Source organism: Companilactobacillus suantsaicola, assembly GCF_004745525.1.
Lineage (GTDB): Bacteria > Bacillota > Bacilli > Lactobacillales > Lactobacillaceae > Companilactobacillus > Companilactobacillus suantsaicola.
On sequence record NZ_RKLY01000018.1, the window covers coordinates 1 to 54,661 of the forward strand.

The 54,661-nt window shown below is 35.7% G+C and carries 46 protein-coding genes, 2 tRNA genes, 1 pseudogene and 1 riboswitch; of the genes and pseudogenes, 11 read left to right on the forward strand and 38 right to left on the reverse strand.

Features of this window, described 5'->3' with window-relative positions:
• Window positions 1-453 precede the first annotated feature (453 nt).
• Window positions 454-858 (forward strand): DUF1828 domain-containing protein, encoded by a 405-nt coding sequence (locus EGT49_RS07625; RefSeq protein WP_135373104.1) that lies wholly within the window; start codon window positions 454-456, stop codon window positions 856-858.
• 235 nt (window positions 859-1,093) lie between these two features.
• On the opposite strand, the gene EGT49_RS07630 is transcribed toward EGT49_RS07625, so the two are convergent.
• The 4 genes from EGT49_RS07630 to EGT49_RS07645 all read right to left on the reverse strand — a co-directional run bounded on the left by EGT49_RS07630 (window position 1,094) and on the right by EGT49_RS07645 (window position 4,426).
• Window positions 1,094-1,166: transfer RNA gene (locus EGT49_RS07630), tRNA-Thr, on the reverse strand.
• 90 nt (window positions 1,167-1,256) lie between these two features.
• Window positions 1,257-1,329: transfer RNA gene (locus tag EGT49_RS07635), tRNA-Asn, on the reverse strand.
• A gap of 64 nt (window positions 1,330-1,393) precedes the next feature.
• The gene (gene serS, locus EGT49_RS07640) at window positions 1,394-2,683 is read right to left on the reverse strand and encodes a serine--tRNA ligase (protein ID WP_135373106.1); all 1,290 of its coding nucleotides are present in this window, start codon (window positions 2,681-2,683) and stop codon (window positions 1,394-1,396) included.
• A 294-nt stretch (window positions 2,684-2,977) separates the two neighbouring features.
• The gene (locus EGT49_RS07645) at window positions 2,978-4,426 is read right to left on the reverse strand and encodes an amino acid permease (protein WP_135373108.1); all 1,449 of its coding nucleotides are present in this window, start codon (window positions 4,424-4,426) and stop codon (window positions 2,978-2,980) included.
• A gap of 233 nt (window positions 4,427-4,659) precedes the next feature.
• Window positions 4,660-4,833: riboswitch (Lysine riboswitch) on the reverse strand.
• A gap of 90 nt (window positions 4,834-4,923) precedes the next feature.
• Between EGT49_RS07645 and EGT49_RS07650 the strand changes: the two genes are divergently transcribed.
• Complete coding sequence (locus EGT49_RS07650; protein ID WP_135373110.1) at window positions 4,924-5,856, forward strand: helix-turn-helix domain-containing protein; 933 nt, start codon at window positions 4,924-4,926, stop codon at window positions 5,854-5,856.
• 301 nt (window positions 5,857-6,157) lie between these two features.
• Here EGT49_RS07650 and EGT49_RS07655 read toward each other — a convergent pair whose 3' ends face one another.
• From EGT49_RS07655 to EGT49_RS07710, 12 genes and pseudogenes are all read right to left on the reverse strand, one after another.
• Window positions 6,158-8,470: a hypothetical protein gene (locus tag EGT49_RS07655; protein WP_135373112.1), complete on the reverse strand. Its 2,313-nt coding sequence runs from the start codon at window positions 8,468-8,470 to the stop codon at window positions 6,158-6,160.
• A gap of 146 nt (window positions 8,471-8,616) precedes the next feature.
• A complete protein-coding gene (locus tag EGT49_RS07660) occupies window positions 8,617-9,576 on the reverse strand; it encodes a hypothetical protein (protein WP_135373113.1) in 960 nt (319 codons plus the stop codon).
• Window positions 9,577-9,644: 68 nt separating this feature from the next.
• Window positions 9,645-10,211, reverse strand: a complete 567-nt coding sequence (locus EGT49_RS07665) for a GNAT family N-acetyltransferase (protein ID WP_167849789.1) — start codon at window positions 10,209-10,211, stop codon at window positions 9,645-9,647.
• 20 nt (window positions 10,212-10,231) lie between these two features.
• A complete protein-coding gene (locus EGT49_RS12475) occupies window positions 10,232-10,402 on the reverse strand; it encodes a hypothetical protein (protein WP_167849790.1) in 171 nt (56 codons plus the stop codon).
• Window positions 10,403-10,522: 120 nt separating this feature from the next.
• Entirely contained in the window at window positions 10,523-10,894 is a 372-nt protein-coding gene (locus EGT49_RS07670) for a hypothetical protein (protein ID WP_135373117.1), read from the reverse strand.
• A gap of 245 nt (window positions 10,895-11,139) precedes the next feature.
• Window positions 11,140-12,237: pseudogene (locus EGT49_RS07680) on the reverse strand (DUF916 domain-containing protein).
• A 4-nt stretch (window positions 12,238-12,241) separates the two neighbouring features.
• Complete coding sequence (locus EGT49_RS07685; protein ID WP_135373123.1) at window positions 12,242-13,231, reverse strand: WxL protein peptidoglycan domain-containing protein; 990 nt, start codon at window positions 13,229-13,231, stop codon at window positions 12,242-12,244.
• 96 nt (window positions 13,232-13,327) lie between these two features.
• Window positions 13,328-14,422 (reverse strand): DUF3324 domain-containing protein, encoded by a 1,095-nt coding sequence (locus tag EGT49_RS07690; RefSeq protein ID WP_167849791.1) that lies wholly within the window; start codon window positions 14,420-14,422, stop codon window positions 13,328-13,330.
• A 35-nt stretch (window positions 14,423-14,457) separates the two neighbouring features.
• A complete protein-coding gene (locus EGT49_RS07695; RefSeq protein ID WP_281275461.1) occupies window positions 14,458-16,149 on the reverse strand; it encodes an IS1182 family transposase in 1,692 nt (563 codons plus the stop codon).
• Window positions 16,150-16,317: 168 nt separating this feature from the next.
• Window positions 16,318-17,118, reverse strand: coding sequence for a WxL domain-containing protein (locus EGT49_RS07700; RefSeq protein WP_135373127.1), 801 nt, complete (start codon window positions 17,116-17,118; stop codon window positions 16,318-16,320).
• A gap of 140 nt (window positions 17,119-17,258) precedes the next feature.
• The gene (locus tag EGT49_RS07705) at window positions 17,259-17,714 is read right to left on the reverse strand and encodes an LPXTG cell wall anchor domain-containing protein (RefSeq protein ID WP_167849792.1); all 456 of its coding nucleotides are present in this window, start codon (window positions 17,712-17,714) and stop codon (window positions 17,259-17,261) included.
• A 112-nt stretch (window positions 17,715-17,826) separates the two neighbouring features.
• Window positions 17,827-18,339, reverse strand: a complete 513-nt coding sequence (locus EGT49_RS07710; protein WP_135373131.1) for a GNAT family N-acetyltransferase — start codon at window positions 18,337-18,339, stop codon at window positions 17,827-17,829.
• Between the two features lie 95 nt (window positions 18,340-18,434).
• Here EGT49_RS07710 and tpx point away from each other — a divergent pair, with 95 nt between their 5' ends.
• Window positions 18,435-18,929, forward strand: a complete 495-nt coding sequence (gene tpx, locus EGT49_RS07715) for a thiol peroxidase (protein WP_135373133.1) — start codon at window positions 18,435-18,437, stop codon at window positions 18,927-18,929.
• A 326-nt stretch (window positions 18,930-19,255) separates the two neighbouring features.
• On the opposite strand, the gene EGT49_RS07720 is transcribed toward tpx, so the two are convergent.
• On the reverse strand, window positions 19,256-20,017 hold the full coding sequence (locus EGT49_RS07720; protein WP_135373135.1) for a flavodoxin family protein: 762 nt from the start codon (window positions 20,015-20,017) through the stop codon (window positions 19,256-19,258).
• Between the two features lie 114 nt (window positions 20,018-20,131).
• Between EGT49_RS07720 and EGT49_RS07725 the strand changes: the two genes are divergently transcribed.
• The 3 genes from EGT49_RS07725 to EGT49_RS07735 all read left to right on the forward strand — a co-directional run bounded on the left by EGT49_RS07725 (window position 20,132) and on the right by EGT49_RS07735 (window position 25,913).
• Complete coding sequence (locus EGT49_RS07725) at window positions 20,132-20,773, forward strand: SDR family oxidoreductase (RefSeq protein ID WP_135373137.1); 642 nt, start codon at window positions 20,132-20,134, stop codon at window positions 20,771-20,773.
• A 224-nt stretch (window positions 20,774-20,997) separates the two neighbouring features.
• Entirely contained in the window at window positions 20,998-22,308 is a 1,311-nt protein-coding gene (locus EGT49_RS07730) for an NCS2 family permease (protein WP_135373184.1), read from the forward strand.
• A gap of 470 nt (window positions 22,309-22,778) precedes the next feature.
• The gene (locus EGT49_RS07735; RefSeq protein ID WP_135373139.1) at window positions 22,779-25,913 is read left to right on the forward strand and encodes an L-type lectin family protein; all 3,135 of its coding nucleotides are present in this window, start codon (window positions 22,779-22,781) and stop codon (window positions 25,911-25,913) included.
• A gap of 734 nt (window positions 25,914-26,647) precedes the next feature.
• On the opposite strand, the gene EGT49_RS07740 is transcribed toward EGT49_RS07735, so the two are convergent.
• Window positions 26,648-27,130 (reverse strand): Panacea domain-containing protein, encoded by a 483-nt coding sequence (locus EGT49_RS07740; RefSeq protein WP_135373141.1) that lies wholly within the window; start codon window positions 27,128-27,130, stop codon window positions 26,648-26,650.
• A gap of 728 nt (window positions 27,131-27,858) precedes the next feature.
• Between EGT49_RS07740 and EGT49_RS07745 the strand changes: the two genes are divergently transcribed.
• Complete coding sequence (locus EGT49_RS07745) at window positions 27,859-28,836, forward strand: inorganic phosphate transporter (protein ID WP_135373186.1); 978 nt, start codon at window positions 27,859-27,861, stop codon at window positions 28,834-28,836.
• 12 nt (window positions 28,837-28,848) lie between these two features.
• Entirely contained in the window at window positions 28,849-29,475 is a 627-nt protein-coding gene (locus tag EGT49_RS07750) for a DUF47 domain-containing protein (RefSeq protein ID WP_135373143.1), read from the forward strand.
• 321 nt (window positions 29,476-29,796) lie between these two features.
• On the opposite strand, the gene EGT49_RS07755 is transcribed toward EGT49_RS07750, so the two are convergent.
• From EGT49_RS07755 to EGT49_RS07765, 4 genes are all read right to left on the reverse strand, one after another.
• On the reverse strand, window positions 29,797-30,390 hold the full coding sequence (locus tag EGT49_RS07755; RefSeq protein WP_135373145.1) for a type IV toxin-antitoxin system AbiEi family antitoxin domain-containing protein: 594 nt from the start codon (window positions 30,388-30,390) through the stop codon (window positions 29,797-29,799).
• Window positions 30,391-30,589: 199 nt separating this feature from the next.
• Window positions 30,590-31,861 carry an ISL3 family transposase gene (locus tag EGT49_RS07760; protein WP_135373188.1) on the reverse strand — a complete coding sequence of 424 codons (1,272 nt, stop codon included), beginning with the start codon at window positions 31,859-31,861 and terminating at the stop codon, window positions 30,590-30,592.
• A gap of 144 nt (window positions 31,862-32,005) precedes the next feature.
• Window positions 32,006-32,152, reverse strand: coding sequence for a hypothetical protein (locus EGT49_RS12480; protein ID WP_167849793.1), 147 nt, complete (start codon window positions 32,150-32,152; stop codon window positions 32,006-32,008).
• 66 nt (window positions 32,153-32,218) lie between these two features.
• Window positions 32,219-34,132 carry a heavy metal translocating P-type ATPase gene (locus EGT49_RS07765; protein ID WP_135373147.1) on the reverse strand — a complete coding sequence of 638 codons (1,914 nt, stop codon included), beginning with the start codon at window positions 34,130-34,132 and terminating at the stop codon, window positions 32,219-32,221.
• Window positions 34,133-34,252: 120 nt separating this feature from the next.
• Between EGT49_RS07765 and EGT49_RS07770 the strand changes: the two genes are divergently transcribed.
• From EGT49_RS07770 to EGT49_RS07780, 3 genes are all read left to right on the forward strand, one after another.
• Complete coding sequence (locus tag EGT49_RS07770; protein WP_135373149.1) at window positions 34,253-34,612, forward strand: ArsR/SmtB family transcription factor; 360 nt, start codon at window positions 34,253-34,255, stop codon at window positions 34,610-34,612.
• Window positions 34,613-34,785: 173 nt separating this feature from the next.
• On the forward strand, window positions 34,786-35,271 hold the full coding sequence (locus EGT49_RS07775) for a DUF6978 family protein (RefSeq protein WP_135373151.1): 486 nt from the start codon (window positions 34,786-34,788) through the stop codon (window positions 35,269-35,271).
• Window positions 35,272-35,286: 15 nt separating this feature from the next.
• Window positions 35,287-36,093 (forward strand): DUF1828 domain-containing protein, encoded by an 807-nt coding sequence (locus EGT49_RS07780; protein ID WP_135373153.1) that lies wholly within the window; start codon window positions 35,287-35,289, stop codon window positions 36,091-36,093.
• A 72-nt stretch (window positions 36,094-36,165) separates the two neighbouring features.
• Here the strand turns inward: EGT49_RS07780 and EGT49_RS07785 are convergent, their stop codons facing one another.
• The 16 genes from EGT49_RS07785 to EGT49_RS07865 all read right to left on the reverse strand — a co-directional run bounded on the left by EGT49_RS07785 (window position 36,166) and on the right by EGT49_RS07865 (window position 54,478).
• The gene (locus tag EGT49_RS07785; RefSeq protein ID WP_135373155.1) at window positions 36,166-37,329 is read right to left on the reverse strand and encodes an AAA family ATPase; all 1,164 of its coding nucleotides are present in this window, start codon (window positions 37,327-37,329) and stop codon (window positions 36,166-36,168) included.
• Window positions 37,330-37,440: 111 nt separating this feature from the next.
• Window positions 37,441-37,722, reverse strand: a complete 282-nt coding sequence (locus EGT49_RS07790) for a helix-turn-helix domain-containing protein (protein ID WP_135373157.1) — start codon at window positions 37,720-37,722, stop codon at window positions 37,441-37,443.
• Between the two features lie 27 nt (window positions 37,723-37,749).
• Window positions 37,750-38,103: a type II toxin-antitoxin system RelE/ParE family toxin gene (locus tag EGT49_RS07795; protein ID WP_135373159.1), complete on the reverse strand. Its 354-nt coding sequence runs from the start codon at window positions 38,101-38,103 to the stop codon at window positions 37,750-37,752.
• Window positions 38,104-38,230: 127 nt separating this feature from the next.
• Window positions 38,231-38,605, reverse strand: coding sequence for a hypothetical protein (locus EGT49_RS07800; RefSeq protein WP_135373161.1), 375 nt, complete (start codon window positions 38,603-38,605; stop codon window positions 38,231-38,233).
• Window positions 38,598-38,918 (reverse strand): acetyl-CoA carboxylase, encoded by a 321-nt coding sequence (locus EGT49_RS07805; protein ID WP_135373163.1) that lies wholly within the window; start codon window positions 38,916-38,918, stop codon window positions 38,598-38,600. Before EGT49_RS07805 ends, EGT49_RS07800 begins: the two co-directional genes overlap by 8 nt.
• Window positions 38,911-40,215 (reverse strand): Y-family DNA polymerase, encoded by a 1,305-nt coding sequence (locus EGT49_RS07810; RefSeq protein WP_135373165.1) that lies wholly within the window; start codon window positions 40,213-40,215, stop codon window positions 38,911-38,913. Before EGT49_RS07810 ends, EGT49_RS07805 begins: the two co-directional genes overlap by 8 nt.
• Before the next feature lie 102 nt (window positions 40,216-40,317).
• A complete protein-coding gene (locus EGT49_RS07815) occupies window positions 40,318-42,375 on the reverse strand; it encodes an SLAP domain-containing protein (protein WP_167849794.1) in 2,058 nt (685 codons plus the stop codon).
• Between the two features lie 208 nt (window positions 42,376-42,583).
• On the reverse strand, window positions 42,584-44,038 hold the full coding sequence (locus EGT49_RS07825; RefSeq protein WP_135373168.1) for an LCP family glycopolymer transferase: 1,455 nt from the start codon (window positions 44,036-44,038) through the stop codon (window positions 42,584-42,586).
• Between the two features lie 135 nt (window positions 44,039-44,173).
• A complete protein-coding gene (locus EGT49_RS07830; RefSeq protein ID WP_135373170.1) occupies window positions 44,174-44,554 on the reverse strand; it encodes a hypothetical protein in 381 nt (126 codons plus the stop codon).
• 39 nt (window positions 44,555-44,593) lie between these two features.
• Window positions 44,594-46,018, reverse strand: coding sequence for a ribonuclease H1 domain-containing protein (locus tag EGT49_RS07835; protein WP_135373172.1), 1,425 nt, complete (start codon window positions 46,016-46,018; stop codon window positions 44,594-44,596).
• Window positions 46,019-46,186: 168 nt separating this feature from the next.
• Window positions 46,187-46,771 (reverse strand): hypothetical protein, encoded by a 585-nt coding sequence (locus tag EGT49_RS07840; protein WP_135373174.1) that lies wholly within the window; start codon window positions 46,769-46,771, stop codon window positions 46,187-46,189.
• A 261-nt stretch (window positions 46,772-47,032) separates the two neighbouring features.
• Window positions 47,033-47,590 (reverse strand): hypothetical protein, encoded by a 558-nt coding sequence (locus EGT49_RS07845; RefSeq protein ID WP_135373175.1) that lies wholly within the window; start codon window positions 47,588-47,590, stop codon window positions 47,033-47,035.
• 321 nt (window positions 47,591-47,911) lie between these two features.
• The gene (locus EGT49_RS07850) at window positions 47,912-49,183 is read right to left on the reverse strand and encodes a 5-methylcytosine restriction system specificity protein McrC (protein ID WP_167849795.1); all 1,272 of its coding nucleotides are present in this window, start codon (window positions 49,181-49,183) and stop codon (window positions 47,912-47,914) included.
• 99 nt (window positions 49,184-49,282) lie between these two features.
• Window positions 49,283-50,269, reverse strand: a complete 987-nt coding sequence (locus EGT49_RS07855; RefSeq protein WP_167849796.1) for an McrB family protein — start codon at window positions 50,267-50,269, stop codon at window positions 49,283-49,285.
• 661 nt (window positions 50,270-50,930) lie between these two features.
• Window positions 50,931-53,411 (reverse strand): AAA family ATPase, encoded by a 2,481-nt coding sequence (locus EGT49_RS07860; protein ID WP_167849797.1) that lies wholly within the window; start codon window positions 53,409-53,411, stop codon window positions 50,931-50,933.
• A 215-nt stretch (window positions 53,412-53,626) separates the two neighbouring features.
• A complete protein-coding gene (locus tag EGT49_RS07865) occupies window positions 53,627-54,478 on the reverse strand; it encodes a hypothetical protein (protein ID WP_135373182.1) in 852 nt (283 codons plus the stop codon).
• Window positions 54,479-54,661 lie beyond the last annotated feature (183 nt).

Here is a 54,661-nt window from a genome sequence, read left to right on the forward strand (position 1 = left end):
CGAAAAACCTCTTTCATTGTTAGTGTCGGAACTCCAATGATAACTGATTTTTACGTCTTGGTGTTTTTTTATTTAGTTTTTCTTAAGGTGGCTAACTTGATTATAAAATTCGCCGTTAAATTAGCTTAACAAACTTGTTACAATTTATGTTACAAAATGTTTTTTTAAGATTAGTTTACTTCTATTGAGGGATTGTAGTTGGATGCCGTCTTCCGCACAATCCCTGTGATGAGCTGGAACGCTGCCGGCACTATTTTGAGCTTTTGCAAAGTACGCAAAATCTCAAAACTAGGCCTTCTTGTAGGTGCTAAAGCACCAACAAGAATTTGGCGGCTGAGTCATCACAGGGCTTGTGCTCCAGACTGAATAACATCTTTGATTTTTTATCTCAAATACTTCAAAATTTTAATAATCGTTATTATTCTATTCATCAATAAATTAGGGGCTGTAAAAATGAAAGCTAATGAAATGAAACATTCTTGTTTGAAATGGCTTGAAAATAATGAAAAATATACTAGTTTATCTTCTAATTTAATTCAGATTGATACCCCTTTTCTAGACCCTTCTCGTGACTACATTACAATATACGTTGAATCATCTGAACATGATATGACACTAACCGATGATGGCTGGACACTAGATTATTTGGAAACACATGGATTAACCTTTAAAAAGGGTTCCAAAGAAACTAAAATGTTGGAATTAATCTTAAAAAAATTCAATTTAATCAAAGAAGACGATTCTATTCAATTGAAGACTCAAGCAGCTAACTTTCCTGTCGACAAACAAAGGTACTTACAGGGATTACTACAAGTTAATGATTTACTATTGCTAAAAGAATGCGTTAAAAAAGCATGACTCAATTAATGTGACTTATTTAATTCAATTCAAAATTCACAACAATAACTGCCAAGAATTGGATTTAGTCTGGAGTAACAGCTCTGGAAAATTCAGCTGCGAAATTTCTCTAACGCTTCAGCGTTTCCCAGAGATGTTGTGTAAGACGGCCTCCAACTACTGACCAAACAATAGAAATATCTCTATATAAAAGCAAAAAACCAAACCTCTAAAAAGAGATTTGGTTTTTTAATTATGCCGTGTGCAGGAGTCGAACCTGTGACCGCCGGTTTACGATACCGATGCTCTACCAACTGAGCTAACACGGCAAAAAAATGGAAATCCTAAAAAAAATACATCTAATTCTAATGAACTAGATGTAAATATTGAAGACACCTAGGATTTCCTAAGTATTATAACTCCGGATGTCAGACTCGAACTGACGACACCCTGATTAACAGTCAGATGCTCTACCAACTGAGCTAATCCGGAATAATTCAATAGCTCTTTAACAGAACTATTAAATTTTATCAATCTATCAAGATTGAGTCAATACTTATTTGGCATTTTCTTTAGTAATTTTTGTTACGCCACCCATGTATGGTACCAAAACATCAGGAATTGTTACTGAACCGTCTTCATTTTGGTAATTTTCAAGGATTGCAGCGACCGTACGGCCGGCAGCAAGTCCTGATCCATTCAAGGTATGTGCTAGTCTTGTCTTACCATTTTCGTCACGATATCTGATATGAGCACGACGAGCTTGGAAGTCTAGACAGTTTGAACAACTTGAAACTTCACGATACTTGTCTTGAGCAGGCATCCAAACTTCAAGGTCATAAGTCTTAGCTGAACTGAAACTTGCATCCCCACTTGAAAGAACGATTACGTGATATGGAAGACCTAGTTGCTTCAAAATGTTTTCAGCGTTAGCAGTCAATTTTTCCAATTCGTTGTATGATTCTTCAGGCTTTGTAACCTTAACCATCTCAACCTTGTTAAATTGGTGCATACGGATCAAACCACGAGTATCACGACCAGCAGAACCAGCTTCAGAACGGAAACATGGTGTTAGAGCTGTGACATATTTAGGTAGGTCTTTTTCGTCCAAAATCTTACCTGCAAAATAGTTTGTCAAAGGAACTTCGGCTGTAGGGATCAAAGTCAATGGATTTTCATCAACCATAACGGTATAAACATCTTCAGTAAACTTAGGGAATTGACTTGTACCAAACATGGCATTGTTGTTAACCAAGTATGGAGGGATTACTTCGGTGTACCCTTCTTTTTGGTGTTGGTCGAGCATAAAGTTGTAAACCGCACGTTCTAGTCTAGCACCCATGCCGATGTAATAAACAAAACGACTACCAGCAACTTTAGTAGCTTGTTCAAAGTCTAAGATACCTAGTTCTTCACCAATATCCCAGTGATGTCTTGGCTTGAAGTTTTCCTTAGGAACGGCACCGACTTTTCTAATTTCCACGTTAGTACTGTCGTCAGGGCCAACGGGAACAGAGTCATCAGGAATATTTGGCAAACGAACTAGAATATAGTTCATCTTACCTTCAGTATCTTCAAGGTCAGCGTCTAGTTTCTTGATGTCACTACCAACTTGTTTCATAGCAGCAATTTCTTCACTAGCATCTTCTTTATTACGTTTCTTAGTAGCGATTCCTTGAGAAACAGTATTTCTCTTTTCCTTCAAAGTTTCACTCTTAACTAACAATTCACGACGCTTAGTATCGTAACTTAATAATTCGTCGATTTCTTCACTTGTAACACCACGTGAAGCTAATTTGTTCTTGATCCAGTCAGGATCTTTTCTGATTAGCTTGATATCTAACATATATTTTCTCCTTTTTTTAACGCAGAATACAAAAAAGTCGACTCATCTCTCCAAAGAGGGACGAATCGACTTATTCGCGGTACCACCCAGTTTCAGCGTAAACAAATACACTGCACTTTCAGACTTTATCGGATCAACCCGAACGGCATTACCCGTTGCCAGAATGCTGGAATAAAGACCTTAATGATTTTCACCGACCATCATCTCTCTGAAAGGTTTTTTGAGTAGGCACTCTCTTAGCGTTATATTTACAATTAATAATAAGTTAAACCAGCCTAAATTTCAACTAGAAAACTAGTAATGATTATGTTTTTTCTCGTGTGCAACATCGATATCTTTCAACTTCAAAAACTTCGTCTTGTAGCGGATCTTGTAGTAAGCCCAGCAGACGAATAAAATAATCAGACCACTATAACTGATCAACAGACGACCAACGTTGAAGTTGACCATTGAACGGACATCTTGACCGAGAATAATGATGATACCTAAGATGATTGCTAGAATTGGTCCAAATGGGAACCACTTAGCCTTGTACCGCAAATCTTCCAACTTGTAACCCTTGAATAGATAAGCTTTTCTGAAACGATAGTGTGAAAAGGCAATTCCTAACCAAGCGATAAATCCTGTCAAACCACTGGCCGCAACTAGTAGTTCGTAGAATGAGTCACCGTAAAAGCTTGTGAAGAGCGCAATCGCACCGATTAAAGCTGTCAAAAGTAGTGAGAAGACTGGCACACCACGACCGTTTGTTTTGGCAAAAGCCTTCGGAGCCATGCCCTGTTTACTCATCGACCACAGCATACGACTTGCCGCATAAAGTCCAGAGTTAGCCGCGGAAATAACTGAAGTTAAGATAACGGCATTCATTACCCCTGCAGCTAACGGGATTCCGACTTTCTTAAAGACGATCGTAAACGGACTAATTGCAATATCGCCAGCCCCTGAGCCGAGCAAATTAGGGCTAGTGTAAGGAATTAAGGCACCAATCACGGCAATTGATAAGATGTAGAATAAAAGAATCCGCCAGAACACTTGCTTGATAGCCTTAGGAATACTCTTCTCCGGTGTAGCTGATTCACCAGCGGTAATTCCGATCAATTCGGTTCCTTGAAACGAGAATCCAGCAACAACGAAGACACTTAGTATTGCCGGTATTCCGCCGACAAAAGGAGCTTTTTTGTAAGTATAATTAGTTAAACCGACAAAATGTTCATTGCCAAGAACTCCTAAAATACTCAAGACTCCCACGATCAAGAAGACAATTACCGCGATAACTTTGATTGATGAGAGCCAATATTCCGTCTCACCAAAAGAACTAACTGAAATAAAATTAATTACTAACAACAAAATCATAAATGTTAAACTGATTTTCCAAGAAGACCAACTTGGGAACCAGTATTTCACAACTAGCGAAATCGTCGATAAATCGACCGCTAACGTGATGGCCCAATTGAACCAGTAGTTCCAACCTAAAGCAAAACCAAAGGCTGGATCGATAAATTTAGTTGCATAGGTAGCAAACGAACCAGAGACTGGCATGTAAGTAGCCATTTCTCCTAAACTAGTCATTAAAAAGTAGACCATGATACCAATAGCCACATAAGCTATCAGAGCTCCACCTGGTCCTGCAGTAGAGATTGAAGAACCACTGGCAACAAATAAACCAGTTCCAATCGAACCACCTAGTGCAATCATTGATAGATGACGAGTCTTGAGAGAACGACTCACATCATTATTTTCCATCTTTCATTCCCCTTTTATTTTAGGACATAAAAAAAATCCTTATTATCAGAGGAACTACTGACAATAAGGATTTTTTTAATTATCCCAATAATCAATAGCTCAACGCAGAGAGCGGAGAATGGTGCTTAGATTCCGAGCATTTGCCTAACTTTGTGAATTACACGCCGGTTTTGCGTGGGATTTACAAAGTGTAGCAAAGCACAGGAATCTGCCATTCGTAGCTCGTTTTCACACGGAAAACCAGCCCTACACTCAAAAACGACAGTCCATTACCTGTTAAGTAATAGCCCAATCAACTTACCAAGAAGGGATAAAATGATTTCGGCAACTTTCCCTTTAATGTCTTTTCAATGTACCCTCATGTACTCCAAAACACGACTAATAAAAATTGCGCCTCTATCTGATTACAAAATATTATAAATAAATGTTAAGATAGTAGCAAGTAGTGTTTCTTATATTTATTAATCATAATTTAACATTGCCGGGGGAAAACAAACATGTTGGAGCAAATTTTCTTAGTTAAGCAAGACGTCGAAAAATACCGAATGCTTACAGTTATTAAATCGTTACCTCCTCGTGAAGTAAATTTGAGTAATATTAGTAGTAGATTACAATTTACATACCAAAAAACATATAATATTTTCCAAGCCCTGCTCGAAGATTTTGTTGAAGTTGCCCCTGATATCGACTCATCTGATACCAAGATTGAATCGATCGACTTCAGTAAAATTTCCATCGACACATACCGTCTATACTTAGTTAAGAACTCGGTAGTCTTTCAAGCCTTCAACTATGGCTTGACTAGTGCAAATCCCTCGTTCGAGAGTTTCAGCAATGATCACTTCACTAGCAAATCCACTCTCAACCGTCGAATGTCGAAATTTCGGGCATTTCTAAAAAATTTTGGTCTAAAAATTTCTAACTCTACACTAGAAATCAAAGGTAACGAAAAAAATTACACTGACTTGTACAAAGATGTTTATACTTTCTTCTCCAACGTTGACCAAAATGAGTTTCCGGGAATTTACAATGCGGCTGAACTAATTTCAAAAGATTTATATCAAGTTTTGCCAAGTTACATTTCAACTATTAGACAAGAAGATATTATCAAAGTTAAAGTCTTAATTGATCCAGGTAATCAAGCAGCTGAAGTTGTTTTGAGAAATATTCGTACATTGGGCTTCGTCGAAGTGGTACCAAGTGATGTCTTCGATGATGTGGATGTTTTGATCACTTCGCTGGATGTTTTGCCATTGGATATTGAAAAGAAAAAGTACCCTGAGAATTTGAAAGTTATTTCTTGGGATATTTCTTCAACGCGACCAGACTACATCTGGTTATTGATTCAGTTGAATCAGATTTACGTTAAGAAGCTTAAAGAAAAAAAGATAGTAATAAAAAGAAGAAGGCACTTTAGTTTTTTTGTGTAGTATGCCGTCTTCCGCAAAAAACTCGATTTGGGCTGGAACGTGGTGAGCCGACTTGAAACTACCGCAAAATGCGCGGCATTTCCAAGCTCGACCTTATTCTAAGCAATAAATTGCTAAGAATAATTTCACCACTGAGCCCAATCGAGTTTTTTGCTCCAGACTGAATGTTGGTTCTATCTTTTATTTTCTTTCCATTTGGATAAGAATTGCACTTCTATTCTGAAGGATTTTTAAACATAAATAAAAATAATAGCATCTACTTCAAGAGTTTGATTCTTGAGTAGGTGCTATTTATTTTTTTCTAAATTGAATTAATTGCTGTCCAATTTATTGTTCCGGTATAGGTTCCGGCAGAATCGATTTTATTTACGTCATTGGATAACAACAAGCCGCTGTTATTGTCCCAGCTTGCAGCGATGTCGTCGGTTGTTTTGGTCGTATATGACTTATTGTCTTGGGCGACTACTTTGGCATCGTCAGTTAATACGATTGGCTTGCTGGTATCTGTCTGTTTATAAATCAGGTTTCCGTAAAATGGTTGCGTGCCCTTGTATAAACCAGTTGTCGTCGCGCTTAATTTCCACGGCTCTTTTAAACTAGTTACTGTCAAATTGAAATCGCTCTTGCGGTACAGAATCGTGTTAGCGGTCTTGTAGTTGACGTCTTGAAATTGCAATGTTGGCGTTACTTCAAGATCCAAATACTTGTTAACGACATTTTTGCCATCGATCACAAATTTTGGTGTACTGGTGGTTTCAATCGCATTCGAACCACTGAAACTAGCGGGTTCTGGGTCAACTGTGATTGGTGAATCGGTTTGATTGTCGGCTGTCCCATTGACGGTAATATCAGCACTTGTATAGCCATTGGTATCGCTCTTGTTACCAAGATTATTCGCTAAAGTGTATTTCCAACTACCGCTATTTAAATCGGCAACCTTGGCAATCGTTTCAGGTGTACTGTCGCCGTTACTATTGTGATACGTGATCGTGGCAGAATTGTAGTCGACGTCGCTTGGCAAATTGAGTTTAGCCACAATATCTTGCCAGTCTTCACGCGATTCATCGGCATCCCAAGTTAAATGATAGTCAAAAGCTAAATTGTCGTCATTGTAGACTTTGTTATCACTCGACGAATCTGTGATGGCCTTGTTATTATCCGACTTGTCATAGAGCGTCGTATCAATTCTGGCAGTGGCAAGTGATGGCATCGACTCAAAGATAGCTAATTTGCTGTAACTATTGTCATTGGTGCCGTTGCTACCTGTCAAACCCCAGTAAACTTTATTATCGGTCAAAGTTCCAAATTGACTGACATCAACTGGAATAGTTTCCGTAATTTCGTTGTAGTCACTACCCTGTCCATTGTTGATCGTACCATCAGGGAATTTGTCATTAAACTTGTATTCAATTGTAGCGGGACTTGTGGCAGTCTTAGGATTCCAAGTAAAGGTCAAATGGTGCCAATAAAGTGGATTGCCATCTGCATCTTCACCATCAACTAGGTTGGCATTTTGCGCACCAACTTGAAAAGCTGAAAGTGCTTGACCTTTTTTATTCAAATTAATTAAAGACCAAGGATTACTCAAATCATTACTTGGTTTGAAGGCATCGTCATTTCTTAAATCATCCAGATTTAAAGTCTTATAAGTTGAAGCGTTAGCCGGATAACTAAAGTAAATTGTTCCGTATGGATTGGCTAAGTTGCCCATTCTCAAGGGATGCTCACCTAAATTACTACTGCTCAAAAGTAAATCACGTTCTGGAAAATCGCTTGGTGCTGCATACGTATCATGAGCAGTATCAAAACTTCCTAAGGTAAATTCCTTATAACGACCCTTAGCAAAACCTATCAAACCAGTCGAATGATCACTACTATAACCGACTAATGCTGGCGTTCTGACTGTTGAAATCAAACTGTTCGATTGAGCTTCAAAATTCAAAGCCATACTATTTTGAATTGCCATCGAAGCAGCACCTTCAGGCGAATTAATCAATGAATTATTGAAAGTATCATCAGAATATTTATTAGTTAGTAAATTCTTCGTTTGATTAGTCTGCGATTGATCGTAGCCCATAACACCAAGTCCTTGATAAGAAGCACCCATGGCACTTTCACCACGATTATCATTTTGCAAAACTAAAGAGATTCCCTCACCATTTTTAGTAGGATCATCCCCATCAGCTGAACCGAAGTATAGCCAAACTGAAACCGTCTGTTTCTTGGAAATATCGATATAGTTTTGACTGTCACGTTTAGACCAAGCAGCCCCAACTTGAGCCGTATTGACTACTGTTTCATTACTGCCGCTACCATAAGTAACCGGATTAGTTTCACCACCAGTAGCAAGCCGTAAAACTTTACCATCAGACGTTGCGTCACCCTTGGCATCAACAATTTCTGATGAATTGATCTTGAAAGGATAAGCTATTGAATCCTCATTATCGTTAAGTTCAAATTGTCCAACTGTAAAATACTTGGAAATCGATAGTCCATTTGGTGCGCTTTTGACAACATCAGAAATGTCGTCCGCAGCAACTATTTGTGGATTGAAGAATATTCCGCTAAGCAAAATCAAGCAGGCAATAATCGAAAATTTTGCACTACTTCTCATTCAATCACCCCTAATACAAATTTATTATAGGACGATTAAATGAAATATTCTTATCAAATTACAATAAAATTTATTTAAAAATAAAATCCTATTGAATTTTTTTAATAGATTCTTAGACTATTTGTCGATTAAGCGTATTAAAACAATCATTTATCTTTAGCTATTCGATAATAATCAATTAAAGGATAATAGTCCTTAATTGAATTAATCAATAATATCACTTGAAAAAGATTCTTTTTAGTATATCTATTCGGATCAAATCTTCCGTGCATAACTGTGGGACGTGAAAATTCTGATTTAAATATACCTTCCGGAAAAGAAGCACCATATTTATAAAACTGACCAATGACTTTAAGAATATTTAGAAGTATTTCTAAATAAACATCCTTACCAAGATTACTTTTATTTAGTTTTTCCTTAACTTTTTTTTCATAACCAGATCCAACACTTTTCTCAGTACTTAAATTATTCGATTTTTTATCAATTACATATGTCAATACTTCAAATAAAGTAGGAATTACCATTATTAAGTTATCAATATCATCTTTTAAAAGCTTCTTACTAATTTTAACTTGTTTTTTAAATCCATAATCCAAAAATCCTATCATATAATCCAATTCTTGAAACATTTTCTCAAAATTATTGGCAGTAAAATAATTCATCAAATAATCATTTGCTTCTTTTTCATTTAATTCAAAAACTTCATCAACAATCACCATTCCAGCATTTTCATCACTACCAATTGTCCAGCCATTTTCTGATAACATTTTCAATGTCCTAATCCTTTTGGGATTATCTTTTGCTAAAGAATCACTTATGGCCTCAACTTCTTTTAAAAAATCTTTGAATTGCGTTGCTATAGGATTTAATATTTCCTGATACTTGGCTACAGAGTCTGCCATTACCTTTATTGGAGTTAAATCAATTGAATTACCAATATTTGACAATACTTTTTGAAGTGAGCCTAAACCACTTAAACTAACTGCCATAGTTTCTCTTATATCAATCATGTTTGCCATGGCTTGTGAAGATTTATAAATTTCTCCAATCGATTTTCTTATAGCTTCAATATTTAACTCTTCTTCTGAGATTTCTTTATCATTCATTTTTATAACTCCTTTTCAATAAAAAAAGGTTAAATATTAAATTACTCATCTAATACTTAACCTTATATTTAATTTCTTAAAAAAACTTCTATTTCTGGAATAGTTAAACCGAGCCAAAGATCTTCATTTTTCTTATGTGGACTACCTAAATCCATAAATCCAAATTTTTCATAAAACTTCTGTGATTGAAATAATGAATCTACCGTTAATACACAGACTCCAATCGTTTTAGATGTGTCATAAACCGAAGCACATATCTTTTTTAATAACATTGAGCCTATATTTTTTTCTTGATAATGAACATCAACTGCTAGCCACATAATATCAATCGTTGGCAGTGCTTTATTCCTACCAATCGTTGGAACGCCTTTTTCTGCCTTAAATCTTTTATAAAAAACCTTACTACCCGTACAAAGAGAATAAAATCCCATGACCTTATCATTTTGATTATCCAACAGTAAAAATGTTTTATAAATATTATTCTCGGCATATTTAAGTGCCTTGTCTTTATTCTTAACAAAATCATTTATCATTTCAAAATCATTTAATTCTTTTTGTGTATGCTCAGTATTACTAGGAATACAGTTAAAATTTGAAATATCGATATTTCCATTTCTCAATTCTAAAATATTCAATAATCTGTATTTACCCATTATTACTTATACGCTTCACTAGTATCTATTTCTGGAGCATTTTCTTTAATTCGTTTTGCAGAAGCAATTAATTGCTTTTTTCTTTCTGGTGACACGGGTTCGGAAATCCATTTAATAATGCGATCATATTGTTCCTCATTAAGAACTATACTATTACCCTTTTCATTAACCATAAACTCACTCCCGTTCCTTTAAGTATTACAATTATATATGTCACTACAATCATTTTCAATTCTCAGGCTTAAAAAAATCTTACTCAAATAAAATGAATTGAAAACTTTTGAATCAAAAAGTTACATACTATTCCTTTTACTTGCCTTTTCCATCTCTTCATTAATTTTAGAATAATCGACTGACAATCTATCAATTTCAAATTTATAATACCTAACAACATCATCGTTATAATTATTCAACAATTGTAGGAATTTTTTCTTTACCTCTCTATTAAATCCAATTTCATTATCTGGATTTACTACTTCAACATTGCGAAAGGGATAAAGCTCTAATAGTTCTTTCAACCTTCCCATTAAATCTAACGTATAGGCATTAATTCGAATTAATGTAAAAGTATAATCTTTAGTAGGATATTTTAATTCGTTATCTCTAGAATACTTTAAGGTATAAATCGATTTATCAATTTTTTTAATTAATTTTTCCCTATACAAATCAATATCATCATTCTCATTTTTGGGAAAAACATCAATTAATGTTTGTATATATTCCTTTTCATATAGCTCGGTAACTTTTGATATATACTTTTTTTTTGCGACTAAACTTATACAAAGGTACCACTATAAAAGTAACTACTAAGGTTAAAATAGCTGCAGATATTGTTGAATCCATCTTAAATTCTCCTTTTCAAATTTTACTAATACAAAAAAACCATCGCATTCTGCGACGGCTTTTATTTTTATTTCTTATGACGTTCCGAACGAGTCTTACCTGAACGAGATGTTTTATCGGTCTTCTTTGTTGCCACACGGCCACGTTCTCTTGGTCCAGTACCTTCGTCGTTCTTTTGTGAATAGTACAAGTACATCCACACAGCGACAGCGATTAGAATCAAGATTCCGACAATAATTCCGATCCACTGTTTATTGTTGGATTGTTGCTTTGGTTGAGTAGCACTTTTGACGTCGTCAACTTGCTTTTGTTGAATCGTGATCGAACGGTCAAAGGACTTTTCAAAACCGGAATCGTTCTTCAAAGTCAGATGTGCTTTATAAGTTCCTGCACTTAGATCCTTAATTGGAATAAAGTAGTTGAATTGCGAATTAGGAGCGATTTACAGGTTATCTTGCTTATAGTTGATAGTTTTATCGCCATGCTTGATTTTGGCCGTTAAGGTCACTTTATTGATGTTTATCGGTGCCGTATTATCCAGCATGTAGGAAATCCCTGTTGATCCAGCAACAGCTCTTGGAGCAGCTGAAGTTAGATGCATTTCAGGCATTACGCCATCATCTTTAGAGCGCAAAACGACTCCTTTGACATAACGAACTTGATTCTTAATATTGATGTTCTTTGATTTCGTGGGACTAACTGAAGCGGTCGTTGTGATACCACCCAAAATAATCCCGGAATATTCTGAATCCGGTGATTTAACTTTGAATTCAACGGTCTTATTTTCACCAGTATCTAGTTCAACGACTTGTTTTCTCTTGCCATCGACTAAAGAAGTCAACGAAGGGAGCTTGGATTTGTACGGTTGGGCATTGAATTTATCATAGCCGATCACCCCAGAATCCGCCGTGTAGGCATTGTTGATTTCAGCAGTTACCTTGATTGGTTTACTCCCAGTATTAGCAATCAGCACCTTTAAAGTTTGTTCCTTCTTGGGTGTGATCTTCAAGTCAAAGAACGACTCATCTTTGTTAATTTGATTATCGGGCAAAATTGCTTGGATCGCATACGATTTGTCAGGGGCGGCCTTCACCGTAGTTACTGGCAAAAGAACCGTCAAGACGAGCAACAATGCCGCAAAAAATACAGTTAATCTTTTTTTCATAGTTTTAACTCCTACCTGAGTACCAAATAGCCCAGAATATCAGAAAAATCAGCGATACGAGGACACAGACAATCAAGATGTAAGTGGTGGTCTTATTGTAGATCAAGCCCTTACAACGCTTGTTAATGTCGTTAGCTTGTTCCTGAGTGATCGTGTAAGTCTTCTTAAACGTCCACGTCGCCTTACCACTACGAGCGGCACCTTTGATGACGTACTTACCAGCTTTAATTGGCGTCTGGTTTTGGTCAAAATCGACTGGAATCTTAGAGTTTGGCGCCACCTTACCGTAAGTTAAATCAGCGGTCATTTTGTCTGGTCCAAGGTTAAATCGATCTAACCAACTCTTGCGCTTAACTGTCATATGGACGATGACATTCTTCATCTGACCAGGTTCTTTGTTTTGTAAATTGATAATAATATGAGGCTTTTTGTCAATCACGTCAAGCGCCAAGTTGTGCAAAGTTACCACACCACCGACAGCTTTGTTATCACCAGTGATCCAAACTGGAACATTGGCATTACCTTTAGCACCATTTCTAGCCGTGTCATAGACATTAAAACCACCCATGATCAAGCCATCGATCTTGTCATCTGGTAATTTAATTTTAAAAGATACATCTTTAGTTTTGTTAGGAAGTAAGGTAATCATCTTTGCCTTGGTCATCTTTGAAAAAGCGTGCTTCAAACCAAATTCACCTTCACGGACCTTATCAGTGTAAACAATTTTTCCGTCCATCGAAGTAGTCGCATTGGTTGGTTCGATCCGCAATTGTAATTTATTGATACTGAAATTACTAATTGAAATCTTTACCGTGCGTTCAGCATTTGGCTTGCCAACAATTTCAAAACGATCAGTCACATCAGTCGTATCATCCTCAATCAACGGCGTAACGGTCACACCGTTGATGTCAGCTTTAACTAAAGTTGTATTGCTGATCAAACATAAAAAAGCAAAGAATATCATTGATAGAAAATAGATTATTTTTTTTCTCATTGATTTGCCCCTGATAATTTCTTCACCTCTAATGATACTAAAAAAGCTGCCCCAAGTGTGGGAACAGCTTCATATTTAATTATTTATCAATAATTATTAACGACGACGGCGTCTTGTAGGTTGACCACCATTTCCACCATTGTTGTTCTTATTATTATTTCTCTTACCAAGGTAAATACCTAATCCCAGAATAATTGCTAGAGCAAGAACTCCAAGTAAGATGTATAGCCATAGGTAATTTGGTTTGATACCAGCTAATTTGTTGTACTTAGCAGCATCGTTGTTAGTGATAGTAAAGTCTTTGTTTAATTCCCAACTCTTGATACCACCAGTTGTTTTGTATGTTAATTTCAAGTGGTAATTACCAGATTGTAAGGCATTTTTACCCCAAGAGATTGGCAAATTGTAATTTGTTGTTGGAGCAATACTTTGAGAACTATACGTTTGTGTAATCTTAAAACTTTTATCACCTTTTTTAGTGACGATAGCCTTAGCGGACAATGGGCCAGTATAAGAATTAGTAGAGTTATGAATATTTGCTAGAACACCTTGGTGTTGACCCTTTGATGATGTAACTGTACCAGGTTTTACAGTTCTAACTGAATATTTGGCTTCTTCTCCATCTGCACCTTTTTGGTGAATTTGTAATGGAATAGTATAACTGAACTTATTTTTAATTAAATTACCGTTTGAACCAACTGTTCCCTTAGCTTTTTCTTTGTAAGGAGCAACTGTGACGCCACCCATTAAAGTACCGTTAAAAGATTTTTTAGGCACTGTAACCTTTAAAGTAATTGTTGCCGTAGTATTGCCAGGGACCTTGAAAGTTGATTTTTTAGGTGAAACTGCATCCTTAGTTTGTATTTTCAAAGAAGGATCTGTAACCTTCAAATTATCATAAGCAAGTGAACCATTGTCATTTGTATATGCTGTACTCGAATAATAAATGAAGTTACGAGTATTGCTTGCCTTATTTATCACCATCAATTTAATTTCAGTAGTCTGTCCTGGCGTCCCAGTAATTAAATAGTTACCATTATCGATATTCACGACATCATTTGAGGAACCTCCAGGTTTAATTGTATAATCGCCTGAAGTAGCAGCATTAACATTTGCTGTACCCAAAAAACTTAGTAACATAGCAAAAACAAACGATAGAAAAATTGAACCCCTCAATTTATCTTTTATCATTTTTGACCTCCCATGTAAGTAATTCTCCAAATCAATCATATTATAAAATAAAAGAGTTCGGGACATAACTCCCGATTCCAAAAAAACACGATAGAAATTTCCATAAAATATGGAATTCTTATCGTGTTTTTTTGATATTCGGTTGGATATGATAATAATCTTGCCAATTTTGCTAGATTATTACTCATTAGAGCTAATCCAATTTCTATTTTTGCGTTCTCGAGGCCTCGAACGGACAGACGATTGAACGACAAATGAGCCTTCAAGTCTGCAAAAATTGGTTCAACATCAATCTTACGCTGTGCGTAGATTGATTGACCAACTTCACTTGAAAGCTGTTCTTTTGCCTTATTCTTGAAATATTCCCAATTGGCATTTATATTTATTTGTCGGCGATAACCTTTTTTTGTAGTAGCTAGATTTTCTCTTGTCGGATCCTCAAAATATTCAACCGGCTGATAGGTCTTAAAGTTTCTTTCATCACCATATTTATCGTGTCTTACGCTGTATCTTAAAAATTTAAATTCGATTCCATCTAAATCTGTAAAAGTGTTATTAGATTCATCATAGTTCCAATTAGCGACCTTACGTTTATCTTTATGATATGAGCGTGTCATTTCCTTCTCATACATTCCGTAAGGGATAAGATAATTAGCTTCTAGTTCATCAGTAATAAATTGGTAATTCATTTCACTGCCGTATCCGGCATCCGCCACGACGTAGTCGGCGGCGTGCGATGTTTCTTCAAAAATATCAGTAAGGAATGGTATTAAAGTACGTGTATCAGTGGGACGCTGGAAAACATCATAATAGAGAGCAAATTGATTCTGGCTAGCTACTTGTAAATTATATCCAGGCTTCAATTGACCATTTTTCATTGGATCTTCTTTCATTCTCATAAAAGTAGCATCGTGATCAGTTTTAGAAAAACTGTTACGATCGCCAAAGATCCCGTTAGCATTTTCATATTTTTTCTTTCGAGGAATCAAATCGTTTTTTAACAGATGATTGTAGTGTTTAAGTTTCCGTCTAAGACGTTTATTTTTAGAGCCACCTACAGCTACCTTTTCCGTTTTAATCACTTCATTAAGTTCAGAAATTTTGGTATCAAGGTGAGTAGAAATTTCAGCAAGTTCAGTACTATTTAGGTTTCGAGAGTTTTCCTTGGAGACCTCAATATCAACATTGTTTTGGATTACTTCATCATATAAAGCATCTGTTTTTGCGTCCAATTTTGGTTCAGCCTTTTCAACAGATTTTCTCCAAACAAATGTATATTTATTCGCATTTGCCAAAATTTTAGTGCCGTCGATAAACAAGGCGGAATCGTCGATCAGCTCAAGCTGATTTAGACGATTCCTAAATGTTAAGAATAATCTCTTTATGAGTTCCTTTGAGTGATCACCAGTACGAAATCTATTAACGGTTCTGTAGCTAGGAATAGTTAAAATATTTCCCATTAACCAGCGCATTGGTAAGTTTTCTTCTGCCATTTCAGAAATCTTTCTACCGGCAAAAACTTTTCTTGAATAAGCAAACAATAACATCTTTAATAACATCTTTGCCGGATACTCTGGACGGCCAGTCCAAGAGGACTCGGCCTCCAGATCAGCAGTGGGAATCGATTCAACGATAGCATCGATTGCCCAAACAATATGATCTTTTTTTGGAATCCAGTCTAATTCTAGTTTCAAAGATGTTTGATTATTGATATAATTCATTTGCATAGTAAAGACCTCTTTTAATTTTTTTACTTGGCGGTGAAACGACTGAAGACGTTTCTTTACTAGTATATAGAAATAAGGTCCAGAAATCATTACGATTTCTGGACCTTATTTTTGTCATTTAGGACTTTTGTCCCAAACTCCTGTTATTTTATAATTTTATTTAATAAACTATCCAGCAGCAACAACTGGTTGTGATGTTAGAGTCCATGTAATAGTAGCATTATATGATTTAACACCATTTTTATCTGAACCTGTTGATGATGGGTCTGTCAAGTCCAAGAATGCATTCTTGTCATCAGCTGTAAATGATGCGTTGATAGGACCTGCGTTATATGTTCCACCCTCTAAATCGATTAGGTTATCAGCTGTTCCAGTTGCACCACCTGTAATACTCATATCTTTAGTATTCAAAGCTGTTGCTCCTGTTGCAATACTTTCACCTTTATCATTCTTCAATTCTGTTGGTTTCAAGTTCAATGTATATGCCTTTGTGTCAGTGCTGTCATCGACATTAGCAAATTTTGTAATTGACGCTCCAAGTGTAAATCCTGGTTCTTTTGCACGTGATTCTGTAACAGTCAATACACCTTTACCTTGACTATCTGTTGCTGGGTTACCATTTGTATCGTTGTTGTCCAAAGCTACTGTTGTACCTTCGGCAGCATTAGCAAATCCAAAGTCTGGAACAGCATCCAATGTTAGAAGTCCTGATTGAACTGTAACGTTAGCGTTTGATTCTGCTGTTGCTTTACCTTCTTGTCCTTCTGCATCTCCTGCATAAGCAATAGCCAATTTTCCACTGCCAAGCTTACCAACATCAACACCATCTTTGTTATATGTAACTGAACCATCGGCTGCTTGGTCACCTGTACCTGTAGCAGCTTGTGCTGTAACTGCTGGTGCGATTGCTCCTAAAACGATTCCTGCTGTTGCTAATGATCCTGCTAAAACACTTTTAGATAATTTCATGATATATCCTCCCTGATATAGAAAATTATTTTTTTGTTTTTGTCTTTCTTGATTACAATTAGATAATAACAAATTTTACGAACTGTACATCTCATTATTTGTAAAAGTTATTTGTCAGAATTGAATCAACTTAGAACCTTTTAAAACCGTACAAACTTGAAGCTTTTCCGGAACTTCAATCCATAAAAAGCGAATAGACCAATCAAAATAGTTAAGCCTAAAATGACTAATCCAGTGTCATGCGCATCGCCCGTTTGTGGATATGATGACATGTTGTTAACACTGACTGCTGGCGTATAGTCAGTATCTTTGATCTGGTTACCAGTACTTGTACCGGTATTGTCGCCAACTAATACGTTTGCATTAGTTGCTCCACCGCCGCCTACGCCTGAAGTGCTGTCTTCAGACGTATTGGCGACTACCGCGACTGGTGCCGATCTGTCAGCGCCACCTCCTGTCGTGCTGTTAGATTCAGCGATAACACTTGTTAAACTGAATCCTCCAATCACACCTAACAATATAACGGCAATTGCGAAGAAACCGACTATCCGCTTTTTGACTGTGAGACTTTTTCTAGTTCTCGTTCTTTTCTTCATATAAAAACCTCTCATCAAAAGTCAGTCTATTTTCTCCTTACGCTTAGTATAGTACCATCCGTCTACACGCTTTCTACTCCGAAATAATTAAGAAATTCTTACAAAAAGTGAATCATTTCTTCAAAAGGTAGTATTTAACGATTTGGCTCTGTTTGGCGAATGGAAGCGCTTGATCAGCACTATAGATATATTTGAAGTCTAATTTTCTTAAAATCTTTTGCGGAACCTGGTTTTCTTGCTCAGTTGACGCCCAGATTTCCTTAATATGAATTTGTTCGAAACAATATTCAATAACTAATCTGACAGATTCGCTCGCATAACCTAGTTGTCGAAACTTTTGATCGATCACAAATCCAATTTCTCTCGTTTGGGCAAGCTCGGCTGACTCTCCTCGGCGATTGATCTCAAATATCCCGATCATTCGATCCGTATCTTTCTCGGCTATCACGTGGGCGTCTTGGCGTCTTTGATACATCCCAAACAGCTCTTTAACGAAATCAAGGTCATTACTGTACTCTAACCCAGCTAAGTCATGGTTAGTTTTGTCCTGAATCAATTCGAAGAACTCGTTGAAATCTGTCTCTTTGAATTCTCTGATAATTACGTTTCTTCCTATTAGTAACATTTTTGTGTCCTCATTTTGCAATCTAATTTCTGGGTTTTTATTAAGCGCTAATCTATAATTATTCTAGTGTCTAAAAAGAAAGGTGTGAGTTTCGTATGGATTTGGAATTTAAAGGTCAAACTGTTTCAACAATTGGTGAACCCTTGTCAGTTGGTGAAAAGTTCCCTAACTTTACTGTCCTAAACAAAGACAATAAGGAAGTTAAGCTTCAAGATTTACTCGACAAACCACTTCTCATTAGTGTTGTGCCTAATATCAACACTTCGGTCTGCAGTGTTCAAACTAAGCATTTCAATCAAGAAGTTGACGGCCATTCAGCTATCAACTTTGTCACGATTTCGACTAACACGGTTGAGGAACAATCACATTGGTGCGCCGCTGAGGGTGTTAAGAATATGATGATGTTATCTGACGTCAACCATGATTTTGGTGAAAAGTCGAAGCTTTGGATCAAGGACTTGGACATTTTGGCACGTTCAGTTTGGGTAGTTGACCCTAATGGTGAAATAACTTATTCTGAAGTTGTTCCAGTACAAACCGACGAACCAAGTTACGATAAAGTGCTGGATCAAATTGACCAAATGAATTAAAATTTCATGATCAATTGGCATTTGTAAAAATTCCTATACAAATGTTTGAACCATCCCTGATAATAAATACAAATAATAAAGGGCAGCTAAACCTAGCTGCTCTTTTTTAATGCCGTCTTCCGCACAAAACCTGTGATGGACTGGAATACTTTGAGCTTTTTCAAGTTCGGAAAAATCTCAAAAATTGGCCTTCTTGTAGGTGCTAAAGCACCAACAAGAATTTGGCGGCTGAGCCATCACAGGTTTTGTGCTCCAGACTAGATCCTGATTCTATTGTTTATTTCGACTAATTCAAAATCGTAAAATCTCCTTCCATTCCCTTACCTTTAACGTCTACGATGTTTAACAAAGGTCACAAAGTGCAATATGCAGGCTAACAAAACAAAGAAGATCAAGGTGAAACTGAGATAGTTCAACCAGAAACTACTATTAATAAATGGTTTTAACGGAATCTGAATTCCCATCGTAATTAGAGCCATTACGGCAATCATGAAAAATAGCTGAATATATCTTTTCAAAGTTGAATCATCCTTTCTCTTCTTAACGGAAATCTTCTTGGCAAACTTGTGACACTGTTCCTTCTTATAATTAGGGATCTCTTTCATCCCAAAAGTTCCGGGCAAAACAATTTCGCCGGTCTTGATGACGCCTGCTGCTGACATAACTCGGTCGATGGTCTTAAATGATTCGTCTGTCACACCGGTTAAAAAGTTTTCAAGTGGTGAGACGTAACACGAAGTAATGCTTAAATAATGTTTGTTTTTGAATTGACCGGGAATCGTGTCGCCATTTTCTTTGAAATAGACGAACTTTGGTCGCATGCAGTCAAAGAAATTCTTTAATACCCCGGATAATTCTCGCCAATAAGTTGGTGCACTGAAGACCCAGACGTCGGCTTCATTGAGCTTTTGAACTAATTCTTCCAAAACTGGGTTCTTTTCGTGGTATTTATTTGGCGTGATTTCGTAATTTTCTAAATAGATAGTTTCAGTTTCCACCCCTGGTTCGACGTTATCCAAGACTTCTGACAAAAGTTGGGCTTGGATTCCGTGTTCCTTGTGCGAGGCTAAAATTCCTAATATCTTCATAAGCAATTTTCCCCTTTGTATCATAGTCTAATATAATCGAATATTAGATACAAAACACTAGCATTATAAAAAAATAGTTGCTACAGTATGTTTGAATAAGGAGGTTCTGTCATCATGAAAGTTCTTATCATTGGTGCTCATGGGAAAGTGGGTCACCTACTAATTGGAGAATTACAATCCAGGAACATCGATTTCGTTGCTGGATTGCGCAGTCAAGAACAAATCAAGGCTTATAACGAGAACAACATTGAGACGCAATACATCGATCTGACCGCTTCTTTAGATGAAATCAAAGATTCAATTGAAGAATCCGGTGCTGACGTGTTGGTATTTTCTGCCGGTGCAGGTGGAAGTAGTGATGCATTGACGATGGAAATCGATCTCGACGGTGCGATCAAGACGATGATGGTTGCGGAAACGATTGGTGTCAAACGCTACATCATGGTCAGTTCCCTCTTTAGTGACAACCGCAATAAGTGGGATGCCACGGGAATTCGCCCTTACATGACCGCTAAACATTACGCTGACGATCATTTGCGTGGCACGAGCCTCGATTACACAATTATCCACCCCGGCGCTTTAACTGACGAGGATGGGACTGGCAAAGTTAAACTTCTAGGTCCAAACGAAGCTGGTTCTATTCCTCGAGTCGACGTGGCTAAAGCTTTGGCGTTGATAATCCAGAATCCAAGTACTATCGGCAAAGAGTACACCTTCGCAAGTGGTGAAACTAATGCCGAAGACATTTTTATCTGACCCTTGAAAGAATATTTCGCATTGTGGGGATATTCTTTTTTCGTTCTTTTTTAGGGTAAATTATTATCCATCATGAGTCTAAATTTGCGTGACACTTCATAAAATACGAACAATATTTAATTTCACAAGAAAAATAATCGTCTTTTTCTGTAATATCTGTTATACTCTTATTTGTAGAAAAAATCCTAGGGGGTTATATCGTGGAATCATCAAATTTAAGCTTTATGGAGAAACTATTCCATCTCAAAGAAGCTCAAACAACGGTTAGACGTGAAATTATGGCTGGTCTAACGACGTTTGTTTCAATGGCCTACATTCTCTTCGTCAATCCGCAAGTTCTCGGGGTCGCTGGTATGGACAAGGGTGCTGTCTTCACGGCCACTGCTCTTTCAGCTATTTTAGGTTCAGTTTTAATGGCACTTCTAGCCAACTATCCAATCGCTATCGCACCAGGTCTTGGTGACAATGCGTTCTTTACTTACTCAGTCGTTTTAGCAATGGGTATTCCTTGGCAAACTGCCATGGCTGGTGTTTTCATGTCCAGTATTCTTTTCTTGATCATTTCCATCGTTAAATTGCGTGAGATCGTTATCGACTCAATTCCACACGACTTGAAGTTAGCAATGGCTTCAGGTATTGGTTTATTCATCGCCTTTGTTGGTTTGCAAGGTGGTGGCTTAGTTGTCAGCAGTAAATCAACTTTAGTTGCAATGGGTTCACTCACAGTTCCTACAACTTGGTTAACTATTTTTGGTTTAGTTGTCACTGGTTTATTGATGGCTAAAAAAGTCCCTGGTTCAATCTTTATCGGGATGATTCTTTCAACTATCGTCGGTTTGGTAACCAAATTAATTCCTTTACCTAAAGAAATCATTTCAACTATTCCAAGTATGAAGCCTACTTTTGGGGTCGGAATCGCTCACTTACCTGACCTAGCTAATCCACAATTATGGGCAGTTGTTTTAGTCTTCTTATTAGTTGCTTTCTTTGATACAGCTGGTACTCTGATTGGTTTAGCTGAACAAGCTGGTTTTATGAAGGACAATAAGATGCCTAGAATCGGTAAAGCTTTGATGGCTGATTCTATCTCTATGGTTGGTGGTGCTGTGATGGGTACAACGCCAACAGCTGCTTTCGTTGAATCATCCGCTGGTATCGCTGTTGGTGGTAGAACTGGTTTAACCTCTCTAACAGTCAGCGTGATGTTTGCTTTAGCAATGTTCTTCTCACCACTTTTGACTATCGTTACTACTAATATCACGGCTCCAGTTTTGATCATCGTTGGTATTTTGATGGCCCAATCTATGAAACAAATTGATTGGAGCAAGTTTGAAATTGCCATGCCTGCTTTCTTGACGATTGTTGGTATGCCGCTGACTTACAATATTTCTTACGGTTTCGCTTTCGGTATCTTGTTCTACCCATTAACTATGTGGGCTGCTGGACGTGGTAAGGAAGTTAAGCCTGTGATGTATATTCTGTTCGTGGTCTTTGTTATCTTGCTTTATATTATTAATATTTTGCCTGGAAAATAGGGATAGTTCTTTCCTTATGATGGATGGTGGTTGATTGACATCTTCCGCGACAGTCCTGGGAAATGACTGGAACGCTGTGGGGCGACTTGGAGCCAATTTCAAAACCGAAAATTGTCTTCAAGCTCACCCTTTTACTAAATGCTAAAGCATTAAGTAAATTTCACGGCTGAGCATTTCCCAGGACTGTCGCTCCAGACTCTATTGTGATTCTAAGTTTTATTTGCTTAATAAGCTTGATGGAACCTTTCTTTTATTCGTTTAGTACCTTCTATTCATTTAAGTCACATAAATATAAAAATTCTTTGGTGGATTGGGATCTTTTGATTCTGATTCACCTTTTTTGTGTATACAGATAAAAATGATTTGATGTTCGCAAATCATTATTTTTTTGGCAAATATCTTGCATTTATTGTATGATTATGTTATCGGTTACATAACGCTCATAAACGATATTTTAAGGGGAATGTATTATGTATTGGAAAAAAATTTGCCGTGCTTTGCTTTTCGCCATGATTTTTTTGACGTGGAGTTGGTTTGCTCCACCTACTTTAGTTCAAGCTGTACCTACATACGATGAAGTTCTAAAATCAGCTCCCAATGGTATGAAGTTAGGAGACCTTTTTGAGTACCCTACTTCTTATAGTGGTTCTAAAACTGTCGCTAATCCGGTGAAGATTTTGCCTGCCGGAGACAAGAGTCCTACTGACGTTATTCAAATGACTGATGGGGATGATCAAGCATCTGCTATTTGGGGACGAATGGTTGCCCCTGATGGTTCTGATTACAACTACTTTGATATATCTAAGGAGCAAACAATCTCCGGTTGGATCTATGTTGGTCCTAAAGCCAATGTCAGTAGTGATGGGATTGCCTTAGTTTTGCAAAACGATGCAAATGGCATCAACTCTATTGCACGTTATTATAAGAGAGGCGGTCTAATAAGTTGGCTAGACCCCGAGATTAATTTACCCGCTGAAGGAGAATCTTTAGGGGTATATGGCGGTACTGGTACTGACAAACATGCTTCTACTGTTGGAAATACAGCAGATCTTGCAGGCAAAGCTATTCAAAACAGCTTTGCCTTGGAGTTTGACGCTTTCCGAAATGCTTCTAGTGCAACGAGTACCCCAGATGAATTCAATGACAAAGGTGTCGATGATCTTTTCGATGGACTTTTTGACATTCATAACGTTTCCGAGGCTAAAGGCCAGCACGTTGCTTGGTCTTATCCCGGCGATAAAAGTACATATGAAAAATACATGGAAATAGTTCACTATTTTTATGGAATGCGCCATAAGAATGTAATTCAAAATGTCGTTATTTCCGGTTACAACGCATCAGATACTGCTAGAGATGGTTGGCATCACTTCTCATTTAGTTATAAGCCCGATGAGAATAACAAAAACATTGGTTATATCAGTTATGTCTTCAACGACCGTTTAACTGATGGTTCTGTTAAGCCTTATACGACTTGGGATAAACGTCCTAAAAATGACGCTGACTCGATTGCAATCGACTTAACTAAATTCAACTTGCCAGCCGGTGAAACGAAGGTTCGTTGGGGCTTTACTAGTTCGACCGGTTCTCCTAACAGTGAACCTGGTTCTAATGCAATTATTATGGAAAGAATTCCTTCAGTTATCGATGTTACCTCTATTAACAGTCTTTTCGATGTCACTCAAGAACGTTCTATCAAGGATTTGGATAAACGTTCTGGGACTAGTGGTAGTGACAATGATTATACGGTTGGTGATGGCGATGAGTTGGCATTCACTTATGACCTGCAGTTCCACTCGGGGATTACTGGGACTGGCAATATTACTGCCCAAATGCAGCTGCCACAAAATGTTCTCTATCAAAACGATGAAAATAATCGCATCGGTGAGATCACTTACGCTGACGACCCGAATAGCACGACTTATATCAGTGCTTCGCAGTTGACGACGACCAAGAATAACAATGGCGAATCGGTGCAGACCTTGAGTCTGGATCTGGGTGCTTTATCGAAGAATAGTACCGGTGTCAAAGTTACGATTTACGGAACCGCCAATGCCCCGACTAGCAACGTTTTGAAGCGCACCAAAGTCGCCCCCGAGCACACATCTTACAAGAGTGATTACTATAACGATGATGTCATGAGCTATGGCTTTTACATTACCAACGAAAAACTGCAAATTACTCCGACTGAAGAAACGCAGAAACAGACGGTCAAAAAGGATGCGGATTTCACGCTTGACGGTTCGGCTAAGTATTTGATGTCCAGCAAGTTCACGGGCGACGATTTGACTGCTTACGGGCAGATTTTTGACGAGAATGGCATTGATACCAAGTTGCACAGCTCTTGGAACGTCCCTAGTACTTTGGATGCTGAAACTGACGATTATTCACTAGCGATTCCAGCTGGGATGCTTGAACCGGGAACGTACAAAATCAAAGTGCGTCTTGCCGACAGTCAAGGGTTAGTTTCCCATACGGTTACTTATGATATTACGGTAACTGATAGTGAGTTAGTGCTTACTCCTGATGAAACAGTTATCAATGTGACCGACAATAAGCCTGTTAAAATCAGCGGCAATTACAAATACTCTGACGACACTGACTTTAGAGCAAAAAATGCCACGAAAACTTACGAAATTAAAAATTCTGACGGGACAATTCATAAAATCACCCAGACGATGGCTCACGATAAAGTAATTGATTACTCACTCAACCCTATCGCCTACGAACAACCACTAGATCAGACTCTAAGTGACTTTTTGAAGAATTCACCTGAAGAAAATGTCCTCAAAGAAGGTAAAAATGAAGTAACGATCACCGTTTCCGATGGTGATTTTGCTGAAGCCTCAGCAACTGTTATCGTCAACGTTCCTAAACTCAGCCCTACCATTACCGCCAAATCAAACGAATTGACCGTACTTGGGCCAACTGGTCACATTCACTTCCCAATTGATTTTGACTATGGTAGTAAGTACACACTAGATAATCACCAATTGATTGGTGTCTTCCAAGTCGATTCACAAACGCCAATCAATTTAAAGATCGACAGTCCAATTACCGCTCAAAATCAAGCTTTTGATATGAGTTTTGACTTAACCGGTAATGACCTGAAACTACCGACAAACCAAGATACGAGTGTTGTATCAGTCTACTTCACTGATCCATATGGGCGAAAGACTAACACTGAAAGTTTCAACTTAAAAATCTTGTCCAAAGCCTTAGAATTAAACTTCAACAACTACCGTTTCGAAACTATCGACCCGAAGACTTTCACACCGGGGTATATCGAACGTACTGGCGACTGGGACCTTGACGTGACGAGCTACAAAGCCAGCTGGAAACTCAATGCTTATGCCGATAATCTAAATTACGCAACTTCCGGCAATAAGTCCGACCTTTCGATGGATTTTGTCGATAAAAATAATTTGGCCACCGCTCTAAGCAACAATCCCCAGATTGCCAAAAGCAGCAACCAAAGCTACCAAGTCGTCGATATTTCTGATCAATGGAACGAGAACAACGGTATTTTATTGAAAGCTCAAAGTCTGCCAATTGCTGGCGATTATCAAGGTACAGTTTATTGGGATTTGACTGAGAGTATTGAATAAGATTTGAATAGTTCTTTCCTTATATTGAGGAGTGGTTGATTGCCGTCCTCCACGACAATTCTGGGAAATGACTTGAACGCCAAAACATTTTTAATTCGACTCCCCTTAATACAAAAAAGCTCTCATCCACAGTTAAACGGATGAGAGCTTTTAATTATTCTTAAATCTACCAAATAAAACATTTTTTATTTACTATTTTCTATTTTCTTTTATAACATCTTCAAAGCTTAATTGATATTTTTTAGCTTCGAAACCAAATCTTTCATTCTTATAAATCAAATGATGTAGATCTATAAATAATGGATAGAAATAAAGACTATTATCATAATTTAGTAAGCCAACATAAATTCTTAATCCACCATTATTATTAATAGCAATTTCCCAAATATTTTCATCTGGATCTAAATCAATTTTATTTATTTATCTCCCTTGCAAGTTCCCTTTCCTTCCCCTTCAGAACATGACAATGCCTATATCCATTCGCTACTATTTCATTTCCGTGTTCTTTCAAGAAGGGAATCAATTCACTTAATAACGTATAGGCAACAAAACAAGCTTCATTTGAATTTTTATAAAAATTATTAAATTTCTTGTTGAAACTAATAGACTTCATCCAATTTGTATAGGGAGAGAATTCAACACTGACATTTTCATGTGTGTTGGAAAAATCAAAATGGCTTTTAACATTCTTTTGAGGACTTACGGTATTTTTAAGTTTCCTTTTCTTTGATGATTTAATCTTCAGATACCCTTTGAATGTAACAAGAGAAAATATCTTGATCACTTATTATATTGTTAGATGATTCGAGTGGTGATAATCCATGCCGAACATTAATCCAAGGTGATTCTTGATGAGTAATGCTTTCCAGTTGATCCGCCGTATATTTTCCATAAACTTCCATCACTTGGTTTAATATATCATCAATCTCATCAGGCAACTCTACAACATTACCTTCATACTTAGGAATATTATTATAGCCATTATCCTTATATTCCTGATAAATATCCATCAATACTGGTCCATGAGCCCATGCTTCAAAATTATCTTTAAAAAGTCTATTTTCAATACAATCAGAAGAATCATTTGTAAGTGTTAAAACCCAAGAATAAGCATAATAAAGCATCTTTTGTAATTTCTTGGGTGACATACTGGCTTGACTTAAAAACCAATTTGCTATTTCTTGAGAAGTTAAATTAATAAGATTCTTTTCCTCCATAATTGAATTCCTCCAATCAACAATTCATTTATACCCTATGTAAATTGTATCATCTTTATGTTTACAACTTGCATCATTTTATACTTTTTAATATACAAATTACAACTTCAATTTTTATTCCCTTTAATGAAAAGCATTAATCATTGGCGAGTATTAATCATTAAATACAATGCGGTTTAATTTTACAAGTCAATTCAAACTCTTTTAAACATTGACCTACAATATCCCTAAATACCTCCTATGGTTCATAGTTTATCAGAACATGTGTTCGTGATGCAATGAAAATGATTTTACTTTTTTAAAGTAACAAATGCAAAAAAAGAAAATATAACTTCCATCCCTAAAAATACTAAGAATAAAAAAACAGTAGGATATCAATCCAGTCTGGAGCGACAGCGCTGTATGGTCTCAGCCCTGAAATTATTCTTAGCAATTTATTGCTTAGAATAAGGCCGATCTTGAAGACTTTTCCGGGCTTGAAAAGGCTTCAAGTCGTGCCCAGAGCGTTCCAGACCATACAGCGCCGAGTGGAAGACGTGAACATACCACTCCCCTAACTAAGGAACCTACACAAAAATAATTATCATTTCTCCAAAAACAATCTTTTAAAAATTATTACAGACACAGCTTTGTGAATACGCTATCATAATCTTATAAGGATTTTAATTTAAGAATAAAAAGAAGGTGTCATTTTGAATATTGCTTTGATTGTGACGATTGTGCTAGTTATGGCAGTCGTCTTTGTCAATGGTTGGACTGACGCGCCAAACGCCATTGCGACTGCAGTTTCGACTCGGGTTTTGCGGCCGAATATTGCAATTTACATTGCCGTCGTGATGAACTTTTTGGGGGCTCTGGTGATGACCATGTTCAACGCTCAAGTTGCCGAAACTATCAGTAATATCGTTAGTTTTGAGGGGGCCGGTAACGCTAGCCAGATTGCTTTAGCGGCTTCACTTTTTGCTATCGTGACTTGGGCCGTCGCTGCTTGGTGGTTCGGAATTCCAACTAGTGAATCTCACGCTTTGATTGCCGGGTTGACCGGGGCTGCCATGGCCTTGGGTGGACTGGGTGCTGTCAATGCGGGCGAATGGTGGAAAGTTATCATTGGCTTGGTCGTTTCCACGGTTTTTGGACTAGGTGGCGGTTACATAATAACCAAGATAATTATTTTAATTTTCCAGTATGTAAATCGTATTACCGCTAATAAAATTTTCACCTTTGGGCAGGCTATCAGTGCTATGGCGATGGCGTTTCTCCACGGGGCACAGGACGGACAGAAATTCATGGGTGTGTTCATGTTGACACTTTATTACAACGGACTCGTCGGCAAAACCGGTGGTGGCTTCACGATTCCCATCTGGGTCATGGTGCTCTGCTCAGTCACGATGGGAGTTGGAACTTCGGTCGGCGGCATGCGCATCATCAAGTCAGTCGGGATGGACATGGTTAAGTTGGAGAAATATCAGGGATTTTCCGCAGATTTGAGTGCAGCCATCACGCTATTTTTTTCCTCATTATTTGGAATTCCCGTTTCAACGACCCATACCAAAACAACCGCAATCATGGGAGCAGGCGCTGCCAAACGACTTTCCTCAGTAGATTGGTCAGTCGTGCGCGATATGGTGCTAGCTTGGGTCTTAACTTTCCCAGGTTGTGGACTGATCGCCTACTTCATGGCAAAACTATTCATGGCAATATTCTAGGGGGAAAATATTATGGCACGTAAACAGAAATTCGACTTTTTCGGGGCAATGGAACATCTAGCAGACGACGCCCTGAAATCCAGTAACTTATTAAATGAAATCATCAAAGATTTTGACACCGATAAATTAAGCGAACAAAGCAAGATCATCAATAAAATTGAAACCGATGGTGACGACGACGTTAAAGAAATCATGCACGAACTCTACATCGCCTTCATCACCCCAATCGACCGTGAAGACATCGTTCAATTAGTCGATAAATTAGACAACATTATCGATGGCATCAACGGTTTGACCTATGAGTTCCACTATTTGGATTTAAAAGAAATGCGACCAGGAACCGACGAATTCATGGATCTAATCGTTGAAGCTGTTGAAGCAGTTCAATATTCCGTTCGTGAATTCTCACATTTTAAGAATTCCAAATCTCTAGCCAAAAACGTCGACCAAGCTAACCACATTGAATCCCTTGGCGACAACCTTTACACCGAACAATTGAGCATCCTCTTTAGAGAAAAAGACATCGATCCCATCGACGTCATCCGCTGGCAAAAAGTCTACGGCGGTTTCGAAAGAGTCCTCGACGCCTGCGAAGATTGCGCCGACGTTATTACCGGTTTGGTTATTAAAAACAGTTAAAAAAAGCTATCTTGATTGGTATTTTCCAATTAGGATAGCTTTTTTTGAATCATATTATAGTTAAATTTTTTTATATTATCTCCAATATCGGGATTGTAACATCATATTCTTTTTGTAACATGCCTTTGTTACAATAAAATTCAAATGTTACAATCCCTCTACTAATACCTATGCTACCTCACTTGTAAGTCCAATGGAAAATGTAAAAAATTAATCAACGATTAAAAAGCAACATTGTTTGGAATACTTCAAATCAATAATCTTTATTTTATTGTTACTCGATATAAGATTTCATCTGCACGGCATTATTGAATCTATTTTTCATAACAGTACTCCTAAATAAGTTTTGATTTTTCTTTCAACTTTCAATTCTTTTGCATAATACAATAGCTTATTTAAATCTCTATCATTTCTTTCAACATAGGTTCGAAATGCTGCACCAATAATTTCTTTCTGTGCTTCATGTGGTGAGCGCACGATATCACATAACGTTCGTTCTAAATTATACGTTCTAACTTGATTTCCGTATGGTGTTTGTATTGTTTTAATACCTAAATTATAAAGTGATTTTATTTGTCGATAAGGTTTGATTTGCAAATCATCAAAAAAGTTAGATTTATATCCTCTGGGAAAATTCATTTCCATATAATTTGGTGTTCTATCAGTCATGTTATATAAGTACAGAGCTGTTTCTTTATAAAATATTCCCTTTTTTAATCGTAATTGAGCTATAAAAAATTCATCTTCAAAAATATTTGGATCCATATAAATTCCCGGTCCGACTCTTTCAAGTAGTTGCACTTTTACCATCCTACTTAATATGGAAGATGTTATCCCTTCTGAAAATGCTTGTTTAGAAGTAAAAAGTCCATCATACTTCTCTAACAATTCTTTTGCTTGATATTTTATTCTCACTCTAACACCACCTTATTGTTCTATTTACACATCATTTTATTATGAATTGATGTGTAAATAGAACATTTTGTTTTAAAAAAATAGGAACAAATTCAAAATTTATTCCCAACCGTCATCTTTATCAATTTTGGCTGTTCGTCAAATCAAGTTGATGGCAGTTCGCATAAGCAGTTAGACCGTAATTGGTCTAGCTGCTTTTTTATTGGGCTGAAGAGCTTGCTCTAAGCCAAAAGATTTGAAGATCAATCCGTTTAATAAAGTTAGTCCAGTTTCGATAACCGTATGCACCATTTTTTATTTTCTTTATCCTTCCAATGGTTCCCTCTAAAAATCCATTGGAGTAATCGAAGTGTAGAGCGTTTAGTACCTGTTTTCGATATTTTCTTAGTGATTTCATGGTTGTATCCATTGGCGTGTTTAGTGAATGATAATCAAGTATTGCGTCATTCATTAATTCAACGTCACTTGTTTCAATAGCCTTTAAGATATCTTGATAAACTTCATAGGACTTGGCAAAGCCTTCGTCCAAATCCAAACATTTTGTAATTAAATTTAAATCCGTTTCATAGTAATTTACGCTGTATTGGTACTTGGGTGTTATCTTTTCGATGGAATCGAATGATTCCAAGAATTTCTTCCAGTCTCGTTTCATGAATAGATATTCTTTACTGCGTTTAGGCATGGTCTTCATTACCTTAATCCTTGAAGAGTTAAGAGAACGATTAGCCATTTGAACGATGTGAAACCTATCAACAACAATTCTTGCCTTAGGAAATAATTTTGGAACGAGATTAATATAACCGGCATTTAAGTCTAAAGAGATAGTTCGTACTTGTTTTCTAGCCTTTAAAGAGAAGCTTTCAAAATATTGTTTAATTTGATAAGAAGTTCTTCTAGGCAAAATATCTCCAGTTCGATGATCATTACTATCTAACCAAATAAAGCTCAATTTATCTGTCGCCATGAACTCGTCAAAAGCCATGTGCTTAGGTAGAGACTCTGTATGTCTTTTTTTATGTAGTTTGGCTTCCTCATCAATGATTCGTTGAACGGTCTTATCCGAGACATTAAAACGTCTACCAATGTCTTTAAGAGATGCATTGTGAGCAGCCTCAGACAGAATTATCTGTCTGACCGGCTGCGCAATTTGACAACAATCCCAAACATAGTTGGTTTTAGCTACAAAAATTGAACCACAGGACTTACATATATATTTTTGACGATATAATCGAATAAAAGTTGGTCGTAAAGATAGTGATGGAGCTATTATCATATTTTTATTGAATCCATCTTTAATTACGTGGCCTGTAAGGCCACAATTAACACAACGATCAACGTCTTTAGTAAGTTTCGCAAAATAAACTAAAGACATAGTTCCATGTACATTCATAAAAGTGGAGTCATCAGTGAATACAATATTCTTGTCTTTAATTTCTAAAGCATTTCGTATAGAATTATCTGTTAGGGGCATCATTCAAATTCCTTTCATTGTGAAGCTGTAGAGGGTCGAACATCTAAAGGACATGAGTGGTGTCTTTTTTGATGTTCTTAAAGAGTATTACTAATAAATGGTATACAAAAATAGAGTTGATGGCAAAATGCCTATCAACTCTATTTATCGTACAACCTCAATTTTTATCTTATCTAATGCGTCACCCAAAACATCCTTTTGATCAATAAGACTAGTTTTATTTTCAAGATGATGCTTAAGCCGCTTTTTGGCAATCTCGTCTATTTGAACATCAAAATCTTCTTTATCCACAATCTTCCACCTTATTTTTTCTTCAGTGTAGCTAATTGTACAAAAAAAAGAAACCAAAATGGTTTCTTAGTTATCAAAATTAATCAGCTGTAATCTGATGGCATTCAAAACTGCGATGATTGTCACACCCACGTCAGCGAACACAGCTTGCCACATATCGACTAAACCAAAAGCTCCTAACAATAGGAATAAGATCTTCACGATCAAAGCAAAAGAAATGTTTTCGATCACGATCCGGCGAGTCTTTTTGGCAATCTTTAGCGCTTTAGAAACTTTGGAGGGTTCATCCCCCATGATAACAATGTCAGCCGCTTCAACGGCGGCGTCTGATCCTAAGCCACCCATGGCAAATCCGATATCAGCTGTGGTCAAAACAGGCGTGTCGTTAATTCCGTCACCGACAAAAGCAACTTTTTTGTTCTTTTGATGAGAAGTTTTCAACAAGTCTTGCACAATTTCGACTTTATTCTCTGGTAAAAGACCGGAATAAACACTACTCATGCCTAATTTGTTGGCCATCGACTTCCCGACAATTTCGTTATCCCCAGTTAACATGACATTGTTGTGAATACCACGATTGTTCAATAGCTGGATAGCTTTTTTTGCATCAGCTTTTTCCACATCCGCAATCACGATACTACCCAAAAATTGACCTGCTGAAGCAACGTAGACTACTGTCCCAACAGTTTGCGGCTCCTTTACAGAAATCTGTGCTTGCTGCATGGCCTTGAGGTTGCCGACGATAACAGCTTGCCCATCTAATTGAGCAGTCAAACCGTGGCCAGCTTGTTCCTTGGCATTTGCGACTTGCAGCAGTTTGCCATGGAAAGCCTTTTGAATCGAATTAGCAATCGGATGCGTCGAATTCTTTTCCACACTGGCGGCGATTTGAAGTAATTTATCACTTGATACACCGACCGGATTAGTTTCAATGACTGAGAATTGCCCTTTTGTCAGCGTTCCCGTCTTGTCAAAAGCCACCGTGTCGACCGCATTCAAGGCTTCTAAGTAGTTACCCCCCTTGACCAAAATCCCCTGCTTGGAGGCTGCCCCGATACCGCCGAAGAAACTGAGTGGCACCGAAATGACCAAGGCACAAGGACAAGAAATTACTAGGAAAATTAGTGCCCGGTAAATCCAAGTGTTCCAATCACTCGTCACAAGTGAAGGAATAATTGCTAAAGCGACTGCCAAGGCTACCACGATCGGTGTATAAATTTTGGCAAACTTAGTAATAAATTTTTCTGTGTCAGCCTTTTTACTGCTGGCATTTTCAACCAAATCCAAAATTTTAGCGACCGTCGAATCACTGTATTCTTTGGTTACCTTGATACGCAAAGTCCCCGTTTGGTTGATTGAACCACTCAAAGCAACATCGCCAACTCCTAAAGTCTGCGGCATCGATTCCCCCGTCAAAGCTGAAGTGTCGACCGCAGAATTTCCTAGGACAACTGTCCCATCAAGCGGAATTTTTTCGCCCGGTTTAACCAAAATTTCTTCGCCAATTTGAACCACATTCGGATCAACGACCTTGTTTTGGTGACCAAGTACTAACGTGGCAGTCGTCGGCTTCACTTCCATCAAAGCGGAAATTGAGCGCTTGGATTTGTTGACGGCGATATCCTCGAAAACGTTGCCCAACTCGTAGAACAACATGACCGCGATTGCTTCGGGATACTGCTTGAGAACGATGGCCCCGATGGTCGCAATACTCATCAAGAAGTTCTCATCGAAAATTTCCCCATGCAAAATATTTTTGACGGCTTGGAAAACAATTCTGGCTCCGATAACTAAGTAAGCAATCACTAACATAGTGACACTGATACTTGGAGCAAACCACTCTCCTGACCCCAATAGCAATAAAATAAAGGAAATCAGCAACCGAATAATTATCCCTTTAGTTTCATTCGAGAGTTCATTTTTAAATTTTTTAACCGTTTTTTTAGTTTTAATCTCAGTTTGGACATCGTAAGATTTCATTATTTCATCCTCCTTGAAAAGGCTTACATGTTCATCTGAATATATGAGCATTCATTCATATATGAATTATAATATAATAAAGTATCAGATTGCAACCTATTTCAGTAAGAGGATCAATTAATGTCAGAAGAAAATTTTGAAATCGCCCATCAAAAGGCATTACACAGTTTAAAACAGAGTCTCCCCGACGACCAAGACTTAGAAGCCATGGTCAATATTTTTAAAGCATTCGGCGATATGACAAGAGTGAAAATTATTTTGGCTCTAGCACAAACCCCTTTGAGCGTGGGTGAAATTGCTGACACTTTAGACATGAGCCAGTCATCAATTTCCCATCAGTTGAGTATTCTAAAACAACTAAACCTCGTCTCCAACGCCAGACGCGGCCGCAACATTCACTATCGTTTGAGTGATCAACACATTATTACCATTTTTAACCAGACTAAAGAGCACATTATTGAAGACGATAATGACTACTAAAAAAGGACTCCTTAATGATTGAAATTATTTTAATTAACAATTATTAAGGAGTTCTTTTTTATTAATTTCATACTTGTAACCGTACGCTCACCCCATTTTCTTTGGTATACTTCTTTTGAGCACAGAATCCTTATATTCTTTCATTTACAAATAAAAAGTGAGATGAGCAATTAATGGATACTTTAAAATTAACTGACGAAGAAGCACAAAAATTGATAGATTTATTAAAATTAACTCTTACAAAGCAAAAATTTATTTTAAATGAAGGTCTTAAAGGCAAGATAAAAATCGTAGGTAAACTTAATGGAAATGATCATTATTTTTTTCTGTCCTTTATGTATGCGATAGACAATATTCACTTAAATTTTTATGATGCCGTCACAAATCACACTTTAGTTCGAATAAATTTAGACAGCAAGTTCCATAAAAATTCCGATGGCGTTATTCGAGGAAACAGAGTTGAAATTTTTTCTAAAGATGAATTTATAGCTAAAAATGATGGTGTTACCCAAATAAAAGCTTACTCATTACCATACAAGAATTTTAGAAATAGTAATGACTTTTTTGATGCATTGGAAGACATTTTTAACTATACTAACGTTAAGGATCATAGAAGTATCACTTTTGAAAAAAATAATATTTTAAACACAGAACTTTGAGAGGAGGTCTAGTAGATGTCAGATAATTTTGATTCCACAAAAATAGCTAATGAATGGTTACAATCTATAAAAGATCAATCTAGATTTATTCCTTTAGACGGTCAGAAAATTAGATTTAATACCCCTTTCATCGATCCGTTTAGTGATGAAATATCATTACTTATAATTTCAAATTTTGATTCGACATATACTATCTCTGATCAAGGATACACAATATGGAATCTCGAATCACGAGGAATAAACATAACAAAAAAGGGATCAACAAGATTAAACTTAATAAAGAATATTTTGAATATGAATCAAACAAAATCAAATAACACCTTTGATATATACAAAACTGTTTCATCTCGTGAAAGTATTGCACAAGCAATTAATGATGTACTTGACAGTGTAATCAAAATATCCGACTTAGCTTATAGCAATAGAAATAACACTAGAAGCATTTTTAAAGATGATGTATTAGAATATATTGCACAAAACAAGGAAAACTTTAGTGTTGATTTAGGCCTTTCAGTTAAGGGTAAATCAAATCTTATCTACGATTTGGATTTTGTTTTTAGACCTCAATTAAAGATAAGTAAATGGACCAAGCTTTATACTACTTTAAATAAAACCACTACTGAAATGATTATGGGCATTTGGTTAGATACAGAAAATTATCGTAATCAAAACATTGGCAACAATACATCTTTCAATATTATTGTTCAAAGTATGGATTCTAAATCTGAACGGTTTAAAGAAAATTTGATCCAACACAATATAAATGTTATTTCTTTTGAAAATAAAGCAGATTTTAAGAAAAATTTTGAAATTACTGCTTGATAAAAAAGGGCCACACTAACTGAATCTATTAGTGTGACCCTTTTTTTACAATTACTCAACTCGGAAAACACATTACTTTCCAAACCTATTCTCAAAAGTTTTTTTCAAAGACATCATTAAATCATAACTCGGAGCCGTCCCACCTAAATAATTACTTTCAAACACTTCACTACGTTTCAAGTCATTTCGATTTAGTAATTTGGCTAAATTATCCACAGTCATTTTCCCTTCTCGTCTGGCTACATAAATATCGTCATTTCGATCAAACATATCAAGTAATTCTGGATAATGAGTTGTAAAGATCAATGTCGCATGTTTCCTATTGGTCTTTTCATTGCGAAACATGTCAATTAAAGTTCTAACAATGGCTTTATTGAAATGATTCTCGATTTCATCAACTAACAAAGTTGATCCACTCTCAATAATTAATTCTGCCACTGTAAATAAACTAATACCTTTTAACGTCCCAGCAGAAAAATAACGCTTTAAATCAGAAACCTCAGTTATCTTTATTGCCGGACTACCGTAAAATTTCAAAACAAATTGTTTCTTATCAATACTTTCCACATCACTTCCATCGTCAATAACTTCAAATTTTTCAATACTTGGATCCAAATATCTCATAATTTCAGGTGATACATATTTTTGTTCTAACAAATAATTTGCAGAAAAATATCCATCATAATAAAATTCCGTTTTTATTTTTGATTTATGTTCCGAGTCATTAATTATTTTTCTAAAAACAGAATAATTATCCGGAAGCAACGAGGAATCTACCGATTCTCTAGTTAAAATTAGGTTATTCTCATTAAATTCAAAAATATTCTTTTTATTTACACCGCTTACTCCCTTTTCATAAACATTTTCCGTTTCAAAGGTTAATTGACTCTTTATGTTTTTAACATTCGATTCAATTTTAAAAATTTTATCCAATATTTCATCGAACAAATACACGGTAAACTTAAAATCCGTTCCAATAAAAACATCCTTATCACTTAAAGCTTTCCCAGAAACATAAGTATTAATGATCTCAGATATCATTCGCAAAGTGGTAGTTTTACCTACAGCATTTATTCCGACAATTGATAAAACATTATGGGTATAAATACGATTGAAAATATTATTTAAACTATCTGAATTACCATCCGTTGCCCTTTGAGAAGCCACAAAATCAAAATCAAGTTGATTATTTTCATATAATTTTAAGCCATCAATTTTAAATCGCAATAATTCCATAATATCCTCCACAAAAATCGTATATCCTGTTTATGTAATATGAATATACCATTTTTATGAGAACTTATCTATTTTATAAACGTATATTTCGTTTATATTCTATAGAGTGTCCTATTTTTTCACATATTTTATTTCCAATTTAGTATCAGTAGATTGGGCAATATCGTTCAAGACATCCCAAGAAACATTGAAACGACCAGTCTCAATTCTACCAATCGTCGATTGCGGTTTGCCCACCACTTCAGCAAATTCCCGCTGTGTCATATGTAAAGAATCTCGCAATTGTCTGACAGCTACGGCAACATCTAAACGCTTTGAATATTCGTTGTACTTTTCTTCAAATTCAGTACTTCTACTTTTTCTTTCTTTTATATAATTGTCAATTTCTGTCATATTCATATCTCCTCGTATTATATATATTTATATACTTTCAAAATATTTTTGCTTTCTTAACTGTGCCTTTTTAATTTCTTTTAATGGTACCTTTTGACTCTTTTTAGTAAATCCATGAGTAACCATATAATCATTATTTCCTATGGAAAAATATATAACCCTTTGAATATTATTTCCATGTCTTGATCTAATTTCATATAGTCCATCAAAGCCTGCAATTCTTTTTATCCATTTCTCTTTTAAAGAAATAATAATTCCATATTCCTCAATTTTACTAATTTTCGCTAGAAGACTTGCAGCATCATCATTTTCTAAACTATCTAAATATTTTTCAAATTCTTTCCAATCACAAAAATTAAAAGTACAACGGTATTCTTTCATTAAAACATCCTCGCCATCATTAAAATTGCTACATGAATAATTACGAAAATATTGGCGAAAATATTCTAATCATTTTGCAAATTTCATGCTCTAATGATATCACATATGCTATCAAAAAGTAAAAATATTAAACCAATACCGAAACATTACGTACCTCACCTAAGTGAAAAGTCTTTTGATTATCAAGATAAAATTTATTCTCATCGTGCCCAACTACTTCACCTACTAAATCGTCAGCTACTTGGTGATTAGTGTCAAAGGTATTCAATTGGACTTTGACGATTTGATTGTAAGAATATGATTGCATCAATAGCTTGGTGATTTCTTCAATCGTCTGCTTAGGACGTAAATTGTTTTCATGCTTGAGTTTTTTATCAGCTTTTTTTAAGGCGGCCGTGTGATCGGACAAATAGAAGCCTTGCCATTTCATTTTGCCGCGGTCGTGGTAATAACGGTCAAAAAATATTTTAACTGTTTGGGAATCAGTTGCGTTTTTACTCATCAAAATGTCGTCTCCTTTGGATCAATTCTTGCTTGTAAGGCCATCTCAGACCGATGAAACCATCATACATGATTGTAAAATGATATTTTGATAATATTTTAGAAATTATTTTTTCTAAATATGATAATTTATAATTTGTGACTGTGTGTAGCGGGATTGAATGGCGACGTCTGTTCTTTGGTTGAATGTTGATAAAAAAATTGTACGTACAATCATAAGTATCGTTGACAACTTGCAAATAGTACTCCGTTTGCGGGCGGCGCTTGAAGTTTAATTCGATCCGTTCCAAGATGATTTTTAAATCATCATTCATAGGCGTTGCCACCATTGTGACCACCAACTAAGGTGGAACGATTGATTGCCGTACCACCTTTTAAGAGACTATTGGCATAAACAATCGAGTTGAAGCCATATCTAGAGCGAATTTGGTCGATAACGTTCAGACAATCCTCTTTTTGACATTGTTGTACGACAGGATTGAAGAAATCTAACTGTTGAAATGTTTTATCAGTTAATTTAGACGAATAAATTGCTAAATTTCTAACTGACTGCCCTTGCCAATGTGTTCGAAACATCGTCAACAGTACCCGACAAATCTCTTTATCGTTGTCAGTCGGTGGCAAATTACTGGCAACATTGAAACCACTCATCCCGTTCTCACTATCTTTGAAGGAAAAACCAACACCCAAAGCTAGACTCCCAGCTAATTTGTGATGATGCCGTAAACGAGAAGCGACCTGTTGTCCCATCTCTTTGATAACCGTCTCAATCTCACTTTGGAAAATGTAATCTCGCGGTAGAACCTGGGAATTGCCGATACTTCGGTTTTTAGGCGTGATATCCTCATCAAGTTTAGTGCGGTCAACACCCCAAGCGATGGCAAATAATTGTTCGCCAATCAAGCCTAATTTTTCCGATAAGTAAAACGGGTTAGTGTGTGCTAACTCATACATATTGTGGATTCCCAACGAGTTCAAACGTTTAGCCGTCCGTTTAGCGATACTCCAGACATCGGTCAGCTCCTGAATCGACCAAATCTTCTCCCGCACCGTGCTGTAGTGAATCTCACCCATCAACTCCGGGTCGTGCTTGGCGTAAATGTCCAAGGCAATTTTGGCTTGAACTGGATTATCCCCAATCCCGACCGTGGTATACAGTCCCAAACGTTTGCGAACGGTACGTTGAATCAAGCGGGCGACTTCTCTTGGTGAGTTTCCAAACAGCTGCCACGACTTAGTCATATCAATAATCGACTCATCAATCGAATACGGCCAGACATCACTTTCAGCCGCAAACTCATGAAAAATGCTGTTTATTTGTAAATTACGTTTAATGTAGAGATTCATCCGCGGTGGAACAACAATTAATCGCGGATCTTGTGGCAAATCACGTTGTCTCGAAACATTAGCTTTCAAGTGAAACAGTTTCTTAGCCATCGGTGAAGTCGCCAAAATCAAACCACCGTTAGTGTTTTCTTGCTCACTCATTACCACTAAGATAACTTTTAGAGGATTCAAACCACGCAAAGTCGCTTCAACACTGGCATAAAACGACTTGTTATCAATCAAGAAGTACACTCCACGCGGTTCATTTGCATAATCATACTCCATCGGCTCACCCTCTTTTTGTTCATATCCTCATTATACGAACATACGTTCTAATTTTCAAGAACAAAAAAACGCACCCTAAAAAAGATGCGCAATAATTAATTTTTAAGCCTTCACAAATTCATCGGTAGCGACCCGATAATAAGTTACACCGCCAATGACAACTTTTTCATCGACCTTCCAAGCCGTGCCAGCCTTCAAGCTATATGGCAACAACTTCCCAGTAGCAGAATAAAGTGGTGTTTGTGAAGTAGTCTTGTAAACTGTCGGATAAGTATTTTCCAAACTGACTGAGTTGACCGGTACCCATTCGTCAGTGGCGACTCGATACATCTTGGTGCCGTTGATAGTCGAAACACCATCCGTCAACCAATTCGTATGGGCTGAAAGACTAGCATCAACTCTTTGTCCTTCAGAATTATAAATTGGTGTCACGCTATTTGTATCGATCACAGTTTTACTTGTCTCCGGTGTGAAGACAAATGAATTCGAAACTGGCAAATATTCATCAGTAGCTACTTGATAATAGTTTTGACCGTTGATGGCAACAATCTTGTTGTAATACCAAGCCGTATTTGGAGCTAATTCAGCCGGAATCCTTTGCCCAAGTGAGTTGACCAATTGAGTGACTTGATCATGAGTTCTGACGATACCTTGTTGAACTTGAACCGTTGTAACGGTAGGAACAGTTGGTGTGATATTGATTGTTGCGGTAGTCGTCGTTGTTCCACCTGAAACATTTTGATCAGTCGTACTTGTCGCAGGCGTTGCTGTAGCAGTTCTCCAAATCAAAGGTTGAGAAGTAGTTCCGCTATAACTTAAAGTCGAGTCACCATAATTCTTCACAATCATGGAATCAGTGTTAGTGCTATTCGCATTGCCAATAACGCCATAAGTCAAAGTTGTCGCTGCTTCATTTGGATTAGCGATATTATAAGTACTTCCACTGACATGAGTCAAATCATCATCTACTGGTGAATCGACCGTTGAAGTGAAGTGATATTGTGATGACAAATCTTCACCATCAAGGCCTTTCAAAAGTTCAGCGGTAAAGGTCAAACCAGCTGGATCATCAGTTGTAGCGTAAACTGGCGAAGTACTTGTCACTTGATTATTATTGAACATCACGGCAACGTAACGGTCACGATTGATGCCAGATAGTGGTGATAAATCAGAAATAGAACCGTTATTCAGCGCTATAACGTTGTAAGAACCGCCATTATTAGCGAAGCTGACTAACCAAGGAGCAATTTGATTCAATTCAGATTGAGTTATTCCGGCATTAGTTGGGAGTGATGAGTCACCTGTCAGTTCAACATTATAGGCACTAGAAATATCCAAGTTGGTCAGTTGAGAAGTAGAAATTTCTTTGGCACTTGGATCACTGAAATTGCCATCCAAAGTCAAACTGTGTAATGGTACATTATCTAGTGGTGTCAAATCAGGATTTGATTGAGCATCGGAAGCCAGCTTCAATTGAACATTGATAGGAATATCCTTAGGAATGTAAGTGAGTGCTTGCAAACCAGAGAGACTTTCAATCGGTGTGTCTTGTTGATCAGTGATTGATGGATTAGTTTGATCAAGGTATTCCGTCTCCAACAAATCAAATTCAGTCTGTCCGTTACTGCCATAATTCTGGAAATCTCCTTGCGTGATGGCTTGGCTGCTAGATAAACCTAAACTATTTTTGACCATAGCTTCTAGGGTTGGATCCACGATAGTAACTGGCGTATCGCTGGTAGTCGTCGTCACAGGTGTGGTGCTAGTCGTCGGCTGTGTAGCGGTAGTTGTACTAGTTCCAGTCGTTGGAGCCGTACTTGTGGTCGTTGTCGGATTAGTAGTACCGGTTGTCGAGCTTGTCGTACCAGTCGTGGTTGTACTTGTTGTAGCAGTTGTCCCACTAGTTGATGTTGTCCCAGTCGTAGGCGCTGTTGAAGTAGTTGGCTGAACTGTCCCAGTAGTTGTATTTGTCGTTGGCTGAGTAGTCGTTCCGGTCGTTGTTGGTTTCGTGGCAGTCGTCGAACTAGTAGGCGCAGTCGTCACAGTCGAACTACCATCACTAGTCGTAGCCGCCTTCACATTTTGCGTGGGCAATGTCGTTAAAATCATTGCGGAAAATAAAGTTACTCCTAAATATAAACACTTTTTATTCAATAGCACATTTATCATCCTTTCATTATCTTCACGGTCAATCTTAATCCCGCCAATAATATGTGGATGATAATTAGAATTGTATTGTACCCTTCGTCTTGCAGAAAGTGGAACAAGCCTAGCTTGTGTAACTCGTTTCAGTTAGAGAGCGGGATATAACTTTTTTCCTAAACTGCCAAACAAAAAAGCCTTCCGACCAAAGTCAGAAAGCAATTTTTTATTCACTATAATCGTAGCCATTACCAATTGAACCAGATTCTTCACCGGAGGAAGTTCCTTCAGAAGTTTCGCCACCAGTTGTTCCAGTAGAAGAACCAGTGCTACTACCACTACTGCTACCAGTTGATGAACTTGAGCCACTTGATGAGCCACCACCGTAGTAATTATTTGATGATGAACTACTACCAGAATTACCAGTATTATATGAAGAGTTTGAACCAGAATTTGATGGTCTCCAAGTTGAACCCGTCGAACCACTCGATGAACCAGAATAGGAATTAGAGTTAGAACTAGTTGTACCACTAGTAGAATTAGTACCACTGTTACTATTAGTTCCCGTAGTTGTATTGGCTGAATTGTTAGTCGTGTTATCCGTAGCCGTTGTGTCATTACTGTCAGCGGTCGTATCATTCGTATCAGTTTCAGCTTTTTTCTCAGATTTCTTCTTGTCAGACTTCTTCTTCGATTCCTTTTTCTTAGCCTTTTTCTTAGGAGCTTTGATCTCTTCGCCAGACTTGTAGGCAATCGAACCAGTCTTCTTCTCCCGTAGATTCAAACTATTCCGTAGAAAATCAGTCACATCCTGTAAATCGGACTTAGTAACAATCTCCATTTCTTGTTTAGCGACCGTAGCCGTTTTCCCCTTCAGTTGCATCTTAGAAATTTGATTGTCATTGTCGATGAAATTCTTCGTCAGCGCGCGGAAATCATCAAACGTCAAATCAGTTTGCGTCTCCTTAGCCAATGCGTTGTAGAAATCCTGATTCATCAACGAAGCAAACGAATCACTCTTACGTAAGATGGCGGACAAAATTTCAAACTGGTGAACTGCTGAATCCTTATCACGCTTGCTATAGGCCAGTGCCTTTTGACTGTCCATATGCACCCGCTTATTTTTGGTGAACGTGTAGCCTTGCGACTTGAACGATTCCGATGGCGTGACACTAACCCCTTTAACAGAGTCAATTACTTGATCCAAGCCATTCATGTTGACGACCGCATAAAAATCGATCGGCACATTCAATAATTTTTCAACTGCTGTAATCGCCGTCTTAGCAGAACCGAATGAATAAGCCGTACCAATCGTTGCCGGTGACTTGTCTTCATAGCCCGGAACCACGATACTCGTGTCACTGTCGATATTAACAATCGAAGTTTTACGTGATTCAGGATTAATCGTTACAACCATCATCGAATCAGTTTTGCCAGAATAATTTCGCCCCGATTTGTCATCTTGCGTACCCATCAACAAGATCGAAACTGGCGACTTTTTTTCTAAGATAGAACTAACATTTCTATCCTTGTCCACACCCGAAGGCGCAAACGAACTGTTAATAGCAGCCTTAACACTACGATAATGCGTCATGGAATAAGCAGCCGTCCCCAAAACCAGAAAAGCTAAAATAACCAAAAAGACATTTCTAATCGTATGTTTTTTGTGTCTGTTGTGCATTTGTATTCCCCTCTTTGAAACAACAAAAATTAATTTCAAAAATATATTTTTACCTTAATACCTAAATTTTATCATATTTACCAAGGGGTTTACGGCGATTGAGCAAAAATAAAAAACATACTTAAGAAAGTATGCTTAAATTGAAATTCCAGCTGACAATAATTTAAGTTGGACTGAATTAAAACCGCTATATTCTAAGGCACCAAGATAATTGGCAAACAACTTATTAGCAGAAATTCTAACCACGTCATCTTTTGATAGCTGTACAAGTTCCACACTGTGACGATCAACCAAACCATCTTTAACTAACATCGAACAAAAACGATTATCCCTAGTTCCCATGTTAAATCCGTTATCAATCAATACTTTTCCGTTGCTGTCATTGCTAAATTTAACATTATTGATCAATGCATAATAGGGTGAAAGTGTGCTAAACGACAAGTAAACAATATCAAATCTGAAATCATTGATAGTGACTTTTTCAAAATGATTATCTATTCTTATTTCCTTTAGCATCAGCAACCCTCCATAATTTATGCTTCAAGTAATAAATTATTATACGAAATACGTGTAATACTTGTCAAATAATTCAAAAGCAGCTTCTAGAACCATTTTAACTTCCAAATTAGAGTTCACAATCTTTACACTAGAGAAATCATCACCCACATGTACATACGGCGAACGTGATTTATTATAAAAACTATACATTTTATTTACCAAGTCAACTTTTTCGAAGGAATTTAAAGCTCTAACAAATTCTACCCTTAATTCATGTTCATTCGTAACCGCATTATAATTAAAGGCACTGCCAAAGCGGTGTCTCCCTTTATTATCAACTACACGTTCTCTACCACCATCAAAAGTTTCAAATATTTCTGCAAGATAATATTCAGACAAACGTAATACTGGAGTTATCTTAAAAGTGTAGTCGAATGATTCTGAATTATCATCATAATTAACAATGGACTGAAATAACATATTTGAAAAAATTTGTTTATCTCGTTCAAAGTGAGGTATCAAACGTCCCAACAATAATTTGATTTTATCTTTATCTATACTTTTTGAATTAACTTCAGAAAGTATATCTATAACAGCCTCATTTGATGATACTAACGAAACTAAATACGAAACAGACTGATTAATTATATTTGAATCACTCTTTCCCTGAACAAGACATAACATATTCTTTTTATAATAAGTTACCGTTGCTGATTCTCCGTCTTCATTAATAAATCTATATCTGATTTTATTACTTTCTTCATTAATAACTAATACCTTAATAAGGCCATCTTCATTAATTATTTTTATCAAGGCCTTCAAATCAACATCTGATATTCCTTTTAAACTATGACTACCATCTATATTTTCAACATGTTCTCCAGATAAAAGAGCTCGTTTTGCAATTCGATCTACACGTTCATTAAATTCAACATTGCTGTGAGCCTTTACCTTGGAGAATGCCACTTTAATATTTCGACTTAAGATATTAAATCTCTTCTTATAATATACGGCAATACTGGTTTTTGCCCTCCAAGATCCATCAGCCCAATTTTCTATACCTGCATAATCATATTTAATCAAAATACTCTTATACTTATTTTCCTTAGCCCACTTCAAAGCGTACAAACAAGCTTCAACTTCTCCAGGAATCTGTTTAGAGGATTTAAAGTCATTGTTATTACCTTTAAATCCCCCTTCAAATAAAATTTCTTTACTAAAAGCATCCAAAATAATAACTCCCGACCCATAACCATCTACATTTAAAATACTTGAACCGTCAACATAACCAACCAATTCATATTTACTCTCATCAACTTTTTCCGGGGTAAAATTCAACCATTCCTCAGCCTCTTCCTCAGTCATAAAAGATTTAAATTTTGCTCCAGGAAAACCCTTTACCATTTTCTCAGTCTCATCCCATGAATAAAATAGTCCTATTTTTCTTCCAGCTTTAATTGCATATACCTTGTTTTTTACCATAATAAATATTCACCCTCATTTTTAAACTTAAATTCACGTACATAAATAAATTACGTAAATTGAGCAAGAGGAAATACTCATTAACTTATTTTTTCAAAATAAAAAACATACTTAAGAAAGTATGCCTCATCACATTAACCATATTCATTTTAACTGAGAACCAAACACTTATATTTCATCCTCACTATCCCAGTAATACGTTCCCAAGATATCCACAAATTCTTCCGCACTAATCGTCCCAGCATCGACAGCAAAATCCAAATCACGCGCACATTTGCCAAATTCCAAAAAGAACCTCGAACGAATCGCCTCCGCCATTTCAAGCTTGCCTTCATCTAGCCAGCGCTCAGCACAATCAACGTACAATAGATCAATATGTTCATTCAACAAATCTCTACGAATATCCACTTCCAGATCCGCCAACGTTTGAAAAGTCGAGTAAACCAACATCGAAATGTTATTGTGATTCGGAAAACGCTTCTCAAAATCGAGCTCTTCAATCCTTTCAAAATCATCTAATTCCTGAAGCTCATCACCATCCAAGAAATCACTAACGAATTCATGACCATCAGCCTGCTCCATAAATTGTCTAAAATAAGCTAGCACCTCAGCCGAATAATAGACCTTACCCTCATGATTCAATTCCTTCAAAATATCGACCGACTTAACTTGTTTTTCTTGATCATGATACTCACGTAAACACATAAGTAAATTCCAATCCAAAATAATCATCGTGCTAGTAGAGTAGTCCATAGGATTTTCCCTCATTTATATTATTTCGACAAAACAACCCGTTTCATCGTACTATCATTGTGCCGAAAACTTCTGAAAAAAGAAACAATTTCCAGCAATTTTTTTCAAGCCATTTTCAGCAAATTTTGCAAATTTCCATCACGCTACAAACGTTGTTAAATCAATATTTATAGCCATGATTTTGACGATATAATTAATTAAATCGAATGTTATTACAACTTCGAATATCGGTAACTGTTTGAAAAATAATAAAAATAATTACTAATTCGTATCAGCAATCCGATTCATCAAAGAGTCCCAAAACTCATTAGCCTCAATCACATTCAAACGATTAGTAAAACCTGCATGCTGAACAAAATTTTCATAACCTAGACAAAAATCATTTTGAATCTTCATTATCTTTGAATCATCCCCAGCGAAATCTACAAAAATTAATTCAGCATTCGCAAATACCAATCCATTTTCAAGATCCATCTCCAAATCTCTCAAAGTTTGAAAAGCTGCAAAACGTGACATTGCCAATCCATCAGCACCAGAAAAACTCTCAGAAAAATCGAATTCCTCTAATGCCTCAAATTCAGCCAATTCCGCATTTTCAGCCTCACTCAAAAGACAACTAACAAATTCAGAACCGTCATTCATTAACAAAAATTGCTTAAAGTAACATAAGACTTCAAAAGAAAAGAAAATCTGACCCTCAGCCCGCAATCTCTTCAAAAACTCAAGAATATCAGTTCGTTCTTCATTAATGGTAATTTCTCGAATAGACATAAGTAAATCCCAGCTTAAAATAATTTTAGGCGCTGAGTTAAATTTCATATAATTCGCCTCTCTTCCAAATTTTATTCGATAAAACCAAAATGTTTTACCGTTCCTTTATTATGCAGAAAAATGAAAAGAAAAACAGCGAAAAACACATTTTTTTCAAAAAGTTTTCAATATTTTTTATCAATCGTCTTCCAAAAACTAAAGTTGATGTAAAGAAATTCATATTCTCTGTTTGAGCAAACACAAATTTACGATTTCACACCCTATCCCAATTTCAATATCGGTTAGTGTTTAAAACAAAAAAGCAATCAACTTTTTAAATTGATTGCCTGTACAATTTACGAAAAGAATTCAAAACTCACTTATCTAGCTTCACTTTCGAGTTAATTCCGTTAAATATTGGGTAAAATGATCTTCTTCATTTTTAATTTTTGATTCAAACCCTTGATAATTTAAAGTACCTTGGGGAATAAAAAATCTATAAGTCTTCAATGTTCCTCCCATTCCATCAACTTCTCCAATTTTTTCAATATGTTCCTCTTTATCGCGCTGAATATCGGGCTTTAAGAAAATTCCTTCGGCTGATCTTAACAAATGAATATAAGTTATCATTTGATTATAATCGTCTCTAGTATTTAGATTCAATTTATATTTTGTATCAATAGGAATTTCATTTTTAGAAACAAAATCTGGGTACCTAAACCCTTTCGTCTGGATATCTTTAAACAGATGAAGCGTTTTTAGTTTTCTTACTCTTCCATAATGACTCATACCCGATATCTTGGCAATATAATTCTCCCACAACCATGCAACATCAATTAATATTCCCCGTACTTTACTTTCTGACATTTCTCCATATGCAATTTTTTTATCATCTAATATTTGCAAACATAACTTCTGCAATGCCGTATATTCATCAAAATAACCAGTTTTGGCAGGATTATTCAAATTATCTTGAATAACTTTATTCCTTTGATCTTTTGAATATTTTCCAGTGGCACTTCTAATTAGCCTTACGGCATCTTTTGTTTCCTTATCATTAGTCAAAATGCCAGGATTTTTTTTACTAATCTTCTCTATTGTGTGTCGAATAAGTTCGGTAATTTGATTATCATAACTAATTACTCTAGATTCATATGCAAAATTACCAGTAAAGGGTATATTCTTTTTAATTTGTGTTGAGATATTCAATTTGCCTCGAATATTAGAATCATTGTATCTTTTTAAAACGTATTCCTTATACAATCCTTTTTTCAGAGCATTAGTCAAATAATATGGGAATATCCAAGATAGTAAATCTAAATAAGAATCCTTTTCAGATGTTCCAACTACACTAGAAGAAATATTATAATTTAATACCGTTTGCAACATATGACGAAGAAAATAATCTTGATCAAATTCTTCATTAGTAAAACGAGATCTTATCTTCATCTGCTCACTTTTATAATTAAGGTAACCAACATAATTACATGAATGGATTTCTTTACCCCTGGTTCTAAATAGATAATTATTATTGTCCAAATAAATTGCTCTTGGAAAGATTATGAAATTGCTTTCCTGAAGCGTTTTAATATCCTTATTTAGAAAATGATGTACTATAAGACTGCTACCCTTAATTTTTTGATTATCAGTAATATTAATCATTTTCATTACCAAAAGACATTAAAATATCTCTTAGAGCTGCTATTTTATCACTCGCACCAGTCTCATTTTTATAATAATCATTAAGGAGTGGCTCCAATTTCATATTCCACAAATCATTTTTTCATCACTTGATGCATCCAATACTTTAAAGTAACTAGCACCAATCTGATAATCTCTTGAAAGATCTTTACCAATGATTTCATTGAACTTGTTGACCACGCTTCTAAGTTTTTCATTTTTAAGCATGTGTGCGGCCGATTCCTCAGCAGTAACTTCAATAAATGAAAATCTTCTTCTCATCGCAAAATCAAAGGTATCTACTGAACGATCAATATCATTCATCGTTCCAATAATATAGACATTATTCGGTATGAAAAATTTGAAATCCTCATTAGAATGTAAATTTGAATATTGTGTACTTATTGCGTTTTGTGTATCTCCTCTATAATTAGGATCTATAGAAAAGAATAATTCACCAAATATATTTGAAATTTCACCTCTGTTTATTTCGTCAATAATGAAAACGTATTTTTTATCATTTTTAAAAAAACTTTTCTTCAATTTATCAACTATATGTTTTCTATATGAATCATGCCCTCCCATTTTGACACCAGGAAGTCCTCTATATACCCTATAAATTTGATTCTTGCTAAGATACGTCGTTGATTCTTTAACATATACTCCATCCCCCTTCTTCTCATAGGGAATAAGATTGTTCACACCCTCTACGCCATTATATCCTTTAGGACCCGCACCCTTCACAGCGTTTAAGAATTCTTCCCATGCATCGTCAAATTGACTCTTAATTGCTTTTTCAACGAACTCCATAAATATACCGCTCTTTAATTCAAAACCCATTTTTTCATTTTTCTGAACAGGACGTATTCCTTCAACAAAATCTGTGTAATCATATCCGGGATGAAATTGAACAAATCCAATTCTATCTCGCTCATCTTTCTTACTTCCTACTAATATTGAAGCAATTTCATGTGCTAAATAAGTTTTTCCAGTACCAGGTGCTCCCCTCAATATAATATTTTTTTCCTTAAGTAAGATGTTTTTTATATCTTCTCTATAATCTGCCAAAATCATTTCCCCCAAATACCAATATACTTATATAACTATTATAATGATAGCGCATTTTAACTGTAATTAAAAAATGGAAAACCACTAAATATGGTTTTCCATTTTTATTTCTAGTAATAATTCAATTTTCATACTTCTTTCTATTCTTTTGGAAAAGTAAATCCAATCGATTTGAATTTGGTACACATTTTATCTACAAAACACCTTATCGCGTAATTATTATTTACTCATTGGCCAGTTAGAAAGAATTAGCTATTTAACACCAGTACAAAGGATGCTACTTGGATTACTATCTTTGAGAATACAAAGACCATTCCATCTAAATCCACGCCAATACATAATGAAATTACTAAAAAGTTACCAACGTTACCTGCTTTCCTAAAAAGGAAGATCTGACAGCCCATTTACCATGGAATCAAAATTTCAATCAATCACTTGAAGCCTGAGCGCACTCGACTCTAGGAAAGTCGGGTGCTTTTGCGTTCTGAAAGAAATTTAAAAATCAATACATTCTGTTATTTACTCTTACAATTTAATGGGACACAAAAGCCGGCATTATGAGACATCGGTCAATATAGATATTTAGAAAAGACACCATTCTACCAGTTATTTTTTTAAACTGTTAGAACACTTACAATATTTTTTACACTCACACAGAAAACTAATAATTAATTAGATTTATCCACGAATTTACCTTATTCTCATCAAATTCATTAATATTTTTCTCCAAATGAGTTGGATTAATTTTGTACATAAATAAAATAACTAATTTGGCCGTTTTAACTAATTCTTCGTGTCCAATAAATTTCATCCAACTACTGTCGGTAATGCTTTGAACCTTATTCACAAAATGGCTCTCATTATCTAATACTAATCTCGAATCGAAACTACTATAAAATTTTTCCAATCTTTCATCACCCAAAAGATTCAATATTTGAGGATCGGTAAATATCTCTCTAGAGCTTAAACAATAACAAAAAGAAGAAAACCCTTCAACAACACGTCTCATTCTATTTCCAATGACAGCATCTAGATTTTTATCTTCATCATTAGCATAACTATATATCGCATTTAACTCATTTTCATAATCATTTGAAGATTTCTTTGTAATTTCTTCTAAATTACCATTGTCTAATAAATATTTACTATAGTAAATTTGTCCATTTGAAATCCTTTTTCGCTCTTTTCTGTCTAAACTTTCATTCCATTTTATTAAATTCTTTTTATAAGTAGAAATATTATTCATTATTTTATCTAAGTGACTAAAAATTTCAAAATCATGAGTCATTAAAAGTACTTTACTATCTTCATTTCCAAACAAAATATCTTTAACTTTATCATTTATTAATGATAAAATCCCAATTTTATTTTCAAAATCAAAGCTGGATACGGGATCATCTAGTATAATTAAACTTTTTTTAGTGTACTCATCACTAATACTTAAGTTTTTATTAATCGTAGAAAAGAAATAACATAATCTTATCGCATTAGACTCACCTGTAGATAAACTTTTAAGTCCAATAGGCTTTCCTCGAGATAGCACTTTATAACAGTTTTTTCCTTCCTGTAAGGATATACGATTTGGATCCATAAAAACTGATGCTAGCATTTTATTTATGTCTTTTAAAGCAATTTCTTGCCCATTAATTTTGTTTTCCACTTTCAGAAGATCTATTTTATTTTCGTCCTCGCTTCTTTCAATGGACTGTAATTTATTTTTAGTACTACTATAATTTTCTTTTGCTTGATCCCATTCCTTAAATTCTTCCTTTAATTCAATCGCCGCAATTTTATCGTTAATTTGGTGTGCTTCTTTTTGCAAATCAATTAGCATATCAAATTTTTTGTTGTATTCAAAGATTTTTTCATGTAGATCAATTTCATCTTTATTTATCTCTTCAAATTTCGAGTCTAAATTTATTTGGTTTACATCAATATCTTTATATGGATTAGCTTTTTTTACTCTAAAAATCTCCTTTATTTTTTCAACACTATCGTTATAGGTATTAATTTTTAAATTCAAATTTAAAGCTTCAGTATGGAATTCTTCAAATATTTTTGATTCAATTGGTATATTATTTAAACTTTTAATCACAATTGAATCTACCTTTTTCAGGTAATCCTCCATTTGGATATCATTCAATACACTTTTAACAATTGAAATAATCTCATTTTTTTCATCTTCGCTAATATCTCGAAGACACATTGGACAATATGTAACATTATTATTAGAGAACACCTCTAATCTTTGCTTTGGTGTAATACTACGAGAATCAATGGTATTAGATATTCTATTCTTATATTCATCGCTATTCACAATTGGCGGTTTTTCAGACAAAATCTTTATAATCTTCTCTTCACTATTAGGGTTACATTGTACATTGTAATTGTCTAAAGAAGAACTATTCCGCATCGATTTTATACTAGAAATTAATTTGTTTAATTGATTTTGCAATTGTTTTACATTGTCTGTACTAACAATTTTTACATTTCTAATTAAATCTATATTCCTTTTAGTAACTTTTTTATTTATTTTATCCCCATCAATTCTACCGGAAATTTCTGACCATTTTCCAACTTTCTTTAGTTCCTTTTTTATTTTCCTATAATGAAAATCGGGACTATCTATACTAGAACCTTCATCTAATCTTTCAATATATTTTTCAACATTCTCTTTTTCATTTCTAATTTCAACCGACTTTTCTTTCAAATCATCATATTGTTTTTGAAGATCAATCTGATTTTTCAATCTTACTATTGCTTGTAGTTCATCATTCGTAGAAAAATTTACTTGATTTTCAATAAAAAAACGATTATATACATAGAAATGTTCATATTCATCGCTATCTAATTTACCCAAACAACTTATCTCGTCATCTCTTTTCTCATAAAAAGAAGCAGTATTCAGCATTATTTCATTTTCAGCATTTTCTTTTAAATTCTCTTTACTATCAATATTTTTCCAAGAATTAATTGTATTATTTACTGCCGAAGATATTGTTGTTTTACCAGTTCCATTTCTACCAAAAATTAATATAGCATTTAATTTTTTATTACCTTTTTTGTTCTTACTTTCAAAATCAATTTTCAAATCCTCATCATTTAAATATGGTGCATTTATTCTAATCTGATTCCACAACATAATCCCCTCCATTTCATATATATATATATATATATTTATATTTTACTATTGTTTCAATGATTAAATAATTTAATTTATGTTTCGATTTTTATTATTACATGGTAAAACAATCAAATACCGTCCATATCAACTTTCTAATTTTTTTCAGCACACAAAAAACACCCGACTTTCTTTCCAGAAAGTCGGGTTATATGCTTAACTCATTACTTGCAGTATTAATATCTTGCCTTGTGTCTTAAAGTAGATTTTCTTCTGACAATTTGATCTTCTTTTATTTCTATGGCTCGTTCAATCATAGTTGAACTGATTTTCAAATATTTCTCACGCCAAGCATGTCCAATATATAGAATCAACACAGAAAAAAATATGAGTAAGATCCAAGACAACACATATATTAAAGTAGGAAAATCCAAAATAGATTTAATAACAAAAGATATTACAGTTACGATTGAAGAGGATAATATTAAATTTCTAACTAGAGATTTAATAGAATGCGGGGCCTCATCTACAGAAAGAAAAATTTTCCATTCATTTAGTTCATCAAGTGACATGTATTGCAAAATTCTCAAAAATAATTCATTTCTTTCAAACACAGCTCTAATATCATAACCACCTTTATCTTCATAAATTGATTTTTTTAGTTTTAATCCATTAATATGTCTTTCCCTATGTTTATAAAACTCAAGCGACTTGATAAAGACATCCTCTCTATTCTCATCGATTAGCTCATTTAATCTATTAAAGAAATAATCTGGTTTTCTTCCTTCTTCACTACTAATTGACTTTAAAAAATTTAAATTTCTCTTTCTTTTCAGTTTATAATAGATATCAATCAAATAGCCTGTAATTCTAATACATAATTCCAAAACGAATCTAATCACAAAAACAATCGTTCCCATTATTAAAAGATATATCCCTACCCTTTCACAAACAAGAATAGAATCATAATTTGGTATTAATTTAACTGTAGGATGAAGGTTACTAATTAAAACCAGAAAAAAACCCAGCAAAATAATAATAACTGTTATCCCACCCATTAATGGTTTTATTTTAATTTTCTTAAACATTCTTAATCCACTTTTCATTAATTCATTGTAAGCAGTAAATAACCGACCGTATTGATTTTCTGAGTTCTTTCAGAACGCAAAAACACCCGACTTTCTTTCCAGAAAGTCGAGTGCTTTTTCTTCTATAATTGTTGGTTTAGGCTTCAAGTACTTGATTGAAATTTTGGTTCCATGGTAAATAAG

Excerpts from the sequence above, each read along its gene's own strand:
- EGT49_RS07720 (WP_135373135.1), bottom strand. The coding sequence starts at position 20,017 with ATGAAGATATTAGGAATTTTAGCCTCGCACAAGGAACACGGAATCCAA.
- EGT49_RS07690 (WP_167849791.1), bottom strand. The coding sequence starts at position 14,422 with ATGATAAAAGATAAATTGAGGGGTTCAATTTTTCTATCGTTTGTTTTT.
- EGT49_RS07845 (WP_135373175.1), bottom strand. The coding sequence starts at position 47,590 with ATGAAATTTAACTCAGCGCCTAAAATTATTTTAAGCTGGGATTTACTT.
- EGT49_RS07760 (WP_135373188.1), bottom strand. The coding sequence starts at position 31,861 with ATGCCCCTAACAGATAATTCTATACGAAATGCTTTAGAAATTAAAGAC.
- EGT49_RS07770 (WP_135373149.1), top strand. The coding sequence starts at position 34,253 with ATGTCAGAAGAAAATTTTGAAATCGCCCATCAAAAGGCATTACACAGT.
- EGT49_RS07650 (WP_135373110.1), top strand. The coding sequence starts at position 4,924 with ATGTTGGAGCAAATTTTCTTAGTTAAGCAAGACGTCGAAAAATACCGA.
- EGT49_RS07750 (WP_135373143.1), top strand. The coding sequence starts at position 28,849 with ATGGCACGTAAACAGAAATTCGACTTTTTCGGGGCAATGGAACATCTA.
- tpx (WP_135373133.1), top strand. The coding sequence starts at position 18,435 with ATGGATTTGGAATTTAAAGGTCAAACTGTTTCAACAATTGGTGAACCC.
- EGT49_RS07865 (WP_135373182.1), bottom strand. The coding sequence starts at position 54,478 with ATGTTTAAGAAAATTAAAATAAAACCATTAATGGGTGGGATAACAGTT.
- EGT49_RS07780 (WP_135373153.1), top strand. The coding sequence starts at position 35,287 with ATGTCAGATAATTTTGATTCCACAAAAATAGCTAATGAATGGTTACAA.
- EGT49_RS07830 (WP_135373170.1), bottom strand. The coding sequence starts at position 44,554 with ATGCTAAAGGAAATAAGAATAGATAATCATTTTGAAAAAGTCACTATC.
- EGT49_RS07735 (WP_135373139.1), top strand. The coding sequence starts at position 22,779 with ATGTATTGGAAAAAAATTTGCCGTGCTTTGCTTTTCGCCATGATTTTT.
- EGT49_RS07685 (WP_135373123.1), bottom strand. The coding sequence starts at position 13,231 with ATGAGAAAAAAAATAATCTATTTTCTATCAATGATATTCTTTGCTTTT.
- EGT49_RS07625 (WP_135373104.1), top strand. The coding sequence starts at position 454 with ATGAAAGCTAATGAAATGAAACATTCTTGTTTGAAATGGCTTGAAAAT.
- EGT49_RS07785 (WP_135373155.1), bottom strand. The coding sequence starts at position 37,329 with ATGGAATTATTGCGATTTAAAATTGATGGCTTAAAATTATATGAAAAT.
- EGT49_RS07700 (WP_135373127.1), bottom strand. The coding sequence starts at position 17,118 with ATGAAATTATCTAAAAGTGTTTTAGCAGGATCATTAGCAACAGCAGGA.
- EGT49_RS07810 (WP_135373165.1), bottom strand. The coding sequence starts at position 40,215 with ATGGAGTATGATTATGCAAATGAACCGCGTGGAGTGTACTTCTTGATT.
- EGT49_RS07775 (WP_135373151.1), top strand. The coding sequence starts at position 34,786 with ATGGATACTTTAAAATTAACTGACGAAGAAGCACAAAAATTGATAGAT.
- EGT49_RS07695 (WP_281275461.1), bottom strand. The coding sequence starts at position 16,149 with ATGCAAATGAATTATATCAATAATCAAACATCTTTGAAACTAGAATTA.
- EGT49_RS07645 (WP_135373108.1), bottom strand. The coding sequence starts at position 4,426 with ATGGAAAATAATGATGTGAGTCGTTCTCTCAAGACTCGTCATCTATCA.
- EGT49_RS07790 (WP_135373157.1), bottom strand. The coding sequence starts at position 37,722 with ATGACAGAAATTGACAATTATATAAAAGAAAGAAAAAGTAGAAGTACT.
- EGT49_RS07840 (WP_135373174.1), bottom strand. The coding sequence starts at position 46,771 with ATGGACTACTCTACTAGCACGATGATTATTTTGGATTGGAATTTACTT.
- EGT49_RS07725 (WP_135373137.1), top strand. The coding sequence starts at position 20,132 with ATGAAAGTTCTTATCATTGGTGCTCATGGGAAAGTGGGTCACCTACTA.
- EGT49_RS07655 (WP_135373112.1), bottom strand. The coding sequence starts at position 8,470 with ATGAGAAGTAGTGCAAAATTTTCGATTATTGCCTGCTTGATTTTGCTT.
- EGT49_RS07765 (WP_135373147.1), bottom strand. The coding sequence starts at position 34,132 with ATGAAATCTTACGATGTCCAAACTGAGATTAAAACTAAAAAAACGGTT.
- EGT49_RS07800 (WP_135373161.1), bottom strand. The coding sequence starts at position 38,605 with ATGAGTAAAAACGCAACTGATTCCCAAACAGTTAAAATATTTTTTGAC.
- EGT49_RS07745 (WP_135373186.1), top strand. The coding sequence starts at position 27,859 with ATGGCAGTCGTCTTTGTCAATGGTTGGACTGACGCGCCAAACGCCATT.
- EGT49_RS07710 (WP_135373131.1), bottom strand. The coding sequence starts at position 18,339 with ATGTTACTAATAGGAAGAAACGTAATTATCAGAGAATTCAAAGAGACA.
- EGT49_RS07730 (WP_135373184.1), top strand. The coding sequence starts at position 20,998 with ATGGAGAAACTATTCCATCTCAAAGAAGCTCAAACAACGGTTAGACGT.
- EGT49_RS07705 (WP_167849792.1), bottom strand. The coding sequence starts at position 17,714 with ATGAAGAAAAGAACGAGAACTAGAAAAAGTCTCACAGTCAAAAAGCGG.
- EGT49_RS07860 (WP_167849797.1), bottom strand. The coding sequence starts at position 53,411 with ATGTTGTGGAATCAGATTAGAATAAATGCACCATATTTAAATGATGAG.
- EGT49_RS07835 (WP_135373172.1), bottom strand. The coding sequence starts at position 46,018 with ATGGTAAAAAACAAGGTATATGCAATTAAAGCTGGAAGAAAAATAGGA.
- EGT49_RS07825 (WP_135373168.1), bottom strand. The coding sequence starts at position 44,038 with ATGCACAACAGACACAAAAAACATACGATTAGAAATGTCTTTTTGGTT.
- EGT49_RS12475 (WP_167849790.1), bottom strand. The coding sequence starts at position 10,402 with ATGGTTAATGAAAAGGGTAATAGTATAGTTCTTAATGAGGAACAATAT.
- EGT49_RS07660 (WP_135373113.1), bottom strand. The coding sequence starts at position 9,576 with ATGAATGATAAAGAAATCTCAGAAGAAGAGTTAAATATTGAAGCTATA.
- EGT49_RS07795 (WP_135373159.1), bottom strand. The coding sequence starts at position 38,103 with ATGAAAGAATACCGTTGTACTTTTAATTTTTGTGATTGGAAAGAATTT.
- EGT49_RS07740 (WP_135373141.1), bottom strand. The coding sequence starts at position 27,130 with ATGGAGGAAAAGAATCTTATTAATTTAACTTCTCAAGAAATAGCAAAT.
- EGT49_RS07805 (WP_135373163.1), bottom strand. The coding sequence starts at position 38,918 with ATGAATGATGATTTAAAAATCATCTTGGAACGGATCGAATTAAACTTC.
- serS (WP_135373106.1), bottom strand. The coding sequence starts at position 2,683 with ATGTTAGATATCAAGCTAATCAGAAAAGATCCTGACTGGATCAAGAAC.
- EGT49_RS07850 (WP_167849795.1), bottom strand. The coding sequence starts at position 49,183 with ATGATTAATATTACTGATAATCAAAAAATTAAGGGTAGCAGTCTTATA.